Origin of the sequence: Arthrobacter hankyongi (genome assembly GCF_022012395.1) — a bacterium.
Classification (GTDB): Bacteria; Actinomycetota; Actinomycetes; order Actinomycetales; family Micrococcaceae; genus Crystallibacter; species Crystallibacter hankyongi.
This window is the reverse complement of sequence record NZ_JAKLTQ010000012.1, coordinates 1-55789: the sequence shown is the minus strand read 5'-3', so window position 1 is coordinate 55789 and position 55789 is coordinate 1. Positions and strand designations below refer to the sequence as shown.

General features: G+C 69.3%; 55 protein-coding genes, 1 tRNA gene and 1 riboswitch (1 of these 57 cut by a window edge). Of the genes, 33 read left to right on the top strand and 23 right to left on the bottom strand.

All coding sequences use genetic code 11. The features are described 5' to 3' along the window. From LVY72_RS15260 to LVY72_RS15240, 5 genes are all read left to right on the top strand, one after another. Window positions 1-1034 carry the 3' portion of a FecCD family ABC transporter permease gene (locus LVY72_RS15260; protein ID WP_237822374.1) on the top strand. Its footprint begins 1 nt before the window's first position, so the window shows 1034 of its 1035 coding nt (coding positions 2-1035); its start codon straddles the left edge of the window (only 2 of its three bases are visible, at window positions 1-2); it ends in the stop codon at window positions 1032-1034. An 8-nt stretch (window positions 1035-1042) separates the two neighbouring features. Next, entirely contained in the window at window positions 1043-2104 is a 1062-nt protein-coding gene (locus tag LVY72_RS15255; protein WP_372463717.1) for a FecCD family ABC transporter permease, read from the top strand. Then, window positions 2105-2953 carry an ABC transporter ATP-binding protein gene (locus tag LVY72_RS15250; RefSeq protein WP_237822372.1) on the top strand — a complete coding sequence of 283 codons (849 nt, stop codon included), beginning with the start codon at window positions 2105-2107 and terminating at the stop codon, window positions 2951-2953. It abuts the gene before it with no gap. After that, the gene (locus LVY72_RS15245) at window positions 2950-3948 is read left to right on the top strand and encodes a siderophore-interacting protein (protein WP_237822370.1); all 999 of its coding nucleotides are present in this window, start codon (window positions 2950-2952) and stop codon (window positions 3946-3948) included. The genes LVY72_RS15250 and LVY72_RS15245 overlap by 4 nt, the downstream gene beginning before the upstream one ends. Window positions 3949-4041: 93 nt before the next feature. Next, the gene (locus tag LVY72_RS15240) at window positions 4042-5454 is read left to right on the top strand and encodes an NAD(P)/FAD-dependent oxidoreductase (protein ID WP_237822368.1); all 1413 of its coding nucleotides are present in this window, start codon (window positions 4042-4044) and stop codon (window positions 5452-5454) included. A 26-nt stretch (window positions 5455-5480) separates the two neighbouring features. On the opposite strand, the gene LVY72_RS15235 is transcribed toward LVY72_RS15240, so the two are convergent. The 3 genes from LVY72_RS15235 to LVY72_RS15225 are packed head-to-tail and all read right to left on the bottom strand — an operon-like array spanning window position 5481 to window position 7615. Further along, window positions 5481-5681, bottom strand: coding sequence for a helix-hairpin-helix domain-containing protein (locus LVY72_RS15235; RefSeq protein WP_237822366.1), 201 nt, complete (start codon window positions 5679-5681; stop codon window positions 5481-5483). Between the two features lie 54 nt (window positions 5682-5735). Continuing rightward, window positions 5736-7139, bottom strand: a complete 1404-nt coding sequence (locus LVY72_RS15230) for an aspartate aminotransferase family protein (RefSeq protein ID WP_237822364.1) — start codon at window positions 7137-7139, stop codon at window positions 5736-5738. Next, window positions 7136-7615, bottom strand: coding sequence for an Lrp/AsnC family transcriptional regulator (locus tag LVY72_RS15225; protein ID WP_269092553.1), 480 nt, complete (start codon window positions 7613-7615; stop codon window positions 7136-7138). Before LVY72_RS15225 ends, LVY72_RS15230 begins: the two co-directional genes overlap by 4 nt. A 216-nt stretch (window positions 7616-7831) precedes the next feature. On the opposite strand from LVY72_RS15225, the gene LVY72_RS15220 reads away from it, so the two are divergent. The 8 genes from LVY72_RS15220 to LVY72_RS15185 all read left to right on the top strand — a co-directional run bounded on the left by LVY72_RS15220 (window position 7832) and on the right by LVY72_RS15185 (window position 16030). Next, complete coding sequence (locus tag LVY72_RS15220) at window positions 7832-9049, top strand: ABC transporter substrate-binding protein (RefSeq protein WP_237822363.1); 1218 nt, start codon at window positions 7832-7834, stop codon at window positions 9047-9049. Next, window positions 9049-10215, top strand: coding sequence for an ABC transporter ATP-binding protein (locus LVY72_RS15215; protein WP_237822361.1), 1167 nt, complete (start codon window positions 9049-9051; stop codon window positions 10213-10215). Before LVY72_RS15220 ends, LVY72_RS15215 begins: the two co-directional genes overlap by 1 nt. After that, entirely contained in the window at window positions 10212-11135 is a 924-nt protein-coding gene (locus LVY72_RS15210; protein ID WP_237822359.1) for an ABC transporter permease, read from the top strand. Before LVY72_RS15215 ends, LVY72_RS15210 begins: the two co-directional genes overlap by 4 nt. A 9-nt stretch (window positions 11136-11144) precedes the next feature. Then, on the top strand, window positions 11145-11942 hold the full coding sequence (locus tag LVY72_RS15205; protein WP_237822357.1) for an ABC transporter permease: 798 nt from the start codon (window positions 11145-11147) through the stop codon (window positions 11940-11942). Window positions 11943-11970: 28 nt separating this feature from the next. Then, complete coding sequence (locus LVY72_RS15200; RefSeq protein WP_237822355.1) at window positions 11971-12309, top strand: YnfA family protein; 339 nt, start codon at window positions 11971-11973, stop codon at window positions 12307-12309. Window positions 12310-12389: 80 nt separating this feature from the next. Continuing rightward, window positions 12390-13163 carry an SGNH/GDSL hydrolase family protein gene (locus LVY72_RS15195; RefSeq protein WP_237822353.1) on the top strand — a complete coding sequence of 258 codons (774 nt, stop codon included), beginning with the start codon at window positions 12390-12392 and terminating at the stop codon, window positions 13161-13163. A 170-nt stretch (window positions 13164-13333) separates the two neighbouring features. Next, entirely contained in the window at window positions 13334-14080 is a 747-nt protein-coding gene (locus tag LVY72_RS15190) for a VIT1/CCC1 transporter family protein (RefSeq protein WP_237822351.1), read from the top strand. Window positions 14081-14440: 360 nt separating this feature from the next. Beyond that, on the top strand, window positions 14441-16030 hold the full coding sequence (locus tag LVY72_RS15185) for an MFS transporter (RefSeq protein ID WP_237822349.1): 1590 nt from the start codon (window positions 14441-14443) through the stop codon (window positions 16028-16030). Window positions 16031-16096: 66 nt separating this feature from the next. On the opposite strand, the gene LVY72_RS15180 is transcribed toward LVY72_RS15185, so the two are convergent. After that, a complete protein-coding gene (locus LVY72_RS15180) occupies window positions 16097-16729 on the bottom strand; it encodes an NADPH-dependent F420 reductase (RefSeq protein ID WP_237822347.1) in 633 nt (210 codons plus the stop codon). Window positions 16730-16852: 123 nt separating this feature from the next. On the opposite strand from LVY72_RS15180, the gene LVY72_RS15175 reads away from it, so the two are divergent. The 7 genes from LVY72_RS15175 (at window position 16853) to LVY72_RS15145 (ending at window position 23274) form a co-directional block, all read left to right on the top strand. Then, window positions 16853-17344: a MarR family winged helix-turn-helix transcriptional regulator gene (locus LVY72_RS15175; protein WP_237822345.1), complete on the top strand. Its 492-nt coding sequence runs from the start codon at window positions 16853-16855 to the stop codon at window positions 17342-17344. A 321-nt stretch (window positions 17345-17665) separates the two neighbouring features. Next, entirely contained in the window at window positions 17666-17902 is a 237-nt protein-coding gene (rpmB, locus tag LVY72_RS15170; protein ID WP_005266312.1) for a 50S ribosomal protein L28, read from the top strand. Beyond that, entirely contained in the window at window positions 17902-18069 is a 168-nt protein-coding gene (gene rpmG / locus LVY72_RS15165; protein ID WP_149955989.1) for a 50S ribosomal protein L33, read from the top strand. Before rpmB ends, rpmG begins: the two co-directional genes overlap by 1 nt. Window positions 18070-18073: 4 nt before the next feature. Then, entirely contained in the window at window positions 18074-18379 is a 306-nt protein-coding gene (rpsN, locus tag LVY72_RS15160; protein WP_237822343.1) for a 30S ribosomal protein S14, read from the top strand. Between the two features lie 245 nt (window positions 18380-18624). Further along, window positions 18625-18909, top strand: a complete 285-nt coding sequence (locus LVY72_RS15155; RefSeq protein ID WP_237822341.1) for an HU family DNA-binding protein — start codon at window positions 18625-18627, stop codon at window positions 18907-18909. A gap of 112 nt (window positions 18910-19021) precedes the next feature. Next, window positions 19022-21241, top strand: coding sequence for a bifunctional copper resistance protein CopD/cytochrome c oxidase assembly protein (locus LVY72_RS15150; RefSeq protein WP_372463716.1), 2220 nt, complete (start codon window positions 19022-19024; stop codon window positions 21239-21241). Further along, window positions 21238-23274: an NHL domain-containing thioredoxin family protein gene (locus LVY72_RS15145; RefSeq protein ID WP_237822339.1), complete on the top strand. Its 2037-nt coding sequence runs from the start codon at window positions 21238-21240 to the stop codon at window positions 23272-23274. The genes LVY72_RS15150 and LVY72_RS15145 overlap by 4 nt, the downstream gene beginning before the upstream one ends. 268 nt (window positions 23275-23542) lie before the next feature. On the opposite strand, the gene LVY72_RS15140 is transcribed toward LVY72_RS15145, so the two are convergent. From LVY72_RS15140 to LVY72_RS15100, 9 genes are all read right to left on the bottom strand, one after another. Beyond that, window positions 23543-24523 carry a hypothetical protein gene (locus LVY72_RS15140; protein ID WP_237822337.1) on the bottom strand — a complete coding sequence of 327 codons (981 nt, stop codon included), beginning with the start codon at window positions 24521-24523 and terminating at the stop codon, window positions 23543-23545. A 76-nt stretch (window positions 24524-24599) separates the two neighbouring features. Then, window positions 24600-26285 carry a helicase HerA-like domain-containing protein gene (locus LVY72_RS15135; protein WP_237822335.1) on the bottom strand — a complete coding sequence of 562 codons (1686 nt, stop codon included), beginning with the start codon at window positions 26283-26285 and terminating at the stop codon, window positions 24600-24602. Window positions 26286-26329: 44 nt separating this feature from the next. Beyond that, window positions 26330-27256, bottom strand: coding sequence for an AEC family transporter (locus tag LVY72_RS15130; protein ID WP_237822333.1), 927 nt, complete (start codon window positions 27254-27256; stop codon window positions 26330-26332). A gap of 18 nt (window positions 27257-27274) precedes the next feature. Then, a complete protein-coding gene (gene panD / locus LVY72_RS15125; RefSeq protein ID WP_237822331.1) occupies window positions 27275-27688 on the bottom strand; it encodes an aspartate 1-decarboxylase in 414 nt (137 codons plus the stop codon). A 58-nt stretch (window positions 27689-27746) separates the two neighbouring features. Further along, window positions 27747-27820 (bottom strand) — tRNA-Gly (locus LVY72_RS15120). A gap of 47 nt (window positions 27821-27867) precedes the next feature. After that, window positions 27868-29130: an ABC transporter ATP-binding protein gene (locus LVY72_RS15115; RefSeq protein WP_237822329.1), complete on the bottom strand. Its 1263-nt coding sequence runs from the start codon at window positions 29128-29130 to the stop codon at window positions 27868-27870. A 48-nt stretch (window positions 29131-29178) separates the two neighbouring features. Continuing rightward, entirely contained in the window at window positions 29179-30030 is an 852-nt protein-coding gene (locus LVY72_RS15110; RefSeq protein ID WP_237822327.1) for a carbohydrate ABC transporter permease, read from the bottom strand. Beyond that, window positions 30027-30983 carry a carbohydrate ABC transporter permease gene (locus LVY72_RS15105; RefSeq protein WP_237822513.1) on the bottom strand — a complete coding sequence of 319 codons (957 nt, stop codon included), beginning with the start codon at window positions 30981-30983 and terminating at the stop codon, window positions 30027-30029. Before LVY72_RS15105 ends, LVY72_RS15110 begins: the two co-directional genes overlap by 4 nt. A gap of 2 nt (window positions 30984-30985) precedes the next feature. After that, window positions 30986-32299 (bottom strand): extracellular solute-binding protein, encoded by a 1314-nt coding sequence (locus LVY72_RS15100; protein ID WP_237822325.1) that lies wholly within the window; start codon window positions 32297-32299, stop codon window positions 30986-30988. A gap of 199 nt (window positions 32300-32498) precedes the next feature. On the opposite strand from LVY72_RS15100, the gene LVY72_RS15095 reads away from it, so the two are divergent. Further along, window positions 32499-33110, top strand: coding sequence for a DinB family protein (locus LVY72_RS15095; protein ID WP_237822324.1), 612 nt, complete (start codon window positions 32499-32501; stop codon window positions 33108-33110). On the opposite strand, the gene LVY72_RS15090 is transcribed toward LVY72_RS15095, so the two are convergent. After that, window positions 33111-34229, bottom strand: a complete 1119-nt coding sequence (locus LVY72_RS15090; protein WP_237822511.1) for a cation:proton antiporter — start codon at window positions 34227-34229, stop codon at window positions 33111-33113. Window positions 34230-34292: 63 nt separating this feature from the next. Then, window positions 34293-34775, bottom strand: coding sequence for a cation:proton antiporter regulatory subunit (locus tag LVY72_RS15085; protein WP_237822322.1), 483 nt, complete (start codon window positions 34773-34775; stop codon window positions 34293-34295). 80 nt (window positions 34776-34855) lie between these two features. Between LVY72_RS15085 and LVY72_RS15080 the strand changes: the two genes are divergently transcribed. Further along, a complete protein-coding gene (locus LVY72_RS15080; RefSeq protein WP_237822320.1) occupies window positions 34856-35719 on the top strand; it encodes a tryptophan 2,3-dioxygenase in 864 nt (287 codons plus the stop codon). Between the two features lie 19 nt (window positions 35720-35738). Here LVY72_RS15080 and LVY72_RS15075 read toward each other — a convergent pair whose 3' ends face one another. Further along, window positions 35739-37166, bottom strand: a complete 1428-nt coding sequence (locus LVY72_RS15075; RefSeq protein ID WP_237822318.1) for a D-alanyl-D-alanine carboxypeptidase family protein — start codon at window positions 37164-37166, stop codon at window positions 35739-35741. An 81-nt stretch (window positions 37167-37247) separates the two neighbouring features. Here LVY72_RS15075 and dcd point away from each other — a divergent pair, with 81 nt between their 5' ends. Then, complete coding sequence (gene dcd, locus LVY72_RS15070) at window positions 37248-37829, top strand: dCTP deaminase (protein WP_237822316.1); 582 nt, start codon at window positions 37248-37250, stop codon at window positions 37827-37829. Window positions 37830-37907: 78 nt separating this feature from the next. Here dcd and LVY72_RS15065 read toward each other — a convergent pair whose 3' ends face one another. After that, window positions 37908-39302, bottom strand: coding sequence for an MFS transporter (locus tag LVY72_RS15065; RefSeq protein ID WP_237822314.1), 1395 nt, complete (start codon window positions 39300-39302; stop codon window positions 37908-37910). A gap of 188 nt (window positions 39303-39490) precedes the next feature. On the opposite strand from LVY72_RS15065, the gene LVY72_RS15060 reads away from it, so the two are divergent. Genes LVY72_RS15060 through mnhG form a run of 6 tightly spaced genes read left to right on the top strand, consistent with a single transcriptional unit; the run spans window position 39491 to window position 45832 of the window. After that, window positions 39491-42481 (top strand): Na+/H+ antiporter subunit A, encoded by a 2991-nt coding sequence (locus LVY72_RS15060; protein ID WP_237822312.1) that lies wholly within the window; start codon window positions 39491-39493, stop codon window positions 42479-42481. Beyond that, a complete protein-coding gene (locus LVY72_RS15055) occupies window positions 42478-42948 on the top strand; it encodes a Na(+)/H(+) antiporter subunit C (protein WP_237822310.1) in 471 nt (156 codons plus the stop codon). The genes LVY72_RS15060 and LVY72_RS15055 overlap by 4 nt, the downstream gene beginning before the upstream one ends. Continuing rightward, a complete protein-coding gene (locus tag LVY72_RS15050) occupies window positions 42945-44573 on the top strand; it encodes a Na+/H+ antiporter subunit D (RefSeq protein WP_237822308.1) in 1629 nt (542 codons plus the stop codon). The genes LVY72_RS15055 and LVY72_RS15050 overlap by 4 nt, the downstream gene beginning before the upstream one ends. Beyond that, complete coding sequence (locus tag LVY72_RS15045; protein ID WP_237822306.1) at window positions 44570-45169, top strand: Na+/H+ antiporter subunit E; 600 nt, start codon at window positions 44570-44572, stop codon at window positions 45167-45169. The genes LVY72_RS15050 and LVY72_RS15045 overlap by 4 nt, the downstream gene beginning before the upstream one ends. Further along, window positions 45166-45450, top strand: coding sequence for an MrpF/PhaF family protein (locus LVY72_RS15040; RefSeq protein WP_237822304.1), 285 nt, complete (start codon window positions 45166-45168; stop codon window positions 45448-45450). Before LVY72_RS15045 ends, LVY72_RS15040 begins: the two co-directional genes overlap by 4 nt. Then, window positions 45440-45832 (top strand): monovalent cation/H(+) antiporter subunit G, encoded by a 393-nt coding sequence (gene mnhG, locus LVY72_RS15035; RefSeq protein ID WP_237822302.1) that lies wholly within the window; start codon window positions 45440-45442, stop codon window positions 45830-45832. The genes LVY72_RS15040 and mnhG overlap by 11 nt, the downstream gene beginning before the upstream one ends. Window positions 45833-45971: 139 nt before the next feature. Here mnhG and LVY72_RS15030 read toward each other — a convergent pair whose 3' ends face one another. Further along, window positions 45972-46232, bottom strand: a complete 261-nt coding sequence (locus LVY72_RS15030; protein WP_237822300.1) for a DUF4235 domain-containing protein — start codon at window positions 46230-46232, stop codon at window positions 45972-45974. A 122-nt stretch (window positions 46233-46354) separates the two neighbouring features. After that, window positions 46355-46486: riboswitch (TPP riboswitch) on the top strand. Between the two features lie 78 nt (window positions 46487-46564). Here LVY72_RS15030 and LVY72_RS15025 point away from each other — a divergent pair. The 3 genes from LVY72_RS15025 to LVY72_RS15015 are packed head-to-tail and all read left to right on the top strand — an operon-like array spanning window position 46565 to window position 49502. After that, a complete protein-coding gene (locus tag LVY72_RS15025) occupies window positions 46565-47191 on the top strand; it encodes an ECF transporter S component (protein ID WP_237822298.1) in 627 nt (208 codons plus the stop codon). Next, window positions 47191-48711 (top strand): ABC transporter ATP-binding protein, encoded by a 1521-nt coding sequence (locus LVY72_RS15020; protein ID WP_237822296.1) that lies wholly within the window; start codon window positions 47191-47193, stop codon window positions 48709-48711. Before LVY72_RS15025 ends, LVY72_RS15020 begins: the two co-directional genes overlap by 1 nt. Next, complete coding sequence (locus tag LVY72_RS15015; protein ID WP_237822294.1) at window positions 48708-49502, top strand: energy-coupling factor transporter transmembrane component T family protein; 795 nt, start codon at window positions 48708-48710, stop codon at window positions 49500-49502. The genes LVY72_RS15020 and LVY72_RS15015 overlap by 4 nt, the downstream gene beginning before the upstream one ends. A gap of 2 nt (window positions 49503-49504) precedes the next feature. Here the strand turns inward: LVY72_RS15015 and LVY72_RS15010 are convergent, their stop codons facing one another. Further along, a complete protein-coding gene (locus tag LVY72_RS15010; RefSeq protein ID WP_237822292.1) occupies window positions 49505-50374 on the bottom strand; it encodes an aminodeoxychorismate lyase in 870 nt (289 codons plus the stop codon). Window positions 50375-50647: 273 nt separating this feature from the next. Here LVY72_RS15010 and cls point away from each other — a divergent pair, with 273 nt between their 5' ends. Further along, window positions 50648-52126, top strand: a complete 1479-nt coding sequence (cls, locus tag LVY72_RS15005) for a cardiolipin synthase (RefSeq protein WP_237822290.1) — start codon at window positions 50648-50650, stop codon at window positions 52124-52126. Between the two features lie 31 nt (window positions 52127-52157). On the opposite strand, the gene pabB is transcribed toward cls, so the two are convergent. The 4 genes from pabB to LVY72_RS14985 all read right to left on the bottom strand — a co-directional run. Further along, window positions 52158-54272 carry an aminodeoxychorismate synthase component I gene (pabB, locus tag LVY72_RS15000; protein ID WP_237822288.1) on the bottom strand — a complete coding sequence of 705 codons (2115 nt, stop codon included), beginning with the start codon at window positions 54270-54272 and terminating at the stop codon, window positions 52158-52160. Further along, window positions 54259-54759, bottom strand: a complete 501-nt coding sequence (locus LVY72_RS14995; protein WP_237822285.1) for a low molecular weight protein-tyrosine-phosphatase — start codon at window positions 54757-54759, stop codon at window positions 54259-54261. The genes pabB and LVY72_RS14995 overlap by 14 nt, the downstream gene beginning before the upstream one ends. Before the next feature lie 14 nt (window positions 54760-54773). Beyond that, the gene (locus tag LVY72_RS14990) at window positions 54774-55394 is read right to left on the bottom strand and encodes a LysE family transporter (RefSeq protein WP_237822283.1); all 621 of its coding nucleotides are present in this window, start codon (window positions 55392-55394) and stop codon (window positions 54774-54776) included. A 21-nt stretch (window positions 55395-55415) separates the two neighbouring features. After that, window positions 55416-55789 (bottom strand): type II toxin-antitoxin system VapC family toxin (locus LVY72_RS14985; protein ID WP_237822281.1); only part of this gene is annotated, 374 nt, incomplete at its 5' end.

Sequence of the window (55789 nt, the reverse complement as noted above, 5' to 3'; positions counted from 1 at the left end):
TGATTGCAGCGGTAGGCGGGCGGCCGGTGGCCGCGGTGCCGGACCGGCGGCTGGCCGCCGGGGTCGCGCTGGCGGTCGCCGGACTGGCCGCGGTGGTTCTCGGCTCGCTGGCCTTCGGCGCCCGTGCGGTCGGCTGGGACACGCTGGTCGAGGCGTTCACGGCCTTCGACCCGGCCAATGGGGACCATGCGGTGCTCCACGCGCGGATCCCGCGCACGGTCACCGGCCTGCTGGCCGGTGCCGCCCTCGGCCTGGCCGGCGCCGCCATGCAGGGCGTGGCCCGGAACCCGCTGGCGGACCCGGGGATCCTCGGCGTCAACGCCGGGGCGTCGCTGGCCGTCGTCGCCGGCATCTATGCCTTCGGCATTACGCAGCTCTCCGGCTACATCTGGCTGGCCTTCCTCGGGGCGGCCGCGGCCGCCGTCGTGGTCTATGGCATCGCCAGCCTCGGCCGGGAAGGCGCCACCCCGGTCAAGCTCGCCCTGGCCGGGGCGGCGCTCACCGCCGGTTTGGGCTCCGTAATGAACGCCGTGCTGGTGGGCAGCCGGGACACGCTGGAAGCCTTCAGGATCTGGCAGGTGGGCTCGATCAGCGGGCGGGGCTGGGAGGCGGTCGGGCAGGTGCTGCCATTCCTGCTGGCCGGCGTGCTGGTGACCGCCTGCACCGGCAAGGTCCTGAACAACCTGTCCCTGGGCGATGACACGGCCCGCGGGCTGGGCCAGCGGGTGGCGCTGTCCCGGGCGGTCTCGGCACTGGGGATCGTCATCCTCTGCGGCTCCGCGACCGCGCTGGCCGGCCCTATTGCGTTCGTGGGGCTGGTGATCCCGCATATGGTGCGGGCCTTCACCGGGCCGGACTACCGCCGGATCCTGCCGCTGTCGGCGCTGCTGGCGCCGATGCTGCTGCTGGGCGCGGACATCGTCGGCCGGCTGATCGCGCTGCCCGGCGAGGTCCAGGCCGGGATCATGACAGCGGCGGTCGGCGCCCCGGTCTTCATCTGGCTGGTCCGGAGCCGGAAGGCGGCAGGCCTGTGAGCGCGCGCATCCTGCCGGACGCCCGGGCCGCCGGAACGGTCTGGCCGGCTGGCCGCCGGCGGCGCATCAGGACCATCAGCGCCGGACTCGGGGCCGCCGCCGTCGTGCTGTTTTTCGCCAATGTGCTCCTCGGCAGCTACCTGGTCAGCCTGCCGGACTTCTTCCGGCTGCTGGCCGGGGAGAACATCCCGGGTGCGGGCTTCATCGTGCTGGAGAACCGGTTGCCGCGCGCGGTAGCCGGGACCCTGGTCGGGGTGGCGTTCGGGCTGGCGGGCAGCATTTTCCAGACCATGCTGCGTAATCCGCTGGCCAGCCCGGACATCATCGGGATCAGCTATGGAGCCAGCGCCAGCGCGGTGGCCGCGATGGTGCTCTTCGGGGCGGCGGGCTTCGCGGTGTCGGCCGCGGCCATGGGCGGCGCACTGGCGGTGGCCCTGTTGATCTACCTGCTCTCGCACCGGCAGGCCGGCCCCTCGAACGCCGCCTCCGGCCGCCTGGTCCTGGTCGGTATCGGCTTCGCCGCCGTGCTGCAGGCGCTGGTCCACTACCTGCTGACCCGGGCCGACATCCAGACCGCCCAGGCGGCGCTGGTGTGGCTGACCGGGTCGCTCAACTCCAGCAACTGGGACCGCGCCGGCGCCCTCGCCGGATGCCTGCTGGTCCTGCTGCCTGCCGTGGCGGCCTTGTCGCGCAGCCTGCGCGGGCTGGAAATGGGCGACGACGCCGCGGCCGGCCTGGGCGTGAAGGTGGCGCCGGCCCGGCTGTACCTGATGGCCGCGGCCGTGCTGCTGGCCGCGGCTGCCACTGCCGCCGCCGGCCCGGTGGCCTTCATCTCCTTCCTCGCTGCCCCGATTGCGCGGCGGCTGCTCGGCGGGCGCGGCTCGCTGACGGTCTCCGCGCTGGTGGGGACGGTGATCGTGCTGGCTGCGGACTTCACCGCCGCCACCCTGGTTCCACAGTTCCTGCCCGGCGCCACCGCCCTGCCGGTCGGGGTGGTGACCGGCGCGCTCGGCGCGCCGTTCCTGCTCTGGCTGCTCGTTTCCACCAACCGTGTCGGCCGAGGAGGCTGAATGCATACGCTCGAAACCCGCAATCTCACCCTGTCCTACGGCGGCCGCGCCGTGCTGCAGGACCTGACGGTGGCCCTGTCCCCGGGGCAGGTGAGCATCATCGTCGGCGCCAATGCCTGCGGCAAGTCCACCTTGCTGCGCGGCCTGGCCCGGCTGCTGCGTCCCGGCTCGGGGACCGTGCTGCTGGACGGCAAGGACATCCATGCCCGGCCCACCCGCGAGGTGGCCAGGGTGCTGGGACTGCTGCCGCAGTCCCCGGTGGCCCCGGACGGGCTGACGGTGGCCGAGTTGGTGGGCCGCGGCCGCTACCCGCACCAGGGCTGGTTCCGCCAATGGACCAGCCGCGACGTGGAGGCGGTGCGTGCCGCGATGGCCGCGACGAACACGCTTCAGCTCGCCGGGCGCGGCGTGGACGAACTCTCCGGTGGCCAGCGGCAGCGGGTCTGGATCGCCATGGCGCTGGCCCAGGAAACGGACATCCTGCTGCTGGACGAGCCCACCACCTTCCTGGACGTGGCCCACCAGGTCGAGGTACTGGACCTGGTGACCGACCTGAACCGGAACCGGGGCACCACCGTGGCAATCGTCCTGCATGACCTGAACCTGGCCGCCCGCTATGCGGACCACCTGATCGCGCTGAAGGCCGGCCAGGTGCTGGCCCAGGGCGCCCCCTCCGCAGTGGTGACGGAGGAACTGGTGGCCGAGGTCTTCGGACTGCAGTCGCGCATCATCAATGACCCGGTCTCCGGCACGCCGATGGTGGTGCCCATCGGACGGCACCATGGCGGCCCCGCCGCACAAACCGCCCCGCAGAACAATGCCCGCTTAACAGAAGGAGCCGCAGTATGAGTGCCATGGCCACCGACGTGGAAAACATTGTCCCGGTCCTGGCCTTCGAGCTGGCGGTGCAGCGGGTGCAGGACCTGTCCCCGCACTTTAGGCGGATCACCTTCACCGGTGAGGGGCTGCACCGCTTCGGGGTGGGCGGGCCGACGCTGGACCTGCGGATCAAGCTGATGATCCCGGCGCTCGACGGCACCGGGCGCGCCCTGCCGCTGCCGTCCTTCGGGACCGGCAGCGGTGCCCGGTCCGGCGCCGCGGAGCTGGGCGGCGGCTGGTACCAGCAGTGGCTGGCCATGGAGCCGGCCCGGCGCGGTGTCATGCGCACCTACACGGTGCGCGAATTCCGCGGCGGTCCGCGGCCCGAGCTGGACGTGGACTTCGTGCTGCATGTCGACGAAGCCGGCGCCGGCGGCCCGGCTTCCAGCTGGGCCTGCCGGGCCGAACCGGGCGATGCCGTCACGGTCATCGGGCCGAACGCCGCGGCGGCGAAGCCGTCACCGCGGGAGCGCACCAATCCCTACGGAGGCATTGAATGGCGCCCCGGCCTGGCCTCGCAGGTGCTGCTGGCCGGCGACGAAACGGCGCTGCCGGCGATCGCGGCGATCCTCGGGCAGCTGCCGCCGCAGATCACGGGCAGCGCCATCCTCGAGGTGCCGGACGCGGCGGACTTCCAGGACCTGCAGACCGCAGCCGAGGTGGAGATCCGCTGGCTGGCCCGCGGCCGGCGCCCGCACGGCGAGCTGCTGGATCAAGCGGTCCGCACCGCCGTCGCCGTCCGGGCGGCCGGCGCCGGGCCGGGGACCGAACCGGAGGAGGTCAACGTGGATGAGACGATCCTGTGGGAAACCACCGGCGGCACCAGCAAACCGTTCTACGCCTGGATCGCCGGCGAAGCGGCAGTGGTCCGCGGGCTGCGCCGCTACCTGGTCCGCGACGCCGGCATCGACCGCCGGCAGGTGGCGTTTATGGGCTACTGGCGGCTCGGCAAGGCCGAACTCTGACCCGCGCTGCGGATTCCGCAGCGCGCCGGGTGCACGCTCCGTACTAACGTGTGGGCAACGTAGGGGCACAACACGCCGGCCGGAGGGAAACGCATGACCGTCAATGGCAGGATCTCGTTCTGGTTTGCCGACGGCCCGGTGCCCGCCCCGGGACTTGGCCTCGACGGGGATACGACGGCGGACGTGGCGATCGTGGGTGCCGGCTACACCGGCCTGTGGACGGCCTACTACCTGAAGCAGGCGCGGCCGGAGCTCGACGTCGTCGTGCTGGAAAGCCGCTTTGCCGGCTTCGGTGCTTCGGGCCGCAACGGCGGCTGGCTGACCAACAGCATCACCGGCGGCCGGGACCGCTGCGTGCGCAGCCACGGGCGCCAGGTGGCCGGACGCTTCCAGGAACTGCTCAACGGCACCGTGGACGAGGTCGCCGCCGTCGCCCGCGCCGAGGGGATCGAGGCGGACATCTGCAAGGGCGGGGAACTGAACGTGACCCGGAACCGGGCGCAGCTGCGGCGGCTGCAAGCCTGGGCCGCGGCGGAGGCGCTGTGGCCGGAAGCCGGCGCGGTGCTGCTGGACCGGGAACAGACGCAGGAACGGATCCGGATCGACGGCGCCCTCGGCGGCCTGTGGCAGCCGCACTGCGCCCGCATCCATCCGGGCAAGCTGGTGCGCGGCCTGGCCCGCGCCGTGCTGCGGCGCGGGGTCCGGCTCTACGAAGGCACCACCGTGACACGGATTGCGCCCGGCCTGGCCCGCACGGACCGCGGCGACGTCCGTGCCGCCTACGTCCTGCGCGCGACCGAAGGATTCACCGCCAATCTCAAGGGCGCCCACCGCGACTGGCTGCCGATGAATTCGTCGATGATCGCCACCGAACCGCTGCCGGAGGCGGTATGGGAGCAGATCGGCTGGGCGCAGCGCGAGACGGTGGGGGACCTGGCGCACGCGTACATGTATGCCCAGCGCACCGCCGACAACCGGATCGCCCTCGGCGGCCGTGGCGTGCCGTACCGCTTCGGTTCCCGCACGGATACCGACGGCAGCACCCAGCCGCGGACCATCCGGGCGCTGACCGGGATCCTGCAGGAGATGTTCCCGGCTGCCCGCGGCGCGGCGATCGACCACGCCTGGTCCGGCGTGCTGGGCGTGCCGCGGGACTGGACGGCGACGGTGGGCCTGGATCCGCGCACCGGGCTCGGCTGGGCCGGCGGGTACGTGGGCACCGGCGTGGCCGCCACGAACCTGGCCGCGCGCACGCTGCGGGACTTGGTCCTGGACCCGGACAGCGAGCTGGCCGCCATGCCCTGGACCAACCGGCGGGTGCGCCGCTGGGAACCGGAGCCGCTGCGCTGGATCGCGGTCCAGGCCATGTACGCGGCATACCGCGCCGCGGACCGGGCCGAGGCGCACGGGCTGGCCCGCACGTCCCGGCTGGCCCGGGCGGCGGACAGGGTGTCCGGCAAGGGTGGGGCAGGCGGGTCCCTGCGTGGCGCGTCAGCGACACGATAGGGCCTGCCCCAACCGGTAGGCGCGCCTCAGCCCAGCTGCAGGCCGAGCTCGGCCAGCGCCGACTGCAGCCTGGCCAGCGCCTTGGGCCCCATCCCGTGCAGCTTGGCCAGCTCGGCCGCAGGCACGCCCGCCAATTGGCGCAGCGAGGTGTAGCCCGCCGCGTTCAGGGCCCGGACTGCCGGCGCCCCGACGCCTTGGGGAAAACCGGGTTCATGTGTTGCCGCCATGGGGCAATCGTAGCGGTGGCTGCCGACAGCCGGGACGCGCTGCCCGGCCGGCCCTCAGAGGTGGTTCAGCCCTTCGGTCAGGACCGAGCGCAGGATCTGCTCGATCGCATCGAACTCGCTCTGGCCGATGGTCAGCGGCGGGGCCAGCTGGATCACCGGATCCCCGCGGTCGTCGGCCCGGCAGTACAGCCCGGCGTCGAACAGCGCAGTGGAGAGGTAGCCGCGCAGCAGGCGCTCGGATTCCTCGTCCGTGAAGGTTTCCTTGGTGGCCTTGTCCTTGACCAGCTCGATCCCGTAGAAATACCCCTCGCCGCGGACGTCTCCGACGATGGGCAGGTCCAGCAGCCGTTCCAAGCTGGCGCGGAAGGCCGGGGCGTTGTCCTTCACGCGCTGGTTGAGGCTCTCGCGCTCGAAGATGTCCAGGTTCGCCATGGCGACGGCGGCGGAGACCGGGTGCCCGCCGAAGGTGTAGCCGTGGTAGAAGGTGGTGTCGCCGTGCTGGAACGGCTCGAACAGCCTGTCCGAGGCGATCATGGCACCGATCGGGGAGTAGCCGCTGGTCAGGCCCTTGGCGCAGGTGATGATATCCGGCACGTAGCCGAAGTCCTCGCAGGCGAACATCGAGCCGATGCGGCCGAAGGCGCAGATGACCTCGTCCGAGACGAGCAGCACGTCGTACTCGTCGCAGATCTCGCGCACCCGCTGGAAGTAGCCCGGCGGCGGCGGGAAGCAGCCGCCGGAGTTCTGCACCGGTTCCAGGAACACCGCGGCCACGGATTCGGGGCCCTCGAACTCGATTGCCTCGCGGATGCGCTCGGCGGCCCAGAGTCCGAAGGCAGCAGGATCCTCCAGTCCTTCCGGGGCACGGTACTGGTTGGTGTTGGGCACCCGGAAGGTGCCTGGCACCAGCGGTTCGAACGGGGTCTTCATCCCCGGGATGGAGGTGATGGCCAGCGCGCCCTGCGGGGTGCCGTGGTAGGCGACGGCGCGGGAGACCACCTTGGTCTTGCCGGGTTTTCCCTTGAGCTTGAAATACTGCTTGGCCAGCTTCCAAGCCGATTCCACCGCCTCGCCGCCGCCGGTGGTGAAGAAGACGCGGTTCAGGTCGCCGGGGGCATAGTGGGCCAGCCGTTCGGCCAAATCGATGGCCGGTTCGTGGGCATAGGACCACAGCGGCATGAAGGCCAGGTCCTTCGCCTGCCGTGCTGCGGCCTCGGCCAGTTCCTGGCGGCCGTGGCCGGCCTGGACCACAAAAAGCCCGGCCAGGCCGTCGATGTATTCGCGGCCCTGGTCGTCGTAGATCAGGTGGCCCTCGCCGCGGGTGATCACCGGCACGGTGCCGCCGGCCGCCAGCGGCGCGTGGCGGGCCATGTGCATCCACAGGTGGTCGCGGGCGGCTTGCTGGCGGTCGGTGCCGCGCGGCGTAAGGGAGGACTTGCTGGTCGTGGTTTGAGTCATCGTGTTCCCCAGTTGTATTCCTGCTTGCGCAGGGACAGGTACATGAACGTTTCGGTGCTGCGCACGCCGGGGATGCTGCGGATCTGGTTGACCAGCAGCATCAGGTCGTGGTCGTTCTCGCAGACCACTTCGGCAAGGATGTCGAAGGATCCCGCGGTGACCAGGCAGTAGTCCACCTGCGGGATCGCCGCTATTTCATCCGACACCGCCAGCAGGTCCGCCTCGGCCTTGACGCCGAGCATGGCCTGCCGGGAGAAGCCCAGCTGCATCGGATCAGTCACGGCGACGATCTGCATGATGCCGCCGTCCATCAGCTTCTGGACCCGCTGCCGCACGGCCGCCTCGGACAGTCCTACCGCTTTGCCGATGGCGGCATAGGACCGCCTGCCGTCCTCCTGCAGCTGTTCGATAATCGCTTTGGAAACCGCGTCAATGCCGCTGTTGGCCGCCGGACTGCCCGCAGGCTGCGATGTCAAAGGTATCCACCTCCCGCACTTCCTCGATGATCTGGCTGCTATTCAATCTCCGGAATCGATTGAACACAAGGCCTTTAGCAACGAAATAAGCAGATTATGAAGTGTAGTAGTTCTGGATCAGTTGCGTAACGAAATATTTACAACTAAAACCCTTGCCGCCGCTGTTGCCCTCTGGAAGTATCTTCGGCACATGCGCCTAGCGAACTGGAGGACCAGATGCCCAAGCGACTTCCCGAGGACCCGGTGCTGCGCCGGCTGGTTTCCGCACAGCTATCCCGCCGCAACGTCCTTCTCGGCGCGGGCGGCCTGACGCTGGCGTCCCTGCTGGCTGCGTGCGGCACCTCGGGAAGCGGCAAGGCCGCCGACCCCGGCGCCAAGCCGGCCGCGGCGCAGGATCTGTCCGCTTCCCAGAAGGAAGTGAACTGGGCCAACTGGACGCTGTACCTGGACTACGACGACAAGACCGGGAAGTACCCGTCGCTGGAGGCGTTCTCCAAGGCCAGCGGGATCAAGGCCGGCTATGCCGAGGACATCGACGGCAACGACACCTACTTCGGCAAGGTCCAGGCCCAGCTGGCCGCCGGGCAGGACATCGGCCAGGACATCATCACGCTCACGGACTGGATGGCGGCGCGGCTGATCCGGCTCGGCTATACCCAGGAGCTGGACCGGGCGAACATCCCGAATGCCGCCAATCTGCTGGCGACCCTGCAGAAGGTGGACTTCGATCCGGGCCGGACCCATTCGCTGACGTGGCAGTCCGGCTTCGCCGGGATCGCCTGGAACAAGGAGGCAGTCCCCGGCGGCCTGAGGAAGGTGTCCGACCTGTGGCAGCCGGAGCTGAAGGGCCGGGTGGAAGTCCTGGACGAGATGCGCGACACGATGGGACTGCTCATGCTCGAAGACGGTGTCGACATCGCCGGCAGCTGGGGCAGCACGGAGTTCGACAAGGCGCTGGAGGTGCTCAACAAGCAGATCGCGGACGGCCAGATCCGCCAGGTCAAGGGCAACTCGTACAAGGAGGACCTGATCTCCGGGGATGCGCTGGCGGTGATCTGCTGGTCGGGGGACATCACCCAACTGAACTTCGAGGAAGGCAACAAATGGGAGTTTGCCATCCCGGAAGCCGGCTGCACGCTCTGGTCGGACAACCTGATGGTGCCCATCGGCTCCCCGCACAAGGCCAACGCCGAGGCCGTGATGGACTACTACTATGACCCGGTGAACGCGGCCACGGTGGCCGCCTACGTGAACTACATCAGCCCGGTACAGGGCGCCCGCGCGGCGATGGAGAAGATCGATCCATCGCTGGTGGACAACCCGCTGATCTTCCCCTCCGACGAGGACCTCGCCCGGGCCCACGTCTTCCGGACGCTCAGCGCGGACGAGGAAACGGACTTCAGCGACCGCTTCCAGCAGGCGATCGGCAACTGATGACCCAGCACGAGCTCAAAACGGCCCCGGAACCCGCCGGCGCGGCGGCCGGCGGCGCGGACCTTTCGCTGGCCTCGGTAACCAAACGGTTCGCGGACTTCGTGGCCGTGGACAACCTGGACCTGACCATCCCGGCCGGATCGTTCTTCGCCCTGCTGGGCCCGTCCGGCTGCGGCAAGACCACGACGCTGCGCATGGTGGCAGGCCTGGAGCAGCCCACGTCCGGGCAGATCATGATCGGCGGCCGGGACCTGACCGGAACCGGCGCCCACGAACGGCCGGTCAACACCGTCTTCCAGAACTATGCCCTGTTCCCGCACATGAGCGTGCTGGACAACGTGGCCTTCGGCCTCAAGCGCCGCAGGGTCCGTGACGCGCAGGCCCAGGCCAAGGCGGCGCTCGAGTTGGTGGAGCTGGGCCATCTGGGCGCACGCCGGCCCGGGCAGCTCTCCGGCGGCCAGCAGCAGCGGGTGGCGCTGGCCCGGGCGGTGGTCAACCGTCCCGCGGTGCTGCTGCTGGACGAACCGCTGGGGGCGCTGGACCTGAAACTGCGGCGCCAGATGCAGGTGGAGCTGAAGAAGATCCAGACCGAGGTGGGGCTGACCTTTGTGCACGTCACGCACGACCAGGACGAGGCCATGACCATGGCGGACACCGTGGCCGTGATGAACGGCGGCAGGGTGGAGCAGTTGGGCGCACCGCGGGACCTCTACGAACTGCCGCGCACCGCGTTCGTGGCCAATTTCCTGGGCAAGTCGAACCTGATCGCCGGCGACGTCGTCGAAGACCGGGGCGACGCCGTCGTCGTCGCCGCCGGCGGACACCGGCTGGCGGTCCGTAAGGACCGCGCCGCAGCCCACCACGGCCGGGCGGTGGTAGGCATCCGGCCGGAGAAGCTGAAGATCCTGTGGCCGGTGGACGCGCCCGGAACGGACACGAACCTGCTGCGCGGGCGCGTGCTGGACACCTCCTTCACCGGCGTGAGCACCGAGTACCTGGTGGCCGTGCCCGGCATCGGCACGCTGGGCGTCTTCAGCCAGAACCACGGGCAGCAGCTGGCCCGGCCGGGGGACGAAGTCGTGCTGGCCTGGGACACCGGGCACGCCTTCGGGCTCCGCGGCGACGAGGACACCAGCGCCGGCGCCGCCGAGGCGGCGGACGGATGAGCCTGCTTGCCGCCCGGCGTCCGGCCGGAACGGGCAGCGTTCAGGAGCGCGCCGCGGACAGGCGCCGGGGCCGGACCGGCTACTGGCTCATCCTGCCCGGCTTCGTCTTTATGCTCCTGTTCTTCGTGCTGCCGGTGTTTTCGCTGCTGGCCACCTCGCTGTACACCAAGCCGCCGGGGGCGGACATCGGCCAGTTCGCCCCGGCGCTGGAATTCGGCAACTACGTGGTGGTGCTGCAGAATTACTGGCCGGAACTGCTGCGCTCCTTCGCCTTCGCGCTGGTGGCCACCGCAGCGGCCCTGCTGATCGGGTACCCGATGGCCTATCTGGTGGCCGTGCGGCTGCGCGGGCGCAAGCTGCTGCAGGGGATCCTGCTGGTGCTGATCATCGCCCCGTTCTTCACCAGCTTCATCCTGCGCACCCAGGCCTGGAAGCAGATCCTCGCCGACGAGGGTCCGGTGGTGCAGGTGCTGCGGGCACTGTCCCTGCTGCCGCAGGACGGGCGGCTGACCGCGACGGCGTTCGCGGTGGTGTGCGGGCTGACCTACAACTTCCTGCCGTTCATGACGCTGCCGATCTACGCGAACCTCGAGCGGCTGGACACGCGGCTGATCGAAGCCGGCTCGGACCTGTATGCCGGCGGCTTCACCACCTTCCGCACCGTGACCCTGCCGCTGTCCATGCCCGGGGTCCTCGCCGGCACGCTGCTGACCTTCATCCCGGCTTCCGGCGACTACGTCAATGCCGCGCTGCTGGGCAACAACCAGGACACCACCATGATCGGCCAGGTGATCGATTCCCGGTTCTTCCGCGTGGTCGACTACCCCGGCGCCGCGGCGCTGTCCTTCATCCTGATGCTGGCCATCCTGGTTTTGGTCACACTGTATGTCCGCCGCTTCGGCACCAAGGACCTGGTCTAGGAGGCCCGGATGAAAACGACCATCGGCCGCTGGCTGGTCCCGGTCTTCGGCGGGCTCGCCTTTATCTTCCTGCTGGTGCCGGTCGCCTACGTCTTTGCTTTTTCCTTCAACGACGCCGGCCGCACCAACCTCAGCTGGCGCGGCTTCACGCTGGAGAACTGGCTCAATCCCTGCGGGGCGCCCGCGGTCTGCGAGGCCCTGGGCAACAGCCTGCAGATCGGCGCCATCGCCACCGTGCTGGCCACCGCCCTGGGCACCGCGATCGCGATCGGCCTGGTCCGCTACCGGTTCCGGCTCAACGCCACGGCGAACATGCTCATCTTCCTGCCGCTGGCCACACCGGAGGTGGTGCTGGGGGCTTCGCTGCTGGCCCAGTTCCTGAACATCGGTGCCGAGCTGGGCCTGGGCACCATCATCATTGCCCACACCATGTTCTGCATTTCCTTCGTGGTGGTCACGGTCAAGGCGCGGGTGGCGAGCCTGGACCCGAAACTGGAGGAAGCGGCGTCGGACCTGTACGCCTCGCCCCTGCAGGCCTTCTGGCGGGTGACTTTCCCGCTGCTGCTGCCCGGCATCGTTGCCGCTGCACTGCTGGCGTTCGCGATGAGCTTCGACGACTTCATCATCACCAACTTCAACTCCGGCAATGTGACCACGTTCCCGAAGTTCATCTACGTTTCGGCCACCCGCGGCATCCCCGCCCAGGCCAACGTCATCGGCTCGGCCATGTTCATCATCGCCCTGGCCATCGTCATCGGCGGGCAGATCCTGTCCCACCGCCGGGCCAGGACGCTGGCCGCCCGCTGACCGCCCCAGGATGCGGGAGACTGGTCCGGTGACCATTGCCAAATCCGTTCTCCTGTTCGTCCTCGCCGCCGTCGCCGAAATCGGCGGCGCCTGGCTGATCTGGCAGGCCGTCCGCGAAGGGCGCCCCTGGTGGCTCGCCGGGCTGGGCATCATGGCCCTGGGCGCGTACGGTTTCATCGCGGCACTGCAGCCGGATGCGCACTTCGGCCGGGTGCTGGCCTCCTACGGCGGGATCTTCATCGCCGGCTCGCTGGCCTGGGGCATCCTGGTGGACGGCTTTCGGCCGGACCGCTGGGACCTGGCCGGCGCGGCCATCGCGCTCGCCGGCGTCGCGGTGATCATGTACGCACCCCGCAGCAGCGCCTGACCCCCCCAGCTCCCATCGACTGGGGTCGGGGTGGGGAGGTGGGGCGAGTTGTTGACGCGGCGATTTGTTAATCTGTTCGGGTGACATTCACCGAACGTTTCGTTGCCCTGGGGGATTCCTTTACCGAAGGCGTCGGGGACGAGGACCTGCTGCTGCCCAACGGGGTGCGCGGCTGGGCGGACCGGGTGGCGGAGCAGCTGATGCTCGCCGACACCAACTGGGGCTATGCCAACCTGGCGGTCCGCGGCAAGAAGATCGGCCAGGTTCTGGCCGAGCAGCTCGACGCAGCGCTGGCCCTGCAGCCGACCCTGGTTTCGTTGTACGCCGGGGGCAACGACATCCTGCGGCCGAAGGTGGACATCGACGAACTGATGGCGGCGTATGACGACGGCGTGGCGCGGCTGGCCGCCTCCGGCGCCCGGGTGCTGCTGTTCACCGGATTCGACTCGGCCAAGTCGGCGGTCTTCGGCCGGACCCGGGGCCGCACGGCCATCTACAACGAATGGGTGCGGGAGATCGCGGACCGGCACGGCACGCTGCTGCTGGACTACTGGCGGCTGCGCGAATTCCAGGACCGGCGCTACTGGGCCGAGGACCGGCTGCACATGTCCACGGCCGGCCATACGCTGATGGCCAAGCGCGTCCTCGAGGTGCTCCAGGCCGAAGACGTCATCGCCATGCCGCAGCTGCCGGCCTTGGCCACCTTGTCCCGGCGGGCCGCCTTCGCCGCGGACGCGCAGTGGGTGCGCCGGCATCTGGCTCCGTGGGTCGGCCGACGGCTGCGTGGGCAGTCCTCCGGGGACTCGCTGACCGCGAAGTACCCGCAGCTGACCGGGCTGCATCCGGTCAGCTAGCTAGCGTTCTCCGCCTGCCCCGCCGCGGGCGAAGCGATAAGAGAGTGGCCAGGGGTCCCCGCGCGCGAAGCGTGTGGGGCAGGCCGCGAACGGGGAAAGTGCGGCGCGGTAGGACTGAGGACTGCCTGTCCTCGCTGGCGGGCCTGCGGGTTAAGTGCTTCGCTGATGCTATGAGCAGCCAGCCCAACCTCCAGGCGGACGGACCACAGCAGCACGGAAACGAGCCGCACGCGATCGAAGGCCTGGCCGCCCGGCTGAACTGGCTGCGGGCCGGGGTGCTCGGCGCGAACGACGGCATCGTCTCCGTCGCTGCCATGGTGGTCGGCGTGGCCGGTGCGACCACGGATTTCGGCACCCTGCTGGCGGCCGGCCTCGCCGCGGTGATCGGCGGTGCCATTTCGATGGCGCTGGGCGAGTACGTCTCGGTCTCCAGTTCCAAGGACAGCCAGACAGCCCTGATCGCCAAGGAAACCCGCGAGCTGCGCGAACAGCCCGAGGAGGAGCTGTCCGAGCTGGCCGCGCTGTACCAGGCCAAGGGCGTGAGCGAGGCAACGGCCATCCAGGTCGCCAAGGAACTGACCGCGCACGACGCGCTCGCCGCGCACCTGGATGCCGAACTGAATATCCGCGAGGAGGACGTGGCCAGTCCGTGGCATGCGGCCATTGCTTCGTTCATCGCCTTCGTGGCCGGGGCCGTCCTGCCGCTGCTGGCCATCCTGCTGCCGCCGGAGCCGCTGCGTGTGCCGATCACTTTCATCGCGACGCTGCTGGCCCTGGCCATCACCGGCGCGCTGGGCGCCTACCTGGGCGGGGCCCGGATCGGCCGGGCCACGATCCGGGTGGTGCTCGGCGGGGCGCTGGCCCTGCTGGCCACGTTCCTGATCGGCTCCTGGCTGGGGGTTTCCGGGGTGGTTTGACCGCCCCTGCCGCCGACATTTGCCCGGCCGACACACCGCCGTCCGGCCGAATGTGGCGGACTTCATAAAAATTGATTCGTGTCCTTCTTGCCTTCCGGCCGGCTGTCGTGCTTCGCCGGGTGCCGGATTCCGCGCGCTGCCGGGGAACCAGCGGGTGCCGGCAGCCTCTGCCTGCGGGCACCCCGGCGGCCGGCGCGCGGTGGCCGGCAGCCGCCGATCGGGCCGGCCAGAGCCCAAAAAACGGGTCCGCGCCGAGGGTGAAACGCTGTATCTCGCTAAACTGGATGGCCTGTCCGGAAGCCGAACATGCTCCGGCGAGTGCTAGTCACGTGCAAATGACCTCGATGAGAGAAGGCCCAAATGCCGAAAGACACCCATCCAACCCCGCCGGCAGCGGCACCCGATCAAGGTGTCCCGGCGGATCCCGGTGCGGCCCGGTCCGGCCGCCGTCCGGCGCTGAAGATGCGCAAGCGGAAGCTGCGCGTCGATGACGTGAACGTCGTCGAAAGGCCGATGCTGCGCAAGGCCGTCGGCGGCACCGTGGTCGGCAACGGCATGGAGTGGTTCGATTTCGGCATTTACGGGTACCTGGCCGTCACCATGGGCCAGCTGTTCTTTGCCGGCGGCGAAGAAGGCTCCGGACTGCTGGGCAGCCTGGCGGTCTTCGCCGCCAGCTTCGTGGTCCGCCCGGTCGGCGGGCTGGTCTTCGGCCGGCTGGGGGACCGGATCGGGCGGCAGCGGACGCTTGCGCTGACCATGATCATGATGGCGGCCTCCACCTTTGCCATCGGGCTGCTGCCCACCTACGCGGCCATCGGCGGCTGGGCTACCGTGCTGCTGGTGCTCTGCCGCCTGGTCCAGGGCTTTTCCACCGGCGGCGAGTACGCCGGCGCCACCACGTTCGTCAGCGAGTACGCGCCGGATAAGCGCCGCGGCTTCCTGGCCAGCATCCTGGATACGGGCAGCTACCTGGGCTTCGCCCTGGGCGCCGTTGTGGTGGCCGTCCTGCAGCTCGGCCTGGGCAACGAGGCCATGCTGGCCTGGGGCTGGCGCATTCCGTTCCTGCTGGCCGGCCCGCTGGGCCTGATCGGCCTGTACTTCCGGATGCGGATCGAGGAGTCCCCGGCCTTCCAGGCCGCCCAGGACGCCCAGGAGGACAAGACCAAGGCCGCGGTCGCGGAGGGTCCGAAGACCTACCGGCAGATCATCGCCGGCTACTGGCGGCCGATCGTGCTGGCCATGCTGCTGGTGGCCGCGGGCAATACCGTGGGCTACGCGCTGACCTCGTACATGCCCACCTACCTGCAGCAGACCATGGGCTATGACGCGTTCCAAGGCACGCTGCTGACCATCCCGGTGCTGGTGCTGCTCTCCGCCGCCATTCCGCTGACCGGCCGGCTCTCCGACCGGATCGGCCGCCGGCCGGTGCTGCTGGTCGGCTCGGTCATCACCATTGTGCTGGGCATTCCGGCGTTCCTGCTGATCGGCGTGGGCCAGATGTGGGCCACGCTGCTGGGCCTGGCCATCCTGGGCGCGGCCACGGCGTTCTACGTCGGTAACCTGGCCTCGGCGCTGCCGGCGCTGTTCCCCACGTCCAGCCGCTACGGTTCAATGGGCATCGCCTACAACTTCGCCGTGGCGATCTTCGGCGGCACGACGCCGCTGATCACCCAGTCCCTGATCCAGGCCACGGGCAACGAGCTGATGCCGGCCTTCTACCTGGTCATCATGTCCGTCTTCGGCCTGTTCGCTATCTGGCGGATCCCGGAGAGCGCCAAGCGGCCTCTGCCCGGCTGCATGCCGTCCGTCGATACGACGGCGGAGGCCCGGGAACTGGTGGCCGGCCAGGACAGCAACCCGCTGCTGGATGTGGACAGTATGCCGCTGCCGCTGATCCCGGTGCCGGCCGCTGCCCACGCCGGGCGTCGGCTGGAGCCGGCCGTCTCCTAGCGGAACGGGACCCGAACCAGCAGGTCCGCACCCGGCCGGGTGCGGACCTGCTGCCGTCCGCGCGGACTACCGGATCAGTTTCAGGGCGGTGTCCCAGTTGAACTCGTTGTCCGGATTCGCGGACAGACCCATGGCCAGCAGTTGGATGCCCTCGAGTTCGCGCGCATGGCGCAGTCCGCCGACGTCGAGCGGCCGCAGTCCCGCGGCGGTGGCGAATTCGGCGACCTTGGCCTTGGCGTCCGCCGAGTCGCCGGCGATGAACACGTCCAGGGGTTGGCCGGCCACCGCGCCGGCCATCAGGGTGCCGGCGAACGTGGTGTTGAAGGCCTTGACCACGTCCCCGCCGGTCAACTTGGCGATCTCCTGGGCCGCGGAGGTGTCGGCTGGCACCACGAGCGAGTCGAAGGTCTGGGTATCGACCGGGTTGCAGATGTCCACGATGATCTTGCCGGCCAGGGCGTCGTTGTAGGCGGAGACGACCTCCTTGGCGGCGTCGAACCACAGCGCCAGGACCACGATGTCCCCGGCCGGCGGCTCGGCGGTGGTGCCGGACAGCGTGTCCCCACCCAGCTCCTGGGCCAGGGCCTCGGCACCTTCCGCGTCGCGGCCGAGGATCTGCAGCGACTTGCCCGCCGCCACGGCGCGGGTACCGATCCCGCGGGCCATGTTCCCGTTGCCGATGATGGTGATGTCAGTCATGAGCGCTCCCTACCGAAGGGCCGGCCGGGCTGGCCGGACTGCCACCTAGGAATCTAGACCCAGACAGCCCGGGAGGCCAGAGGCGGAAGGTTGAAGGATCAAGTTTTGTGGCAGAATGGAATCATGACTGATGCACGCTGGCTCGACCCGGAGGAACGGCAGGCCTGGCTGGCCCTGCTGGCCGTCACCACCCTGCTGCCCGGCAGCCTGGACGGGACGCTGCAGCGCCAGGGCCGGCTGACGCTCTTCGACTATACCGTGCTGGCGATGCTGTCCGAGGCCGAGGGCCGGTGCCTGCCGATGAGCGAACTGGCCTCGCGCACCTACTCTTCCCTGTCCCGGCTCTCGCACGTGGTCAAGAAGCTGGAGCAGCGCGGCTGGGTGGCCCGAAGCCAATCCCGGGAGGATGCCCGGGTGACCACCGCGGCGCTCACCGAGGACGGGTATGCGGCGATCGAGCGGCTGGCGCCATGCCATGTCGAATCCGTGCGGCAGACCATCTTCGACGGGCTGGACCGCCGCGATGTGGCGGATATGGAGCGCATCGGCAAGAAGATCGTGCAGCGGCTGGAGCCCACCAGCTGGGTGCTGCGCGAGCCGCGCCTGAACAGCTGAAGCGCCGGCCCCGGCCGGAGCCTGCCCGGTTTGGACGAATCCCCGCCGGGTACTAGGATAGAGGGGCGTTGAGTCACGCGACCGAGGCTTCCGCATGTCCTGCATGCGGAAGAAGAGGTTGTATGGCGACCCGGACCTTCACCGTCTTCCACGCGTCGAGGCACTTCGGCTGGATCTCACCCCGCCAGGTTAACCTCCGGAAAGTCGCAGTAATAACGGTGTCACAACTGGTGACGGGCGCTTCATACGCAGATTCAGGGGCAGCAATGCCGCTGTAACTGTAGTGGCCCGTCAATATTTACTACTACTGGAGGAGAGATCATGGCAGCATACTGCCAGGTGACCGGAGCCAAGCCTGGCTTCGGGCACAGCATTTCGCACTCGCACCGCCGCACCAAGCGCCGGTTCGACCCGAACATTCAGAAGAAGCGCTACTGGGTTCCGTCCCTGCGCCGCAATGTCACGCTGCAGGTTTCCGCCCGCGGCATCAAGACCATCGACGTGCGCGGTATTGATGCCGTCGTCGCCGAGCTGCTCGCGAAGGGTGTGAAGCTCTAGTGGCCAAGGATAAGGACGTACGTCCGATCATCAAGCTCAAGTCCACCGCGGGTACCGGTTTCACCTACGTCACCCGCAAGAACCGCCGTAACGATCCGGACCGCATGGTCCTGAAGAAGTACGACCCGGTGATCCGCAAGCACGTCGAATTCCGAGAGGAGCGCTAAGCACATGGCCAAAAAGTCCAAGATTGCCCGCAACGAGCAGCGCAAGCTTGTTGTGGAGCGCTACGCGGAAAAGCGTCTGGAACTGAAGAAGACCCTGGTCGACGCGAACGCCAGCGACGAGGCCCGCGAAGCCGCCCGCCTGGGCCTGCAGAAGCTGCCCCGCAACGCTTCCCCGGTCCGTCTGCGCAACCGCGACCAGATCGACGGCCGCCCGCGCGGTACCTTCCAGAAGTTCGGCATCTCCCGCGTGCGCTTCCGCAACATGGCGCACGCCGGCGAACTGCCCGGCATCAAGAAGTCCAGCTGGTAGGAACCGGCCGGGCTTCGCACCCACGCCTGACAAGGGGCGGCGGTCTTCGGACCGCCGCCCCTTGCGCGTCCGCGGCCCCGGCAGGTGCCGAAAAATGACGCCGAATCGTCGAAAATCCCCGAAAAGTCGCAGAAATCCGCGGGTTTTGCCGGTCCGCAGTGGATCAAGCTGGTAAGTTTTCGCTCAGTAGCTTTTCACGTCCGTGGAAGGCTCGGACCGAACCAAGCAGTCCAGGAGGACAAAAATTGGCTATCAACCGCAGTGAACTCGTTGCAGCAGTGGCAGAGAAGACCGGCAGCAGCCAGAAGACCGTAAACGAAGTTCTGGACTCCGTCTTCGACCTGTTCGCGACCTCCGTGGCCAAGGGCGAGAAGATCACCATCCCGGGCTGGCTCGCCGTCGAGCGCACCGACCGCGCTGCCCGCACCGGCCGCAACCCGCAGACCGGCGAAACCATCCAGATCGCTGCCGGCCACAGCGTCAAGCTGACCGCCGGTTCGAAGCTGAAGGCTGCCGTTTCCACCAAGTAAGCGCACAGCTTCCGCCAGGGGCTGCCCGATCCATCGGGCGGCCCCTGGGCGTTTAACCGTCTAACCAACGGCCGATTCGCGCCCCGCCCGGCATGCCGGGAGAATAGAGTGCGTGGCAGTATCCAAAAACACCCAGACGTCTCCGCGGCCGGGCTCCGCTCCGGCGGCTCCGGAAGCCGCACCAGGCTGGACGTCCCTCGGCTCCGGCGGCATCGGCAGGCTGTGGCTGCTGGCCGCCGCCGCCGTCGTTGCCGTGGCCCTCGTGGCCGCGCTGACGTATTCGGGCGCAGCCGCCACCCGGGCGCTCTCGGACCCCGGCGCGCTGACGCGCTGGGCCCTGCCCCTGGCCAAAAGCATCCACAATCTCTCCGCCGCCGCGGTGATCGGCGCCTTGGTGTTCGCCGTCGGCATCCTGCCGCCGCGGCTGCGCCGGCCCGGGCGCGGCCGGACCGGTGCGCAGGACGACGGCGGAGGCGAGCATCCGGCATTCACCCGCACCTTGACGCTGGCCGCCGGCGCGGCGATTGCCTGGACGGTCTCCGCCGTGGCGGTGCTGGTCCTGTCCTTCTCCGATATCGCCGGCCAGCCGCTGAGCGCCGATCCGTCCTTCACCTCGGCGCTGGTGGGCTACATGACGGATATTTCCACCGGCCGGGCCTGGCTTGCCGTGACAATCAGCGCGGCGATCGTCGCCACGCTGGTGTTCGGGGTCCGGTCGGTCGGCGAGCTCGCCGGTACGCTGGCGCTGGCCGTGGTCGGCGGACTGGTGCCGCTGGCGCTGATCGGCCACTCGGCGGGCGGCGACGACCACTACGGCGCCGTGAACTCGATCGGACTGCACCTGATCGGGGTCTGCCTGTGGGTGGGCGGCATCATCGTGCTGGCGGTCATCTCCGGAACGCTGGGGTCCAAGGACATCACCGCCGTGGTGCTCCGGCGGTTCTCCGCGCTGGCCGTGTTCAGCTTCTTCCTGGTCTTCCTCTCCGGACTGGTCAATGCTTCCATCCGGATCACCTCGCTGTCCCAGCTGGCCACGCCGTATGGTTCGCTGGTGGTCTTCAAGGCCCTGGCCACGCTGCTGCTGGGGCTGATCGGCTTCATGCACCGGCAGTGGATCATCCCGCAGCTGGGCAGCAAGCCGGCCGCCCGGGTGCTCTGGCAGCTGGTCACTGTCGAACTGCTGATCATGGGGGCAGTTTCCGGGGTCGCCGTCGCCCTGGCCCGGACGGCACCGCCGAAACCCGAAACGGCCCCGGTGGACGCCTCCCCGGCCCGCATCCTCACCGGCTACGAGCTGCCGCCGGAGCTGACCGACGGCCGCTGGTTCACCGAGTGGCGCTTCGACTGGCTCTGGGTCGCCATCGTGCTCACCGCCGCCACCACCTACCTGCTGGGCATGATCAAGCTGTACCGGCGCGGGGACTCCTGGCCGGTGCTGCGGGGCGTGAGCTGGCTGGTCGGGCTGGCGGCACTGAGCTACGTCACCTCGGGCGCGCCGGCCGTCTACGGCATGGTGCTGTTCAGCGCCCACATGGTGGGCCACATGGCCCTGACCATGGTGGTGCCTCTGTTCCTGGTCCTGGGTGCCCCGGTCACGCTGGCGCTGAAGGCGCTGAGCCCGCGCCCGGACGGCAGCCGCGGCGCGCGCGAGTGGATCCTGTGGCTGGTGCATTCGAAATACGCGGCCTTCATCACGCATCCGCTGGTGGCCGCGGCGAACTTCGCCGGCTCGATCATCATCTTCTACTACACGCCGATCTTCGGCTTTGCGCTGCGCGAGCATGTGGGCCACGAGCTGATGAACGTGCACTTCCTGATTACCGGCTACCTGTTCGTGCTCTCGATGATCGGCCAGGACCCGGTGCCGCGGCGGGCCCCCTACCCGCTGCGGCTGATCCTGCTCTTCGCCACGATGGCGTTCCACGCCTTCTTCGGCGTGGCGCTGACCAGCTCCACCTCGCTGATCCAGGCATCGTGGTTCGGGAACATGGGCCGGGCCTGGGGCCCGGACGCCATGGCGGACCAGCAGATCGGCGGCGCCGTGATGTGGGGCATCGGCGAAATCCCCACGCTCTGCGTGGCCATCGGCGTCGCGTACATGTGGTCGCGCTCGGATGCGCGCGAAACAAAGCGTAATGACCGGGCGGCCGATCGGAATAACGACGCCGACCTGGCTGCTTACAACGATATGTTTGCCCGGCTGGCCCGGCAGGACGCACGCCTGGTGCCGCCCGGCGGGCCGCGGCCGGCAGCACCGGCGGACAGCGGCCCGGAGCCGGCCCCCGCACCGACGACCGACGAAACCAGCAGGATCCAAGGAGAAACCAGATGACCGAGGCCGATACCTCCCTCCGCAGCAACTACCGGGTGCGTGCATCCGAACTGGTGGGCCGGAACTGGCTCAACACCGGCGGCAAACAGTTGGGTCTCGAGGACCTGCGCGGCAAAATCGTGCTGTTGGATTTTTGGACTTTCTGCTGCATCAACTGCCTGCATGTGCTGGACGAGCTGCGCCCGCTGGAGGAAAAGTACCGGGACGTGCTGGTCACCGTGGGCGTGCATTCGCCCAAGTTCGAGCATGAGGCGGACCCGGTGGCGCTGGCCGCCGCCGTCGAACGCTACGAGATCCACCACCCGGTCCTGGACGATCCGGAGCTGGACACCTGGCAGGCTTACTCGGCCCGGGCCTGGCCGACGCTGGTGGTGGTGGACCCGGAGGGCTACATTGTGGCGCACCTCTCCGGCGAAGGCCACGCCGGCGGCCTTGCCTCGCTGCTGGAGGAACTGGTGGCCGAGCACGAGGCCAAGGGCACGCTGCACCGCGGCGACGGCCCGTACGTGCCCGCCGAGTCCACCGCCGGGGACCTGCGCTTCCCGGGCAAGGTCATCGCCCTGCCGGACGGCGTCGGGTCCGCGGGGGAGAGCTTCCTGGTCGGGGACACCGGGCACCACAGGCTGGTGGAACTGGCCCCGGACCTGGCCACCGTGCTCACGGTCTACGGCTCCGGCGAGAAGGGCTGGGCCGACGGCGCCGCCGGCCAGGCCCGCTTCAACGAGCCGCAGGGCCTGGCCCTGCTGCCTGCGGAGGTACGCGCGCAGGCCGGGTACGACGTCGTCGTGGCCGATTCGGTCAACCACCGCCTGCGCGGGCTGAACCTGGCCACCGGCGAAGTCACCACCGTGGCCGGCAACGGCGTGCAGCGCCTGCTCGACGCCGACAACCAGCGGGCCGCGGCCGCCGGCGCGCAGGCCGGGCCCGGCTCCGAGGCGGACGAGGCCGGCGCCGGCGAGGACCTGGGCGAGGAACTGGCGGAAGCGATTTCCACGGCACCGCGGCTGGGCGCCGACCCGCTGAGCGTCTCGCTCAGCTCGCCCTGGGACGTGCTCTGGTCTGCCAAGCTGGGCAAACTGGTGGTGGCCATGGCCGGGGTGCACCAGATCTTCGCCTTCGACCCGGCCACCGGCGCCGTCGAAATCCTCGCCGGCACCGGGCTGGAAGGCCTGCTGGACGGGGAGGCGAACGCCGCCTGGTTCGCCCAGTCCTCCGGGCTGGCCGAGGACGCCGAGGGCAACATCTGGGTGGCGGACTCGGAAACTTCGGCCCTGCGGGTGATCTCCTTCGTGGAGGTCCGCGGCGAGGAACGGGGACAGGTGCACACCGCCATCGGCACCGGCCTGTTCGACTTCGGCTTCCGGGACGGCGAGGCCGGCCAGGCGCGCCTGCAGCACCCGCTCGGCGTGGCCGTGCTGCCGGACGGCTCCGTGGCGGTCGCGGACACCTACAACGGCGCGGTCCGCCGCTACGACCCGGCCACCAGGACCGTCTCCACGCTGGCCCGCGGCCTGGCCGAACCCTCCGACGTGCTGCTGGACGACTCGGCCGTTGCCAGCGGCGGGGAGCCGCTGCTGCTGGTGGTGGAGGCCAACCGGCACCAGCTGGTGCGCGTCCCGATCCCCAAGGAAGCCCTGACCGTTGACGAGGGAGCCTCCCAGACCCAGCGGCCGAAGACCGAGGTGTCGCCCGGCCCGCTGGCCCTGACCGTGCGCTTCGCCGCGCCGAAGGGGCAGAAGCTCGATGACCGCTGGGGGGATCCGACCCAGCTGAAGATCTCCGCGTCGCCGGAGAACCTGCTGGTCTCCGGGGCGGGCACCTCCACCGGCCTGGTCCGCGAGCTGGTGCTGGCCGCGGATGTGCCCGAAGGCGTCCTGCACATCACCGCCCGGGCGGCCGCGTGCGACGGCGAGCCCGGCGGCGAGATTCCGGACCATGCGGCCTGCCACCTGTACCAGCAGGACTGGGGCATCCCCGTGGTGCTGGGCCAGGGCACGGCCGAGCTCACGCTGGACCTGCGCGGCCTGGACTAAGCCCGCCCAGCCCGTCGGAGGGCCTCCCCGCAGCCCGGCTGCGGGGAGGCCCTCCGGTTTTCGACGCCGGCGGCCGGCCGTGCCGTCAGCGGTTCCGTCGTGTCCGGTTTCGGCGGGGACGACGGTTTATCCAGATCCGATCGTTTGGCCGGCTGCTTGGCTCGGCGGCTGTGCACAATCGAGCCTAGGGACATCATTGGCAGCCTGCGGATAGGCGGGGGAGCGGCGGTCAGAAGGGCCCGACGCGCCGGCGCGGTGCGGCTGCGGATCAGTAACTGACCACCGGGGTCAGGGTGACGTCGTCGCCGTCGACGCTCAGCTGGCCGGTGAAGTCGAACTTCTGCTCCAGCTCGCGCGGGACCGCCGCACCCGTGAAGAGGTCGATCTCCACCACCTTCAGCTTCGCGGTGCCGCTGAGCGGCTTGACCACCCAGCTGCCGCGGAAGGGCTCGATCGACACCGTGGGGTACTTGACGATGTCCCAGTCGATGGTGCCGTCCTGCACCCGGTCCAGCGGCAGGCTGAACGGGCACCCGGCCGGCTGCAGCACCTTCTGCTCCGCGCACTGGTCCAGGAATCCCTTGATCTGGCTGTTGGCTTTTTCCACCAGCTTCGGGGTGGGCGCCGTGGCCAGCGACAGCTGCTCCGTGCCGTTGGGATGGTCGATCACGGTTTCCACCGCCGGGGCGGCAAAGTTGTCGCTGGTGAAGTGGGCCTCGTACGAGCCCGGGTAGAACGCGGCGAAGGTCCCCTTTCCGCCCGGCAGCGCCACCCGCGTGCCGTTGAGCGAAGCCTCGGTTTCGTTGACCACCTGCACCTGCAGGGTCGGCAGGGTGGAGGGCACGAAGGACCAGCGGCTGAAGAAGAGCCAGTTGGTGCCGACCTTTTCCAGCTTGAAGGTGGTGCGGTGCTCCCGGCCCTTGATTGTGTAGCTAGCCGGCACGTCCACGTGGGTGGCGTCGGTTTCGACGGCTTCGCCCAGCTGGAGGTTCTCCAGCCCCGCCACCGACTGCTTCAGCGCCTCACCGTCCAGCATGGCCGGGTTGGCATCCGGCAGGCTGGCCCGCAGCAGGCCCAGCGCCTTGCCCCCTTCGCCGTTCTGCAGCGCCTCGATGTAGTCCCTGACCTGCTGCTGCGGCCCGTAGACCTTCGCATTGACCAGTACGATGGCCAAGGCACCGGCCGCAATTGTCAGCATCAGGCACAGCAGCCAGATGGCCACGGTCCTGAGCACGGTCGAGTTTCCCACCCTAATAAGTTACCTGCTCCGTACGGGGTTGCCGGACCACGGCCGGTGGACTGCCGCGGCCGGGCCGCCCCGGTTCCTACCGGCGGCGCCGGCGGGTGCCGAAGAGGCCGCGGGCCAGTTCGCGGCCGAAGGCCGTGGCGGCCTGCACCGCCACATCCATGAACGCACCGGAGGCTCCGCCGTCGCCGGCGGGCGCCGTGGCCGTGGGCTTGCCGGGCCGGTCCCCGGCTCGCGGTTCCGGGGGCGCGGGCCGGGTAGCCGGGCGGCTGGCGGGCCGGCCCAGGATCTGCTCCTCGATCCGGCGGGCCTCGGCGTCGACCGAGGCCTGATCGGTGCCGGACGTGCCTGCCCGCCCGGCACCGGCGGCCGGCCCGGACCCGGCAGCCGGCGTGGCAGGGACGGGCCGGGCGGCCGCCGCCGCAAGCTTTTCCTCGGCGGAAACGCTGTCCACCACCGGCCCGTATTTCGGCAGCAGCGCGGAAGACTCCACCAGTGCGTCCACACTGGCAGCGGGGGAGGGGCCCATGGTGGACTCCGGAGAATACATCCTGGTCCACGCCACCGGGGTGGGCGCCCCGCGTTCGTTCATCACCGTGACCGCGGCCTCGCCGATCCCGGCGGTGGTCAGCACCTCCTCAAGGTCGTAGGCGCTGACCGGGAAGGTGGATACGGTGGCCTTCAGGGCCTTGGCATCGTCCGGGGTGAAGGCGCGCAGGGCGTGCTGGACGCGGTTGGCCAGCTGGCCCAGCACCTCGTCGGGCACGTCCTTGGGCGTCTGGGTCACAAAGAACACGCCGACCCCTTTGGACCGGATCAGCCGCACCGTGGTCATGATGGATTCCAGGAACGCCTTGGACGCGTTGCGGAAGAGCAGGTGCGCCTCGTCCAGGAAGAACACCAGCTTGGGCTGGTCCACGTCCCCCACCTCGGGCAGCTCGGCGAACAGGTCGGCCAGCAGCCACATCATGAAGGTGGAGAACAGCGCCGGCTTGGCCTGCAGCGTGGGCAGCTCCAGGCAGGAGATGATGCCGCGGCCGTCCGGCGCGGTGCGCAGCAGGTCCACCGTGTCGAAGGCGGTTTCACCGAAGAACCGGTCCATCCCCTCGGCTTCCAAAGCCACCAGCTCGCGCAGGATCACCCCGGCAGTGGCCTTGGAAAGCCCGCCCAGGTCCGCCAGCGCCGCCTTGCCCTCGGCCGAGACCAGGAACTGGATCACCGCGCGCAGGTCGGCCAGGTTGTACAGTTCCAGGTCATTGCGGTCCGCGTAGTGGAAGACCAGCTGCAGGCTCGATTCCTGCGTCTCGTTCAGGTCCAGCACGCGGGCGAGCAGCAGCGGTCCGAAATCGGAGATCCGCGCGCGCAGCGGCACGCCCCGGCCGTCCCCGCCGAGCGAGAAGTATTCGACCGGGAAGGACCTGCCCGCCCAGGCCTGGCCGACGCTGCGGGTGCGGGCCAGCAGCTTCCCGCTGCCGGCCGAGGCCGTGGACAACCCGGTCAGGTCGCCCTTGATGTCGGCCAGGAAGACCGGCACACCGTGGGCCGAGAGCTGCTCGGCGATGACCTGCAGCGTGATGGTCTTGCCGGTGCCGGTGGCCCCGGCGATGAGCCCGTGCCGGTTCATCATGGCCAGCGGCAGCCGGATGGCCGCTTCGGGGTGGACTTCGCCGTCCACCAGGGCCGCCCCCAGATTGACCGCGGTGCCCTCGAACGTGTAGCCGCGCTGGAGCTGTGCCACATGCTCCGCGGTGGATATGCTCGCCATGGGAGCCAGCGTACACAGCAGCCGGGCCGGGCGGCAGCCCCTGCTCAGGTCAGCAGCCAGGCCAGCAGCATCATCGCCGGCACGGCCACGATGGTAGTCAGCAGCACGGTGTCCTTGGCGATGACGATTCCGCGCTCATACCGGGCCGCGGTCACGAAGACGTTCTGCGCCGTGGGCAGGGCGGCGAGGACGACGGCGGAGAAGAGCAGGTGCCCCTCCATGCCCAGCACGAAGCGTGCCAGCAGCCAGGCCAGCACCGGCTGCAGGAAGAGCTTGAAGGCGGACGCGGCGACGACGTCGGCGCGCCGGCCGCCGTCGGCCTGCAGCGGGCGCGAACCGTTGAGCGAGATGCCGAAGGCGATCAGCATCGCCGGCACGGCCGCCCCGCCGATCAGGCGGATCGGCTCCATCACCAGTTCCGGCAGCTGCCAGCCGGTGGCCGCGAGCAACAGCCCGACGGCGGTGCCGATGAGGACCGGATTGCGCGCGATCTGCACCGCGAAGCCGGCCACGGTGGTGCGGTGCCGGCTGGTGGAGGAATCCAGCACCATCAGGAACAGCGGGGTGAAGAAGGCCAGCTGGAAAATCAGCACCGGCGCCACCAGGGAAGCGTCCCCGAGCACGTAGGCCGCCACCGGAAGGCCGAGGTTGGCCGAGTTCACCAGGGAAGCGGACATGGCGCCCACCATGGATTCGGCCAGGCCCCGGCGGAACCAGAAGCGGGCCAGCGCCAGGAAGACGACGGCGGTGGCGATAGCGCTGGCAGCGGCCACCACCAGGGCGTCGGAGAAGATTACGGCCAGGCTGGAGCGGCTCAGCGTCTCCAGCAGCAGGCACGGGCTGGCCACGAAGAAGGCCAGCCGGCTGAGCGCCCTGCTGCCTTCCGGGCCGAGGACGCCGGCGCGGCCGACGAAATAGCCGACCAGAATGACCACCCAGACAACGGAAAACCCCGCCAGTACCCCCAGCACCCCGGTAGTCCGGGACTGCTACTTGACGGCGAACGGCGGGCGCGCGAATTCTTCGCTGAGCGCCTCGGCAGGATCGCTGCCCAGCTGGACGATCCTGTTGGACGCGTCCACGTGCACCACGGTGGGCACGAACGCCCTGGCCTCCTCGGTGGTCATGGCCGCGTAGGTGATCAGGATGACCGTGTCGCCTTCGTGGATCAGGTGCGCGGCGGCACCATTGATGCCGAGCACTCCCGAGCCGCGCTCGCCGGCAATGGTGTACGTCTCGAGCCGGGCGCCGTTGGTGACATCCACGATGGAAACCAGTTCGCCGGGCAGGATATCCGCGGCATCAAGGAGGTCCAGGTCCACGGTGACGGAGCCGACGTAGTGCAGGTCGGCATGCGTGACGGTAGCCCGGTGGATTTTGGACTTAAACATTGTGCGGTTCATCGCTCACCAGTGTAGACCGAGGGCGCACCGAAAAGGCCATCTGTGAAGGAGGGGGAATTGGAGCGGGCGACGGGAATCGAACCCGCGTGTCCAGCTTGGGAAGCTGGCGCTCTACCATTGAGCTACGCCCGCGTGGGGGCGCGGCCCCACAACGTCACTTAGCTTACCCCAGTTCGCGCCTAACCCTGAACCGGGACACCCTGGCGTTCCCTGGCCAGTCCGATTTCCTCCTTCCGTGCCGCGTCGGCTTCGGCCGTGAGCTCCCGGCCGGCCTCGGCATCCCGGGTGAGGTTGATGCCGGTTTCCGGATCGAACAGCTGCAGCTTGCTCGTGTCTACCCATAGTTCGGCGGGCCGGCCGCCGCGGATCCTGCTGGCGGCATCCAGGGTCACCACAATCTGTGGCCGGAGTTCGTCCGCGTCCATTTCGCGGGCGAGGTTGGCCAGCAGGCGGTGGATCTCAGGCTCGGCCTCGAAGCTGATGTAGCCGTATTGTTCGTTGCCCAGCCATTCCGAGTGGGTCAATTCGGTGCTGAAGGTGTGGCCCTGCGGGCGTTTGGCCTCGTCCACCAGCGTGGCGTCCTCGAAGTGCTCGGGCCGGATGCCGGCCAGGACAACCTGCCTGCCCTGCACCGTCTGGAGCTTGTCTGCGGCTACCGGGATGTCGCCGATGGGCGTCCGCAACCGGTCCCCGGCCGGGGTGGCCGGCAGGAAGTTCATCGACGGCGAGCCGATGAACCCGGCCACGAACAGGTTGACCGGCTGTTCGTACAGCTCCCGCGGGGAGGCGATCTGCTGCAGTTCGCCCTTCTTCAGCACGGCGACCCGGTCGCCCAGCGTCATGGCCTCGGTCTGGTCGTGCGTGACGTACACGCTGGTCACGCCCAGACGGCGCTGCATTTGGGAGATCTCCGAACGCATCTGGCCGCGCAGCTTGGCGTCCAAGTTGGACAGCGGCTCGTCGAAGAGGAACGCGTCCGCTTCGCGGACAATGGCCCGCCCCATGGCCACGCGCTGCCGCTGGCCGCCGGAGAGGTTGGCCGGCTTGCGTTCGAGGTGGTCGGTCAGCTCCAGGGTCCGCGCCGCCTCCGTGACCTTTTGCCGGATTTCTTCCTCGCTGTGCTTTTTCTTGGCCAGCCGCAGCGGGAACGCGATGTTTTCGAACACGGTCAGATGCGGGTAGAGGGCGTAGTTCTGGAAGACCATGGCCAGGTTGCGTTCCCGCGGGGCCTTGTCGTTGACGCGCACGTCGTTGATCAGCAGGTCCCCGGCGGTGATGTCCTCCAGCCCCACGATCATGCGCAGCAGGGTGGACTTGCCGCAGCCGGAGGGACCCACGAGGATGATGAATTCGCCGTCCGCGATGTCGATGCTGACGTCGTTGACCGCGGGGAAGCCGTCACCGTACTGCTTGACGATGTTCCTGAGGGTGATCGATGCCATCGGATACCTTTCTATTCAGCCCTTGACCGTGCCCTGGGTCAGGCCTATTCAGCCCTTGACCGCGCCCTGGGTCAGGCCGGAGACGATTTGCCGCTGGAACAGCACCACGAGCAGGACCACCGGAATGGTTACGATGATGGCCGCCGCCGAAATCGCCCCGGTCGGTGCCTCGAACTGGGACGCGCCGGTGAAGAAGGCCAGTGCGGCCGGAACCGGCCGGGCGGCCTGGGTCGAGGTCAGCGAGATGCCGTAGACGAAGTCGTTCCAGGCGATGAAGAAGGCGATGATCGCCGTCGTGAATACGCCCGGGGCCGCCAGCGGCACCACGGCTTTCCGGAAAGCCTGCCAGGTGGTGGCGCCGTCCACCTGGGCCGCCTGCTCCAGCTCCCACGGGATCTGCCGGAAGAACGCCGCCAGCGTCCAGATGGAGATCGGCAGGGTCAGCGACAGGTAGGGAATGATCAGGCCCGGCCAGGTGTCGTAGAGCCCGATCCGCCGCCAGAGGTTGAACAGCGGGGTCACGATGGAAATCACCGGGAAGATGGAGACCGCCAGGGCGGTGGTCAGCACCAGCTTCTTGCCCGGGAAATCCAGCCGGGCGATCGCGTAGGCGCACAGCGTGGCGAGCACGACGGCGATAAACGTGGCGATCAGCGCGATGCCCACCGAGTTCCGCAGGGCGCTCAGGAACAGTTCCTGCGCGTTGCCGACCAGGATCTGCTCGTAGTTCGCCGGGCTCCAGGTGGTTGGCAGGAACTTGCCGGTGCTCAGGTCGCTGGGCAGCTTAAAGGAGGTGGCGAAGATGGAGGCCACCGGGAACAGCGCGTAGACCAGCACCAGCACCGTCAGTATGGTCCAGATGGTCCGCTCGCGCCTGTTCGTGTTCTTCACGGACGTCATGATTTCTCCCCCCGGGCGCCGGCCAGGTCCACTTTGAACAGTTTGATGGCGATGAAGCAGATCAGCAGCACGCAGATGAACAGCACCACCGAGATGGCCGACCCCAGGCCTATTTCGAGCCGGCCGATGGAGGTCCGGTAGGCCAGCAGGGACAGCGTCTCGGTCCCGTAGGCGCCCTTGGTCATGATGAAGATATTGTCGAAGATCCGGAAGGCATCCAGCGCCCGGAACAGCACGGCCACCATGATGGCGGCCTTCATGTTGGGCAGGACCACCCGCCGCATCCGCTCCCACCAGGTGGCTCCGTCCACTTCCGCCGCCTCGGTCAGTTCGTCGGGGACCTGGGCCAGCCCGGCCAGCAGCAGCAGGGAGATGAACGGCGTCGTCTTCCAGATCTCCGAGGCCATGATCACGAACAGGGCGGTCCAGGTGTCGGCGAACCAGTTCAGGTCCGGACTTATGCCGGGAACCCAGTTGAACCAATGGTTGACATAGCCCGAATTGATGTCGAAGGCATAGAACCACGCGAAGGCGGAGACCACGGTGATGATCCCGTAGGGGACCAGGATGGCGGTGCGCAGCAGTCCGCGCACCGAGGTCAGCGCCTTGTGCATGACCAGGGCCAGCGCGAAGCCCAGCACCAGTTCCACTGCCACCGTCACCACCGTGATCAGCAAGGTGACGCCCAGATCCCGCCAGAACACCTCGTCGGTGAGCACCACGGCGTAGTTGCGCAGCCCGATGAACTCACGGTCCTGCGGTGCCGTGAGGCGGTACTGGAACAGTGAGTCGTAGACCGCCTGCAGGATCGGGTAGGCGGTGACCGCGAGCATGACCACGAAGGCCGGGCCGGCCAGCAGCCAGCCCAGCCGCCGTTCGGCCCGTGTCCGGTCGCTGTACTGCCGGCCGCCGGGCCGGACGGCCTCGGGTGCCTGTTTCTGCCTGGTTGTCACGGTCACAGCAGCCGCTCCCCTCTGAGCACTTCGAGGATGAACTTGGTGGTGGACTCCGGGGTGCTCCGCGGGTCCACGGCGGACGGAGGCGCCCAGTTCTGCTGGATCCCCGTGGACACTTCGTTGTAGTAGGGCGTCTGGGGACGCGGCTTGGCCAGTTCCAGGGACCGCCGGATGGTGGCGGCCATCGGGAAGGCCTGCTTGACCCGGGGATCGTTGTAGGCTTCGGTGTTCGACGGCGGATTGCCGTTGGTGACGAAGTATTCGGCCTGGTTCCCGGGGCTGACGATGCATTCGATGGCCTGGTAGGCCAGGTCCGGATGCTTGCTGGCGGCGCCGACGCCGAGGTTGATGCCGCCCAGCGGGGGAGCGGAGTCCCGCCCGGGGGTGACCTGCGGGTACAGGCCCCAGCCGATGTCCGCCAGCAGCGCGGGCTTCAGGTTGCCGCCCTTGACGCCGTCCTTGGTGGCCGGCCAGATGAACGGCCAGTTCACCATGAAGGAGCCGTCGCTGCCTTGGAAAAGGAGCATCGATGTGTTCTCGTTCTGGGTAGGCAGGCCCGGGCTGCCGAGTCCTTCCTTGCCGATGGTCGAGACGATCCCGGCCGCCTTGGTGCCGGCGGGGGAGTCCAGGCCGAGCTTGATCTGGTCCGCCGGCGCGTCCGGGTTCTCGATAATCTGCCCGCCGCCGGAAGCGACCAGGGCGTTGACCCAGACCGTCATGGATTCGGCCAGCGCTCCCTGCACGCCGAGGTACTTCTTTTCGCGCTTGGCCGCATCGATGAGCTGATCCCAGGTCACCGGCCTGGACATGTCCAGGCCGGCCGCGCGCGCCACCGATTTGCGGTACCAGAGCAGCTGGGTATTGGCCCAGAACGGCACGGTGACCAGTTTGTCCTTCCACTTGGCGCCGGTGAGCGCGCCCTCCACCACGTTCTGCGTGGTGCGCCGCGCAGTGCCGGCCGGAACCGGGGCCAGGAAGCCGGGCTCGGCCAGTTCGGGAACAAACGGCGGGTCCAGGCTCATGATGTCCAGCGAGGAATCCCCGGCCGCAAGACGGCGGGCCAGCTGTTCGCGCTGGGAGGCGGCGTCATTGGGCAGCAGCGATGTTTCGATCCGGTACTTGCCGCCGGCTGCCTCGGTGCATTTGGCGGCGATGGCGGCCTGTCCGCCGGCATCCGGATTGATGTACCAGGTCAGGACCGGCGGCCCCTCCGGCGCGGAGCAGCCGCCGAGCAGCAGGGCGGCCGACGCGAGGACGGCCAGGGTGCGCGGCCTGCCGCGGGCCCTGCGCCGGCTGCTGGATTCCGCTGTCATAGATACCCCGCCTCCACATCCTTGTAGCCGACCAGAGCATGCGTCCCACCCGCAGGCGGCGATGCTAAGCAACCTTGGTACCGACCATAAGCCCCCGCCGGAGATTTCCGCTAGCGCCGGCGGGCGGGGCACAGGGAAAAAGCTGCATTCTGTGCCCGGGCCGGCCCGTCCGATTGCTGCGATCTGGCAGGATCGGTGCATGACTGTCACCAGTGAGGACCTGCGCCGCGTGGCCGACGGCGTGCTGGAGCGCTTTGCCCTGCTACCGGACGAGGCCTGGGACCGGCCGGCCTTCGAGCTGGCCTGGACCTGCCGCGAGACCGCGGGACATATCCTGGATGATCTGGGCGGCTACGCCCTGCAGCTGTCCGGCAGCCGGCCGCCCCAGGACGACTACGTGGAACTGCTGGAGCCGCCGCCGCTGCGCGCCGGCGGCCCGCGGATCATCTTCTACCCGGACCCTGCGGCCGGCACCCGCGGCATCCTGCGCTGCCTGGATGCCGCGGCGGGGTTACTGTGTTCGGTGGTGGCGACGGCGGACGGCAAGCGCGGCTACCACCCGATGGGGATTTCCGACGCCGAGGGGTTTGCGGCGATGGGGATCGTGGAGGCTGCGGTGCATGCCTTCGATATCCTGACGGTCCACCAGATCCCGTATGCAGCCGACGCGTCGGTCTGCGCCCGCGTCCTGGACCGGCTGTTTCCGGCTGCGGTTCGCACCGGCGACCCCTGGCAGGATCTGCTCGGCGCCTGCGGGCGGACGCCGGCGACGCGCGGATTGCCTTGGCGGTGGGATGCTTCGGTGCGCTGATCAGCCGGCGTATTCCGGCTGGCGGGTCAGCCGGCGCAGGATCGGTTCGGCAAACCGCGTGGCGATGGGGCCGGCGACGGCCATCAGCAGCACATACGCGGCCACGAGGGCGTTCAACTCCGTCGGCAGCAGGCCTGAGGCGACCGCCAGCCCGGCGATCACGATGGAAAACTCGCCGCGGGCAATCAGCACCGTACCGGCGCGCACCCGGCCCCAGCGGCCGATGCCCGCCCGCCAGGCCGTCCAGGCACCGGTGGCGACCTTGGTCACCGCAGTGACGATCCCCAGCAGCAGCGCCCAGCCCAGCACCGGGGGCATGGTGGAAGGATCGGTGTTCAGGCCGAACGCCACGAAGAACATGGCGGCGAACAGGTCCCGCAGCGGTTCCAGCAGCCGGCTCGCGCTGTCCGCCGTCGCCCCGGAGATCGCGATGCCCAGCAGGAAGGCGCCCACGGCCGCCGAAACCTGCAGGGCCGAGGCCACGCCGGCCACCAGCAGGGCGGCGCCGATGAGCTTGAGCAGGAAGGTCTCCTGCTCGGGGCTGTGGATCCAGCCCGATATCCGGTGCCCGAAGCGCAGCGCCGCGAGCAGCACCACGGTAATCACCAGCAGCGAGATCCCCAGCGCCGTGGCCCCGCCGAGCAGCCCGATGCCGGCCAGCACGGCGGTCAGCACCGGCAGGTAGGCGGCCATCGCCAGGTCCTCCAGCACCAGCACGGCCAGGACCGCCGGGGTCTCCCGGTTGCCCAGCCGGCCCAGGTCGGTGAGGACCTTCGCGGCGATGCCCGAGGAGGAAATATAGGTCACCCCGCCCAGGACCATGGCCCCCACCGGCCCCCAGCCCAGCACGATCGCCAGCGCCGCACCGGGGGTGAAATTCAGGACCAGGTCCACCACGCCGGCTTGCCAGGACTGCTTCAGCCCGGTCACCAGCTCCATGGCCGTATATTCCAGTCCGAGCATTAACAGCAGCAGCACTACACCGATTTCCCCGGCGATATGGCCGAATTCGGCGATGCCGCGGAATTCGACGAGCCCGCCCTGGCCGAAGGCCAGCCCGCCCAGCAGGTAGAGCGGCACGGGGGACATGCCGAAACGGGCAGCCAGCCGGCCCAGCATTCCGAGCCCGAGGAAGACGATCCCGAGCTCGATGAGCGTCGCCGTCGTGGCGCCCACGGCGGCCTAGCTTCCGTGCAGGATGGCGGACGCGGCGTCGAGCCCGTCCGGCGTGCCCACGACGATGAGCAGGTCGCCCGGCTCGATGATGTCGTTCGGGGTGGGGGAGGGCACTACCAGGCCGTTGCGCAGGATGGCCACGATCGAAGCAGCGGTGCGCGTCCGCAGCCTGGTGTCGCCCAGCAGGCGGCCGGCGAACGGGGTGCCTTCGGTGATCAGGAACTGGCGCGTGCTCACGCCCGGCAGGTCGCTGTGCTCCTCGGCCAGCTGGGCCACCAGCTGCGGACCGCCGAGCAGGCTGCCCAGGGTGGCGGCCTCCTCGGTGCTCAGCGGGATGGAGGCCAGGACGGCGTCCGGGTCGTCCACCCGGGAGATGATCAGTTCGGTCTGGCCGTCACGCTGGATGACGATGCCCACCCGGCGCCCGCTGCCGAGGATGATCTCGCGGCGGACACCGATGCCGGGCAGCGGTGTTTCTTGCACGTCCATGGCACCACTCTAACGGCCCAGACCAGCCGTTCGCCGCGGGCACCGGGCCGGCCGCCGCCGGTGGCCGTAAGGTGGTCCCCATGGTGGTCGAAAAGAACACCCGCCGCATCGAAAGCGGGATCGAAACAGACTTCTCCGGCAGGATGGACTACGGCTCCTACCTGCAGCTGGACCGGCTGCTGTCCGCCCAGGTCCCGGTGAGCCGGCCGGAGCATCACGACGAGCTGCTGTTCATCATCCAGCACCAGACCACCGAGCTCTGGTTCAAGCTCATCCTGCACGAGCTGCGCGCCGTGCGCCGGCAGTTGCGCGGGGACGACCTGCGCTCGGCCATGAAGGGCATCGCCCGCATCAAGCACATCCAGCATGTGCTGATCGAGCAGTGGCCGGTGCTGGCCACGCTGACCCCGGCGGAATACGCCGAATTCCGCGGCGACCTCGGAGCCGCCTCGGGATTCCAGTCCTTCCAGTACCGCGCCGTCGAATTCCTGCTGGGCAATAAGAACGCCGGCATGCTCGCGGTCTTCGAGGCCCTGCCGGAAGCGCACCGGCTGCTCACCGAACTGCTGGAGCAGAGCAGCATCTACGACGAGTTCCTGGCGCTGCTGCACCGGCGCGGCTACCCGGTCCCCGAAGGGCTGCTGGACCGCGACGTGCGCCAGGCCCACGTCTTCGAGCCCGCGCTGCTGCCGGTCTTCAAGGAGATCTACGAGCATGCGCACGGAAACTGGGACGTCTACGAGGCCTGCGAGGAACTGGTGGACCTGGAGGACAATTTCCAGCTCTGGCGGTTCCGGCACCTGAAGACGGTGGAGCGGATCATCGGCATGAAGCGCGGCACCGGCGGTTCCTCCGGGGCTGGCTTCCTGCGCAAGGCCCTGGACCTGACGTTTTTCCCCGAACTGTTCGCGGTGCGCACCGAAATCGGCACGGACAACGGCTAGCCCCGGGGCCCGCGGCGGCTCAGCCGAACACGGTCCGGTTCCGGAACCCCGTGGCCTCGGTGCTGCCGCTGCCCAGCCGGGCCTGGCTGTACGGATAGTAGCGGAGCCTGCCGTCCTTGAACATGGCCATCAGCCCGGTGCTGCCGCGGCCGGCGTAGCCGCGCAGCGGCGTCAGCCCGGCGACGTCGTTCCAGCCGCGGGAGCCGACCTTCCGGGCCGCGCCGGCGAAGCGGCCGGCACCGTCGCCGCGCTGCACGTACAAGGCTCCGCCGCGGATGGCCAGCAGGTCCTGCCGGCCATCCCGGTCCCAGTCCGCCATGGTGAGCCGCGCCCCGGCGAAGCCGGTGGCAATCCGGGTCCCGGCGGAGACCGCCTTGCCCGAGGCATTGCGGAAGTAGCGTAGGGTGCCGCCCGCGGTGCGGGCGACGACGCCGGGGTACTTGTGCGTGCCCACCCAGCGCCCGGCGGCCAGGGACATCCCCCGGAAGCCGGCGCCCACCTGGACCGGGCTGCGGAAGCCGCCGCCGGCCTTGCCGTAATTGGCCAGCAGGCGTCCGTCCTTCAGTTGCAGCAGCAGGTCCAGGGTCCCATCCCGGTTCCAGTCGAGGGCGAAGCCGGCCTGCACCGTGTTGTACCCGGTGGTGTCGATCCGGACCCGGGGCCGCAGCTTGCCGGTACCGCCCGGATAGCGCCAGAGGTCGCCGGCCGGATCCGTGGCCAGCAGGTCGGCGGTGCCGCGCAGGCTCGGTTTGCCCACGGTGTAGTAGTGCTCCAGGGTGGGAATGCCCCTGGTGCGCAGCACGGAGGCGAGCGTCACGCCCACATAGCGCAGGTGCCACGGTTCGTAGGTGTAGCCGGTGACCTGCTGCTGGCCCTTCGGGTAGCGGACGATGAAGCCGTACTTGTAGGCGTTCTTCGCCACCCACCGGCCCTCCGGCGTGCTGCCGAAACAGGCCTCCAGCCAGCAGGTCGCCGTGGCCTGCCCCACGTCCACGGCCAGACCGGTTTGGTGCTCGCTGTAGCCGGGCCGCGCCGAGATCGAGTCGGCATAGGCCCGGCCGTACGTGCGCACGTAGGAGCTGTAGAGCGAGGACTGCTGGCCGTACGAACGGTAGGCGCTGACCACCTTCAGGCGGTGCCCGGCTTTGCGGGCGCCGGAGAACAGGCCGGCCAGCTTGCCCGCTGCTTCCTTGCGCAGGCTGTAGCCGGTGCCCTTGACCGTGGCCAGGTCCGCGGGCTTGTACTTCAGCGGGCTCAGCGGGTGGCTCTTGTTGACGAAGACCTTGATGCTGCCGGCATCGCGGACCGGTTCCGCGGCCTGCGCGGCCGGTGCCGGTACGGCGGACAGGACCCCGGCGGACAGGCACAGCACGGCGGCCGTGGCCAGCAGGTTCCGCCACCGGCTGCGCGGCGGTCTGCACGGGAGGGCGTTCGTCTTGGCGTTCACGGGCTCCATGCTGCCAGCACCGGGCCGGATCGGCAGGACAGCGCGCCGGGGGAACGGGGCCGGATGCGATATTTTTAGTAGGTGCTGCTCTCCGACCGCGATATCCGTGCCGAACTCAAGGCCGAACGGATCCTGCTCGACCCCTTCCTGCCGGACATGGTCCAGCCCTCCAGCGTGGACGTGCGGATCGACAGGTTCTTCCGGCTCTTCGACAACCACAAGTATGCCCACATCGATCCGTCCGAGGAGCAGCCGGAGCTGACCCGGCTGGTGGAAGTGGCGGCGGACGAGCCGTTCATCCTGCATCCGGGAGAGTTCGTCCTGGGCTCCACCTACGAGGCGGTCACGCTGCCGGACGATATTGCGGCCCGGCTCGAAGGCAAGTCCTCGCTCGGCCGGCTGGGCCTGCTGACCCACTCCACCGCAGGGTTTATCGACCCGGGCTTCTCCGGCCACGTCACGCTGGAACTGTCCAACGTCGCCACCCTGCCCATCAAGCTCTGGCCGGGCATGAAGATCGGCCAGCTGTGCTTCTTCCGCCTGACGTCCCCGGCCGAGCACCCGTACGGTTCCGGTGAATACGGCAACCGCTACCAGGGCCAGCGCGGCCCCACCGCTTCCCGTTCCCACCTGAACTTCCACCGCACCCCGATCGACCGCTGACCCACCCCGGCCGCCGGCTGCCGCCCCCACCTCTCATCGACTTTCCACTTAACGACCTGCCCAGCGCTGGGAAGGTCGTTAAGTGGAAAGCCGATCGGGGGTGGAGGGGGTGCGGGGGCGGGCGCAGGCATGGTCGGGGGCCCGGACGGGGAGCAGGACCAGCAGGCCGGCCAGCAGCACCAGCAGGATCCCGAGGATGCCATAGCGCTGCGACCCGAATATGCCGATGCACAGCGCGAACAGCGACGGGGCCAGGAAACTGACCGCCCGGCCGGTGGTGGCGTAGAGGCCGAACAGCCCGCCTTCCTCGCCTTCCGGCGCCAGCCGCGCCAGGTAGGCCCGTGAGGAAGCCTGCGCCGGGCCCACGAACAGGCACAGCAGCAGCCCGAAGACCCAGAAGGTCAGCGTGCCGTCGAAGGCGGCGCCGAACAGCACATGCTCCTCCGGACCCAGGACCAGCAGGGCGCCGCCGGTGGCCAGCAGGCCGGCCAGCGCGCCGACGATCACGGCCTTCGGCCCGGCCCGGTCGTCCAGGAAGCCGCCGATGACCGCGCCGGCCGCGGCGACGATGTTGCCGGCAATGGCAAAGAAGATTACCTGCGTCAGGGTGAAACCGAAGGTGCCGGCCGCGATCACCCCGCCGAAGGTGAAGACGGCCGCCAGCCCGTCGCGGAAGACCGCGCTGGCGAGCAGGAAGTACACGGTGTGCCGGTCCGCGCGGTAGATCGTCCGGATCCGGCGGGCCAGCACGGCGTAGGAGGCGAGCAGGCCGGTGCGCGGCCCGGTGGCCCGGCGCGGAACCTCCGGTACGGCGAACAGCACCGGCAGGGCAAAGACCATGAACCACAGGGCGGAGAAGACCGCCACCAGGCGGATGTTCAGTCCGTCCGCGGCCGTGACGCCGAACCACCCCGTCTCCGGCAGCACGAAGCCGGCCAGCACCAGGGCCAGGGCGGCGATGCCCCCGGCATAGCCCATCGCCCAGCCGAACCCGCTGACCCGGCCGATACTGGCCGGGGTGGAAATCTGGGTGAGCATCGCGTTGTAGTTGACGTTGGCGAATTCGTAGAAGATGTTGGCGAGCGCGATCAGGCCCACGCCCAGGAGCAGGAATTCTGGGGCCGGCCGGACGAAAAAGCACAGCGCGGTCAGCAGCGCCACCGCCAGGCTGTTGATCCCCAGGAAGAACCTGCGCCGGCCGCCGGCGTCCGAGCGCTGGCCGGTGATGGGGGCCAGCAGGGCGATGACCACGCCGGAGACGGCCAGGCCGTAGCCCAGCACGGCCGAGGCACGGTCGCCGCCGCCGAAGGCATCCCCGGTGAGGTAGACGGTGAAGACGAAGGTGGTCATCACCGCGTTGAAGGCGGCCGAGCCCCAGTCCCAGCAGGCCCAGGCCAGCACGCGCACCCCGGCCCGTGAGCGCGTGGGCCGGGCGCCGGTGGGCGGGGCGGGGACGTCTGCGGCTTGGCTCATACCGTGATGTTAACCGGCTGCGTGCCGGGCCGCGCCAGCCGACGGTGGACAACTGGAAAACGGCTGGCAAAATCCGGGCCGCGGCGTGCCGGTGGCCGGACCGTACGTATGCCTTTGTTAGCATAGACGTGGGCTTCCACATTCGTCCCTGCCCCCCGACAGGCCCAGAAAGTAGCTCCGGAGAGATCGTGCTCATTGTGCTCACCCTGCTCTTCGTGGTGGCCTTTGCAGCGCCTTTGATCTTCCGGAAACTGGGTCGTTCCACGTTCTACCTGCTGGCCGCGGTGCCGGCCGGCGGCCTGGTCTGGCTGCTGGCCACCTTCGGCCGCTACACCGTCGCGGACCAGCACGGCGTCGCCGGGCCGAATGCTCCGCCGTCGCAGGTGGTGGCCTGGATTCCCCAGCTGCAGCTGGAGCTGGCCTTCCGGATGGATGCGCTCTCGGCGGTGGTCTCGCTGCTGATCCTGGGCGTCGGCGCCCTGGTGCTGTTCTACTGCGCGCGCTATTTCAAGGCCGACGACGCCCATCTCGGTCCGTTCGGGGCGCAGTTGCTCGCCTTCGCCGCGGCCATGTTCGGGCTGGTCATCACCGATGACCTGCTCATGCTGTATGTCTTCTGGGAACTGACCACCATCCTGTCCTACCTGCTGATCGGCTTCGCCCGGCAGCGCCTGGCCGCGCGCCGTTCGGCCCTGATGGCCCTGATGGTCACGACGCTCGGCGGCCTGGCGATGCTGGTGGGCATGATCATGCTCGGCCAGACCGCCGGCACCTACCGGATCTCGGAACTGATCAACCGGGCTCCGGAGCTGCTGGCACACGGGACCGTGGTCAACATCGCCGTCGTGCTGATCCTGGTCGGGGCTATCAGCAAGTCCGCCCTGATCCCGTTCCACTTCTGGCTGCCGGCGGCCATGGCGGCCCCCACTCCGGTCAGCGCCTACCTGCACGCGGCGGCCATGGTCAAGGCCGGCATCTACCTGGTCGCTCGGTTCGCGCCGGGTTTTGCCGGCACCGGCTACTGGGACGCCGTCGTGACCGTGCTCGGCCTGCTGACCATGCTGGTGGGCGGGTGGCAGGCGCTGCGGCAGTTCGACCTGAAGCTGATCCTGGCCTACGGCACCGTCAGCCAGCTCGGCCTGCTGGTCCTGGTCACCGGCCTGGGCGACCGCGACGGTGCGGTGGCCGCGCTGGGCCTGCTGCTGGCGCACGGCCTGTTCAAGGCCACGCTGTTCCTGGTCGTGGGCATCATCGACCACCAGTCCGGCACCCGCGACATCCGCCAGCTCTCCGGCATCCACCGCGCTGCGCCGGCCCTGTTCGGCGTAGCGTTGGTGGGAGCCGCCTCCATGGCCGGCGTGCCGCCGCTGCTGGGCTTCGTGGCCAAGGAATCGGTGTATGAAGCGTTCTTCCAGCAGGCGCAGCATGGCGGCTGGGCGGACTGGCTGGTGCTGGCCGGCGTGGTGGCCGGGTCCATGCTCACGTTCGCGTACAGCGCCCGTTTTGTCTGGGGCGGCTTCGCAACCAAGCCCGACGCCGAGGCCACGGCATTCAAACCCGTATCGTATGCGTTCCTGGCGTCCCCTGCGGTACTGGCCGCGGCCACGGTCTGCTTCGGTCTCTGGCCGGCGCCGGTGGACGCCGCGGTGCAGCCGTACAGCTGGCTGTTCCCCGCCGACGGCGGCATCCACCTGGCGCTTTGGCACGGAGTGACGCCCGTGCTGGGCCTGGCCGCGCTCACGCTCGCCGTCGGCGCATTGCTCTTCCGGTACCGGCGGGAGGTGGCACGCTTCCAGGACAGCACCATCCGGGTCGTCGAAGCCGAACGGATCTACCGCGCCGTCGTGGGCGCGCTGGACGAGGCCGCCATCTGGGTCACCGGACGCACCCAGCGCGGTTCGCTGATCTTCTACCTGTTCGTGATCCTGACCGTCGCCATCGTCACCCCGGTCAGTGCGCTGCTGTTCATCGGTGCGCCCTGGCCGGATGACTGGGTGTGGTTCGACAGCCCGGTCCAGGCCATTGCCGGCGCGATCGTCATCGCCGGGGCACTGGCCGCCGTCCGGGCCAACAAGCGTTTCCTGGCCGTGCTGATGGTCTCCGTCACCGGCTACGGCCTTGCGCTGATCTTCGCCCTGCAGGGCGCCCCCGACCTGGCCCTGACCCAGATGCTGGTGGAGACCATCGTGCTGGTGGCCATTGTGCTGGCGCTGCGCTCGCTGCCGGCCCGGCTGTGGCTGAGGACCCCGGGACGCTACCGGCTGCTGCGCGCCGGGCTGGGGCTGGCCTTCGGCCTGGCCATGATGGGGCTCGCCGCAGTGGCCATGGCCTCCCGCACCGCTCCGCCGGTCTCGCTGGCATTCCCGGAACTCGCCTACGAGGGCGGCGGCGGAGCGAACATCGTCAACGTCACCCTGGTGGACCTGCGGGCCTGGGACACCTTCGGCGAGATCTCGGTGCTGGCGCTGGCCGCCACCGGCGTCGCCAGCCTGATCTTCGTCCGCGGCCGGGGGGACAAGCGGCCGCGGGCCGTCACCGTGGCCACCGGCTCGGTGGACCGGATGAGCGAACTGGACGAGCTGGGGCACCGCAGCGCCGCTGTGCTGACCGCACGGCGCTTTGCCACCGCCACCCGCGATGCCTGGCTGGTCGCCGGGCGCACGCTGGCGCCCGAGCGCCGCTCGATCATCCTCGAGGTGGTCACCCGGCTGCTGTTCCACTCAGTGATGGTCTTCTCCATCTACCTGCTGCTGGCCGGACACAACCTGCCCGGCGGTGGTTTCTCCGGCGGCCTGCTCGCCGGGCTCGCCCTGACCATCAGGTATTTGGCCGGCGGCCGTGTGGAACTGGCCGAGGCGACCCCGGTCAGCGCCGGCGTACTGCTGGCCGCTGGACTGGGCACCGCGTCGCTGACCGCGCTGGCGCCCCTGTTTTTCGGCGGAGAGGTCTTCCAGAGCGCGATCATCCATTTCAGCCTGCCGGTGTTCGGCGAGCACAAGTTCGTCACCTCGACGATTTTCGACATCGGCGTGTACCTGGTGGTGGTCGGGCTGGTGCTGGACGTGCTGCGCAGCTTCGGCTCCGAAGTGGACGAACGCAGCGAGAGCCGCCCACGGCACCCCGAGCATGGGGTCCCGCACGAGGCGCCGGAAGCGCTAGAGGAGGGGGTGGCCCGGTGACGGTGAACCTCACACTGCTGGTGGTGATGGGCGTGCTCTTCGCCGTCGGCGTCTACCTGATCCTGGAACGTAGCCTGACCCGGGTGATGCTTGGGCTGATCCTGATCACCAACGGCGCCAACGTCCTGATCCTGAGTACCGGCGGAGCCGCGGGGCTGGCCCCGCTGTTCGGCAAGGATATTCCGCCCGATGCCTACAACGATCCGTTGCCCCAGGCCCTGATCCTGACCTCCATCGTCATCTCGTTCGCCGTCACGGCATTCCTGCTCGGGATCATCTACCGGTCCTGGATACTGGGCCGGCAGGACGAGGTCCAGGACGACATCGAGGACCGCCGCGTGGCCAACCAGCCCAGCTTCGACGCCGAGGACGACGCCGAAATGCCCGCCGAAACCACCGAATTCATCAAGGCCGAGGCCGAAGAGTCACCCGGCACGCCGACGGCCCGGGCGAAGGGGGAGGAATGAACGCAGCCTCAGTGGCCCCCCTCGCCGTCGTCCTGCCGATCCTCGGCGCGGCGCTGGCCTTCCTGTTCATCCGGCAGCCGAAGCTCCAGCGGACGGTGACCATTTCCACGCTCACGCTCACGCTGTGCCTGGAAGCCTTCCTGCTGTATTCGGCCTGGACCTCAGGAGTGCAGGCGGTCACCCTCGGCGGCTGGCCGCCGCCGTTCGGCATCAGCATGGTGGTGGACGAGTTCTCCTCGCTGATGCTGGTGGTTTCCACCACCGTCAGCCTGGCGGTGCTGATCTACGCGGCCGGGCAGGGCATGGCCGGCGGGGACGAGGACGGGCCGGTCTCGATCTTCCATCCCACGTACATGATCCTGGTCGCCGGGGTGTCCAACGCCTTCCTGACCGGGGACCTGTTCAACCTCTACGTGGGCTTCGAAATCCTGCTTACCGCCAGCTATGTGCTGATGACCCTGGGCGGGACCGGGCCGCGGGTGCGCGCCGGCATCACCTACGTGGTGGTCAGCGTGATTTCCTCGATGCTGTTCCTGGTCTCCATCGCGATGATCTATGCCGCCACCGGCACGATCAACATGGCGGACCTGGCCCTGCGGCTCGATGCGCTGGATCCGGGCACCAACATGATGCTTCACCTGATGCTGGTGGTGGCCTTCGGGATCAAGGCTGCCATGTTCCCGCTCTCCTTCTGGCTGCCGGACTCCTATCCGACCGCACCGGCCCCGGTCACCGCGGTGTTCGCCGGCCTGCTGACCAAGGTGGGGGTGTACGCGCTGGTGCGTACCGAGACGCTGCTGTTCCCGGGGGACAGGATCAACACCTTCCTGATGATCACGGCCCTGCTGACCATGATCGTGGGCATCCTGGGCGCGATCGCCCAGATCGACATCAAGCGCATGCTCTCGTTCACTCTGGTCAGCCACATCGGGTACATGGTCTTCGGCCTGGCCCTGTCCTCGCGGCTGGGCCTGGCCTCCACCGTCTACTACGTGGCGCACCACATCACCGTGCAGACCAGCCTGTTCCTGGTCGCGGGGCTGATAGACCGGCGCGGCGGAACCACCAACATGGACCGCCTCGGCGGCCTGGCCAGGCTGTCGCCCCTGCTGGCGGTGCTCTTCTTTGTGCCGGCGATGAACCTGGCCGGCATCCCGCCGTTCTCCGGCTTCCTGGGCAAGCTCGGGCTGCTCCAGGCCGGCGTGGACCTGGGCACGCCGGTGGCCTACGTGCTGGTGGCCGGCGGCGTCATTACCTCGCTGCTGACGCTGCTGGCGATGGCGCGGGTGTGGAACCGGGCCTTCTGGCGCACCCCGGAGGACGCCGAGCATCCCGATCCGGTTCTGGTGGCGACGACGCCGGACGGTTCCATGCTGCGTACCTCCCGGCTGGTCGCGGACCAGCCCATGGGGCGCTTCTCCGGCAAGAGTGTCATGGACCTGCTGCCGCGGACCATGGTCGGTTCGACCCTGGCACTGGTGCTCGTGGGAGTCGCGCTGACGGTCTTCGCCGGGCCGCTGTTCCAGCTCAGCGACCAGGCCGCCGCGAGCATGCTCGAGCGCACGCCCTATATCGACGCGGTGCTCGGCCCCGGTGCCGGGGCCGGCGGGGAGAATGCACCATGAGCCGGGTATCAAAGCGGCCCCGGATTCCGTTCCTCACCGAGCTGCCCCTGCTCATCTGGCTGGTGCTGCTCTGGGGCACCCTCTGGCAGGACTTCAGCGCCGGCAACCTGCTGTTCGGCGCCATCATCTCGGTGGTCGTGGTCAACCTCTTCTATCTGCCGCCGGTCGAACTGGGCGGGCGGCTGAACCTGGCTGCCGGCGCCCTGTTCGCAGCCAAGTTCGTCTATCACGTGGCAGTGGCCAGCTTCCAGGTACTGTGGCTGGCCGTGGCCACCGGGCCCCGGATCCGCAATGCCGTGCTGGCGGTGAAGCTGCGCACCCACTCGGACCTGATCCTCACGGCCACCGGACATGCGATTTCCCTGATCCCGGGCAGCCTGGTAGTGGATGTGGACCGCTCCTGCTCGACCCTCTACCTGCACTGCCTGAACATTAACGGGCCGCAGGACGCGCAGGCCTTCCGCGCCCAGGTGCTGCGGATCGAGGCGGACCTGATCCGGGTCTGCGGCAACCGGGAGGAACTGGCATTGGTGCGGGCGGAGAACCACGGACAGGAAGACCGCCTGACGGCGCGCGGGGGAGGAGGACAGCCATGAGCGCAGGAATCATGATGGTGGTCCTGGTGGCCGTCGCCGCCCTGCTGACCCTCTCGGCGGCGGCGGCCATTGCCCGCACCATCAAGGGACCCTCCCTGCTGGACCGGGTCCTGGCCGTGGACGTGCTGCTCTCCGTGGTCTCCGCAGCGCTGATCGTGGACATGGCGGTGCACCGGCACCAGAACAACCTGATCCTGGTGGTCGTCATCTGCCTGGTCGGGTTCATCGGTTCGGTGACCGTGGCCCGGTTCGTGATCGACAGGCGGCCCCATGAACACTGACCTGATCCTGGATATCGCCTCCGGCATCTGCCTGATCCTCGGTGCCGTGATGTCGCTGGCGGCGGCGATCGGCCTGATCCGGTTCCCGGACCTGCTCTCGCGCATGCACGCGGCCACCAAACCGCAGGTGTTCGGCCTGCTGCTGCTGCTCACCGGCCTGGGGCTGCAGCTGCGCAGCTGGGCCATGGTGCCGGTCCTGCTGCTGGCCTGGCTCTTCCAGCTGCTCACGGTGCCGGTGTCCGCGCACATGGTCGGCAGGTCCGGCTACCGCACCAAGCACCTGCGCAAGGAAACCCTCACCGAGGACGATCTTGACGCCGTCGTGCAGAAAGCCGCGGCCGACGAGGCGCTGCGCAGCGAAGAAGCCCCGGACCGGCAGTAGCCGGCGCCCGGGGCAGCGCCCCTACGGTGGGGCGCGGGGGCCCCGCTGTGGCGGCGAAGCCGACCGGTCCGGGCCTACCCACCGCTCGCTTCGCTCGCGGCGGGACCCGCGGCCCGAACCTTGCGGGAGCGCCCCAACGTCAGACTATGTCGCGGGTCTTGGAGAACCTGGCAATCGCGTGCTGCGTGCCGCGCTGGGACAGCACCCGGATAATGGCGCTCACCGCCCCGGACACGACCGCGAAGACCAGCACCGAGCGCAGGCTGTTCTCCATATCGTCGTCCTTCTTGGGCGAATCCTTGCCCGTGGCCCGCTTCCACACCACGTCGAGGAGCTTGCTGGCGAGCAGGCCGGCACCGATGCTCACCCCGGTCCCCAAGGCTTTCAAGACAAAATTCACTGCAACTCCCGTTCCTCGGCGTCGGTCACATCCGGAACCAGCCTAGCGCCTCACCCGTGCCGGTGGGGGCCGGCACGATTGCGCAGCGCAAACAGGGTAAACTGGGACTCGCTGACAACAGCACACAACGACAGGGGAGCGTCCGTTCCCGCGGCCACCGGCCGCAGCGAGCGGGACGCTGAGAGTGCGGCCCACCGCAGACCCTCGAACCTGCTCCGGCTAGTACCGGCGAAGGGAGTCGAGTTCTCAGAGTGCTCCGGTCTGCTTCAGGCGGTCGACCGCAGGCAGCAGACCGGCAAGCACTTTCCCCTCCTGTACCTCAGGAGGACACAATGACTGGAATTTCCACCAAGGCGGCCGGAACCAACCGCAGTTGGCGCGTCGTCGACATCGTGGTCGCGGCACTGATCGCCGTTGCCGGCGGCGTCATCTTCTGGGCCTGGTCCCAGGGCGCCAACCTCGTTTCCGCACCGCTCAATGCCCTGTACCCGCCGCTCACCGGCCTCTACGCCGGCGGCTGGATGATCCCGGCCGTGCTGGGCATGCTCATTATCCGCAAGCCGGGCGCCGCGCTCTTCTGCGAAACCGTGGCCGCCACCGGGGAACTGATCATGGGGTCCCAGTACGGCACCACGGTGCTGATCTCCGGCATGCTGCAGGGCCTGGGCGCGGAACTCGTGTTCGCGGCCCTGCTCTACCGCAAGTTCAACCTGCCCGCCTCGCTGCTGGCCGGTGCCGGCGCGGGGCTGTTCTGCGGCCTGAACGACTCCTTCGCGCCGTGGGGGTGGAACATCGCCTACGAGGCCGGGGACAAGCTCGCCTACATCAGCTTCACCACCGTCTCCGGCGCCGTCATCGCAGGCGCGCTGTCCTGGCTCGCCACCCGCGGCCTGGCCCGGACCGGCGCACTGGCCGCCTTCGCTTCGCGCAAAGCGGCCACCGAGCCCGTCTTCTCCTGATGTCAGCCGAGACTGCCGGCCGGCCGGCGGCCGTATCCGCACGCGGGTGGGGCTGGCGGCACGCGGGCCGGGCCGTCCCCGCCGTCCACGGCCTCGACCTGGAGATCCAGGCGGGCGAGCGGGTGCTGCTGCTGGGCGCCTCGGGCGCCGGCAAATCGACACTGCTGCACGCCCTCGCGGGGGTGCTGGGCGATGACGACGACGGCGCCGACGAGAGCGGTTCGCTGCTGCTCGACGGCGCGGCCCCCCGCGGACAACGCGGACGGGCCGGCCTGATGCAGCAGGATCCGGAAACGCAGGTGATCCTCTCCCGGCTAGGCGACGATGCCGCGTTCGGCGCCGAAAACCTCGCCGTGCCGCGGCCGGAGATCTGGCGCCGCGTGCACGAGGCGCTCGAGGACGTCGGGCTCGCCGGCTTCCCGCTGGACCACCCGACGTCGGCGCTCTCCGGCGGGCAGAAGCAGCGCCTGGCGCTGGCCGGGATCCTGGCCATGCGGCCCGGGCTGGTCCTGCTGGACGAACCGACGGCCAACCTGGATCCGGCCGGCGTGCTGGAGGTCCGCGACGCCGTCGGCCGCAGCCTGGACAAGACCGGTGCCACCCTGATCGTGGTGGAGCACCGGGTGGCCGTCTGGAAGGACCTGGTGGACCGCATCGTGGTGCTGCAGCCCGGGGCCGCGCCGTCCGGGGCGCAGCAACCGGCAGTGCTCCTGGACGGCCCGCCGGACCAGGTCCTGGCCCAGGCCGGCCGGATGCTGGCCGCCGCCGGGGTATGGGTGCCCGGCCAGGTGCCCGACACCCGGGCCCGCCGCAATGCCGGCACCGGCCAGCTGCTGCTGGCGGCCGAGGACCTGTCGGTATCCCGCGAACGGCCGCGCCGGCGCGGCCAGCGGATTCCGCCGGTCCAGGCGGGCATCTCCGCCGAGGTCCGGGCCGGGCAGGCACTGACCGTCACCGGCCCCAACGGCGCCGGGAAGTCGACCTTCGCGCTGACCCTGGCCGGGCTGCTGGCCCCGGCTGGAGGCAAGGTGGTTGCCGCCGAGGCGCTCGCTGCCGGTGCCGGACCCGATCCGTTCCGGTGGAAGGCGAAGCACCTGATTTCGCGCATCGGCACCGTCTTCCAGGAACCGGAGCACCAGTTTGTGACCGGCCGGGTCCTGGACGAGTTGATGGTCGGCCCGCGGCAGCTGGGCCGCGGCGGGCAGGTCGTGGACGAGTTGCTTCAGCGCCTGCGCCTGGACCATCTGGCCGAGGCCAATCCGTACACCTTGTCCGGCGGCGAAAAGCGGCGGCTGTCCGTGGCCACCGTCCTGGCTGCGCATCCCCGGGTGCTCGTGCTGGACGAGCCCACTTTCGGCCAGGACGCCTGTACCTGGGCCGAGCTGGCGTCCTTCCTCGCCGAACTGCTCGACGCCGGAACGGCCGTGGTCTCGGTCACCCACGACGAGGAATTCAGCGCGCTGCTGGGCGGCGCCGCGCTCCGGCTGGGATCCGCCCGGCTTCAGGCCGGTGCCGCATGAGGCAAGCCCTGACCCTGCACGGCAACACCGCGCTCCTGACCCGGGCCAACCCGCTGGCGAAGTTCGCCGCCGTCGTGTCCATCACGGCGGTGCTGGCGCTGTCCATTGACTGGGTGTCGGCGACGACGGCGCTGCTGGGCGAGTTCGCCCTCTTTGGACTCGCCGGCCTGACCCTGCGCCTGCTCTGGCAGCGCGGCTGGCCGCTGATCCTCGCCGCCGCCCTCGGCGGCTGGAGCACCACCATCCTCGCGGCGGACAGCGGCCGGACCCTGCTCGATACCGGCATCTGGTCGATCAGCGAAGGCTCCCTTGAGCTGGGGCTCGGTTTTATGCTGCGCGGCCTGGCGATCGCGCTGCCGGCCATCCTGCTGATGAGCTGTACCGATCCCACCGACCTGGCCGACGCGCTGGCCCAGAAGGCCCGGCTGCCGCACCGTTTCGTCCTGGGCACGCTGGCTGCGATGCGGCTGGTCGGGCTCATGGCGGAGGAATGGCAGACCATCGGGATGGCCCGGCGCGCCCGCGGCATCGGCTCGCACGGCAGCCCGCTGCAGCGGCTGCGCGCGACCCTCGGCCAGAGCTTCGGACTGCTGGTCCAGGCCGTCCGGCGGGCTTCCCGGCTCGCGGTCACGATGGAGGCGCGCGGCTTCGGCGGCGCACAGCGCAGCTGGGCCCGGGAATCCACCTTCAGCCGGATGGATCTTTGGGTGGTGCTGGGCGGGATGCTGATCGCGGCGGCGTCCCTGGCTGCGGCCGTCGCGGCCGGGACTTGGAACCTTGTTTTCGCCTGACGCTATTCCCTGCTGCCCTTGACCAGCAGGGTGGTCAGTTCCTCGGTCAGGTCGCGCGCGACCGGGATCTGACGGCCATCGATGCTGCGCACCGGGGCCAGCAGCCGGATGCTGGACACCAGCCAGACGGCGTCGGCGTCGAACAGATCCTGCGGTACCAGCGGCCCGTAGCCCAGCTGCCAGCCGGCCGCGGCGGCGGTCTTGAAAAGCGCGCCCTGGGAGGTGCCTGGCAGGATCCCGCTCTCCAGCAGAGGCGTGGTCAGGGTCCGCACGCCGTTCCGGACCGTCGCGATCAGCACCGTGGAGGTAGGACCCTCCAGCACGCGCCCGTCGGTGGAGGTGAAAATAACGTCGTCGGCGCCGTGCTTCCTGGCATAGCGCAGGGCCGCCATATTCACTGCGTAGGACAGCGTTTTGGCGCCCAGCAGCAGCCATGGCGCCCGCTCGGCCACCGAGCTGTCATAGCCACGGTCCAACAGCAGCACGTCGATGCCCGATTCGCGCTGTTCCTTCCCGGACGTCCCGGGCCTGCTGGCCTGGACCCAGGCGGTGGGCAGCTCCCCTTCGATACCGCGGGTCACCAGCAGCTTGACTACCAGCTCCTCGGCCGGCGGGTGCTCGGCGATGGCGGTGGCGATCGCCCGTTCCCAGGCGGCGGCCGGCGGGATGACCAGGTCCATGGTCTCGGCGGAGGAGGCCAACCGGTCCAGGTGCGCGGACAGTTTCCGCGGCGTTCCGTCGACGGCCAGCATGGATTCGAAGATACCGTCCCCACGCGTCACCCCTTGGTCCGTGGCCATCAGCGAGGGCTTGGACGCGTCGGCCACGCGGCCGTCGGCATAGGCGGGATCGAGGAACACCAGGACTGTCATGGTTCCCAGCCTAGCCGCCGAGGGCCCCGCCGCGAGCGAAGCGAGGGGTGGGAGGCGGGTAGGCGGTAGCGTTCGCCGCCTGCCCCGCGCGCTTCGCACACGGGGACCCCTGGCGGCTCTCTTGCCGAGGGCCCGAACCGGGCTTGCAGCGGCAGGGGAGCCGCGAAGCGTCAGCCCCCTTTCATTGGTGGCTAACGCTTAGTCCGCAGGAGACGACAGATTAGGCTAGGGGGACGACGCCGGCTGCCGGCGGGATGGGGGGACTTACCGGAAGTGTTGTGGCCGTTGACGGGGCTCGGGACTTTCCCCAACTGGGTGTTGGCCATCCTCACCGTGCTCGATACCGTGATCCGCATCGCTGCCCTCGGCATCGTGCCCGGCAACCGCCGTCCCACCACCGCCATGGCCTGGCTGCTGGCTATCTTCCTCATTCCGCTGGTGGGTCTGCCGCTGTTCCTGATGTTCGGCAGTTTCCGGCTCTCCGGGCGCCGGTTCCGCCAGCAGGCCGAGGTCAACCAGGAGGTCGTGGAGGCGACGCAGAGCCTGACGGAACCGCGCAGCGAAAGGGAGGCGCCCGTGTGGGTGCATTCGGCTGCCGAACTGAACCGCACCTTGGGCGCGTTTCCGATGCTGGACGGCAACACCGTGCAGTTGCTGCCGGGCTATACCGAGTCGATCAAGGCGATGACGGAGGCCGTCCGCGGGGCGAGGGAATACGTCAACGTCGAGTTCTACATCATGGCGAAGGACGAAGTCACCGGCGAGCTCTTCGAGGCGCTGCAGGAGGCCGCCGGCCGCGGGGTCGCGGTGCGCCTGCTGTTCGACCACATCGGGACCCTGCGGGTGGCCGGCTACCGCAAGTTCCTGCGCTGGCTGGGCGCCAGCGGCATCCAGTGGCACCGGATGCTGCCCATCATGCCGTTCCGCGGCCAATGGCGGCGGGTCGACCTGCGCAACCACCGCAAGATCCTCGTGGTGGATGGGCACGTGGCCTTTACCGGCTCGCAGAACCTGATCGAGCCCGGCTACCTGCGTCCTTCCAGCCGCCGTTCGGGCCGCGAATGGGTGGAGCTGATGGCCCGGCTGGAGGGTCCCATCGTCACCGCCTTGAACGTCGTCTTCGCCACCGACTGGTATACCGAGACGGACGAACTGCTCAAACAGGAGCTGTTCACCCCGGCGACGGTGACCGAGACCGGGCCGATGACCTGCCAGGTGGTTCCCAGCGGGCCCGGCTTCCAGGCGGAGAACAATCTGCGCCTGTTCAACACGCTCATCTACGCGGCGGTGGAGCGGCTGTCCATCTGCAGCCCGTACTTCGTGCCGGACGACTCGCTGCTGTACGCCATTACGACGGCGGCGCAGCGCGGCGTCGATGTGGAACTGTTCGTCTCCGAGCAGGGAGACCAGTTCCTGGTCCATCATGCGCAGCGCTCCTACTACCAGGCCCTGCTGCAGGCGGGGGTGCGGATCTACCTGTATCCAAAGCCGATGGTGCTGCACGCTAAGTTCTTTACCGTCGACAACACGGCAGCGGTGCTGGGTTCGAGCAATATGGACATGCGCTCGTTCTCGCTGAACCTGGAGGTGTCCCTGATGATGCTCGGCGACGACATCGTCCCGAAGCTGCTGGCGGTGGCGGACACGTACCGCAAGGTTTCACGTGAACTGACGCTGGACGAATGGGTGCAGCGGCCGCGCGCGGAACGTTACGTCGACAACGTCTGCCGACTCACCGCGACGCTGCAGTAGCGGAGCCGGACGTCTGCGTCCGGCTCCGGGATCAGTCCGGGAACCCGGCGCCCAGGGCCGAGAGCACCCCGAAGGCCTTGGCCCGGACCTCGTCCCATTCATCCTCCGGGACCGAGTCCGAGGTGATGGCACCGCCGACGCCGAGGCTGAGCCGGTCCCCGTCCATGACCAGGGTGCGGATGACTACCGACAGGTCCGCGGCCCCATTGGGCGAGAAGTAGCCGATCGCGCCGGAGTAGACCCCGCGCGGGCCGGTTTCCAGGTCGTCCAGGATGTCCATGGTGCTGATCTTCGGTGCCCCGGTCATGGAGCCGGCGGGAAAGGCCGCCAGCACGGCCTCGGCGCGCACCGCGTCCGGGGTCAGTTGTGCGTCGATGGTGGAGACCATCTGGTGCACCGTGGCATAGCTCTCCACGGCGCAGAGCCGGCTGACCCGCAGCGATCCCGGGACGGCGAAATGGCTCAGGTCGTTGCGCAGCAGGTCCACGATCATGATGTTCTCGGCGCGGTCCTTGCGGCTGGACAGCAGGTCCGCGCGCAGGGCTTCGTCCGCGGCTGCGTCCGGCCCCCGCCGCCGGGTGCCTTTGATCGGTTCGGCCCGCAGCGCGCCACCGGCCGTGATCCGCAGGAACCGCTCGGGCGAGGTGCTGGCCACCGATAGGCCGCCCAGCCGCAGGAAGCTGGCGAAAGGCGCGGGATTGCTGCGGCGAAGCGCGGCATAGACCTGCAGCGCATCCAGCGGCTCCGGGACGCGGGCCTCGAGCTGCGTGGTCAGGCAGATCTCGTACGAGTTGCCCTCGCGGATCTGGTCCTGGGCCGTGCGGATCTTGGCCAGGTACTCCGACCGGCTGTCACGGACGGTGAACCGCAGCCCGGCCGCGGCGCCGTCCTGCGCGGTAGAGCCGCTGCCCGCAGCGGCTCTGTCCTCCGCGGCGCCGTCTTTCGCGGTGACCGCGGAGGGGGACCCGGCGGTCTCGACGGCAGCCCGGGCCGTGGCCAGCCAGTCCCGGACCTCGTCTCCGCTGGCACCGTCCGCGTCCTGCAGCGCCAGCAGCCAGGTGCAGCGCCCGACGTGGTCAAGCAGCACCGCGCGGCCGGCGAAGATCATCGCGGCATCGGGCACCTGTGACGGAACGTCCCGCCCGCCGGCCTCGCGCTTCAGCTCGTAGCCGAGATAGCCGATCCAGCCGAGGGCGAATTCTCCGGGAACCTGGGCGGGCAGGCCGGGCCCGGCCGCCCAGGCCGATTCCAGCCAGCGGAAGAACGGGCCCCGGATCCTGCTGGTGAGGGTCCCGGCGGTGACGGTCGTGGTGCCGGAGCGGTGCTCGGCGTAGCGCCCGAAGCCGCCGGTGTCGTCGGCCAGGATGCTCAGGGCGCCGCGGACCTGTGCCTGCGGATTCTCCGGGACATCCGGAGCGTCGGGAACGGCCGCGTCGGAACTGTCCAGCCATACCGCGCGCCCGGACTGTCCGTAGAGCAGCCCGAACAGGCTCGCGGCGTCGGGATAGGCGTCCAGGCGCTGGGCGGTGATCCGGCTGTGCCGCAGTCTGTCGAGGCCCGCCAATTCGGGGGCCAGCAGCGGCTCCAGATGCGGCAGTCCGGCCAGTGCACGCAGCACCTGGGCCGGGGTGCCGTCCCCGCCCGGACCGTGGACGACGATGTCGGCCTGGCCGGCGACGTCGTCCACGGCCAGCCAGGCCTCCTCCTGGGCCGCCCACATGTCCCAATACGGCTCGTAGCCGGAGCCGTCGCGCGCAAGCGCCCGGCTGCGGCGCACGTCTGCGCCGGCCTCGATCCAGACCGTGGCATCGATGAGGTCCCGGGTGGCGGCATGGGCGGCACCGACACCCTCGACCACTACGACGTCCGCGGGCTGGGTGGTCCGGACCGGCCCGTCCGTGTGCCGCGGCCAGTCCCAGGCGGTCCATGCCGCGGGCCGGCCCGCGGCCAACGGCTCGAGCACCATCCGGCGGTAGCGCTGCTGCCCGGCGGCAAGCCCCTCCCAGCCGGGGTAGATGTCCTCCAGATGGAACAGTGCCACGCTCCGGTGGACCCGCAGCAGCGCGGCCAGTTCCACGGCCAGTGTGGTCTTTCCGGCGCCGGACCTGCCGTCCACGGCGATAATGAACGGTTTACCGCTGGCCATCGAGGGCATTCCTGACATAGTCCACAATCCCCGGGACCGCCTGCTGGATCATGTCCCAGCAGGCGTCGAAATCGGCGTCGCCGCCGAACCATGGGTCGTAGATGCCCTGTTCCTCCGGGTCGCGTCCGGCAAGGTCCGGATCGAAGGAACGGAACATCCTGACCTTTCGCCGGGCGGCCGCGTCGGGGGCGGTACGCTGGAGCTCGTCGTAGTGGTCCACATCGAGGGTGAGGATCAGGTCGCGCTCCTGGAACCACAGTTGCTCGAACTGCCGGGCCCGGTGGGCCTGGCTGGCCAGCCCGGCCAGGGCCAGCCGCCGGGCCGCGCGCGGATCGATCGGCCGGCCCGCTTCCCAGTCCGAAATGCCTGCCGAGTCCACCGCCACCTTGTCCATGAGACCAGCCTCCGTGATGGCCTGCGTAAGCATGAATTCGGCCATGGGGGAGCGGCAGATGTTCCCGGTGCAAACGGTGATGATGCGGTACATAACCTTGAGTCTAGTTAGGCCAGCGCGAGCAGCAGTCCCACGCCGATGAACAAGACACCGAAGGTCCGGTTCATGGCGGTCAGGCCGCGCACGGTGCCGGTGAAGCGTTGGAAGGACCGGGCCGCCGCCGCGAAGAAGAACCACATGACCAGGATGTCGACGGCCACCACGGTGGCGATCACAACCAGGTACTGCGGCAGCTGCGGGGCATCCAGCCGGATGAAGCCGGGGATGAACGCCAGGAAGAACACGATCGCCTTGGGATTGAGCAGGTTGACCCAGAGCCCGCGCCGGAACATCGACAATGCCGGTTCGTCGCGCCGCGCCTCGGCCACGGCCGCCGAGCCATGCGGCTTGGCGAAGAACTGCCGCAGGCCCAGGTAGATCAGGTAAGCCGCGCCGGCATACTTGATCGCGGCAAACAGCGTGGGCGAGTTCGACACGAGCAGGCCCAGGCCCAGGGCCACGATCGCCACGTGGATGACCAGGGCGGCCTGCTGGCCCAGGATGCCCCACAGGGACCGGCGGAACCCGGCATGGAGCGCATTGCTCATGGTGTTGATGGCGCCCGCGCCCGGGGTGAAGCTGATGATGGTGGACGCGCCAAGGAGCGCCAGCCAGAGGGAAAACTGCACCAGCTGATCCTACGGGCCCGCTCACCAGACCGTAGCCAGCGGCTCGAACGCGTGCAGTGCCTCGTTCGCGGTGATCACCGCCAGCCCCTCGACGATGGCCTGTGCCGCGATCATCCTGTCGAACGGATCGCGGTGCGGCCAGTCCAGCCGGGCCGCTTCGAGAGCATGCACGCCGGTGAGCGGGATCTCCTCGCTGACCAGCTCCAGCACGTGCCGTCGGTAGCCGACGAACAGCGCCTCAATGCCCGGCAGCTGGCCCAGCTGGTGCTTGTAGGACAGCTCGAAAGCGGTGACGGCCGAAACGCGCAGAACATTCTCCGGCTTCCTGATGATGCTCTTGGCCTTCGCCGAAAGCTTTTTTGGTTCGAAAAGGGACCACAGCAGTACGTGGCTGT

Excerpts from the sequence above, each read along its gene's own strand:
- LVY72_RS15250 (WP_237822372.1), top strand. The coding sequence starts at position 2,105 with ATGCATACGCTCGAAACCCGCAATCTCACCCTGTCCTACGGCGGCCGC.
- LVY72_RS15245 (WP_237822370.1), top strand. The coding sequence starts at position 2,950 with ATGAGTGCCATGGCCACCGACGTGGAAAACATTGTCCCGGTCCTGGCC.
- LVY72_RS15240 (WP_237822368.1), top strand. The coding sequence starts at position 4,042 with ATGACCGTCAATGGCAGGATCTCGTTCTGGTTTGCCGACGGCCCGGTG.
- LVY72_RS15235 (WP_237822366.1), bottom strand. The coding sequence starts at position 5,681 with ATGGCGGCAACACATGAACCCGGTTTTCCCCAAGGCGTCGGGGCGCCG.
- LVY72_RS15230 (WP_237822364.1), bottom strand. The coding sequence starts at position 7,139 with ATGACTCAAACCACGACCAGCAAGTCCTCCCTTACGCCGCGCGGCACC.
- LVY72_RS15220 (WP_237822363.1), top strand. The coding sequence starts at position 7,832 with ATGCCCAAGCGACTTCCCGAGGACCCGGTGCTGCGCCGGCTGGTTTCC.
- LVY72_RS15215 (WP_237822361.1), top strand. The coding sequence starts at position 9,049 with ATGACCCAGCACGAGCTCAAAACGGCCCCGGAACCCGCCGGCGCGGCG.
- LVY72_RS15210 (WP_237822359.1), top strand. The coding sequence starts at position 10,212 with ATGAGCCTGCTTGCCGCCCGGCGTCCGGCCGGAACGGGCAGCGTTCAG.
- LVY72_RS15205 (WP_237822357.1), top strand. The coding sequence starts at position 11,145 with ATGAAAACGACCATCGGCCGCTGGCTGGTCCCGGTCTTCGGCGGGCTC.
- LVY72_RS15190 (WP_237822351.1), top strand. The coding sequence starts at position 13,334 with ATGAGCAGCCAGCCCAACCTCCAGGCGGACGGACCACAGCAGCACGGA.
- LVY72_RS15185 (WP_237822349.1), top strand. The coding sequence starts at position 14,441 with ATGCCGAAAGACACCCATCCAACCCCGCCGGCAGCGGCACCCGATCAA.
- LVY72_RS15180 (WP_237822347.1), bottom strand. The coding sequence starts at position 16,729 with ATGACTGACATCACCATCATCGGCAACGGGAACATGGCCCGCGGGATC.
- LVY72_RS15175 (WP_237822345.1), top strand. The coding sequence starts at position 16,853 with ATGACTGATGCACGCTGGCTCGACCCGGAGGAACGGCAGGCCTGGCTG.
- rpmB (WP_005266312.1), top strand. The coding sequence starts at position 17,666 with ATGGCAGCATACTGCCAGGTGACCGGAGCCAAGCCTGGCTTCGGGCAC.
- rpsN (WP_237822343.1), top strand. The coding sequence starts at position 18,074 with ATGGCCAAAAAGTCCAAGATTGCCCGCAACGAGCAGCGCAAGCTTGTT.
- LVY72_RS15145 (WP_237822339.1), top strand. The coding sequence starts at position 21,238 with ATGACCGAGGCCGATACCTCCCTCCGCAGCAACTACCGGGTGCGTGCA.
- LVY72_RS15135 (WP_237822335.1), bottom strand. The coding sequence starts at position 26,285 with ATGGCGAGCATATCCACCGCGGAGCATGTGGCACAGCTCCAGCGCGGC.
- panD (WP_237822331.1), bottom strand. The coding sequence starts at position 27,688 with ATGAACCGCACAATGTTTAAGTCCAAAATCCACCGGGCTACCGTCACG.
- LVY72_RS15115 (WP_237822329.1), bottom strand. The coding sequence starts at position 29,130 with ATGGCATCGATCACCCTCAGGAACATCGTCAAGCAGTACGGTGACGGC.
- LVY72_RS15110 (WP_237822327.1), bottom strand. The coding sequence starts at position 30,030 with ATGACGTCCGTGAAGAACACGAACAGGCGCGAGCGGACCATCTGGACC.
- LVY72_RS15100 (WP_237822325.1), bottom strand. The coding sequence starts at position 32,299 with ATGACAGCGGAATCCAGCAGCCGGCGCAGGGCCCGCGGCAGGCCGCGC.
- LVY72_RS15095 (WP_237822324.1), top strand. The coding sequence starts at position 32,499 with ATGACTGTCACCAGTGAGGACCTGCGCCGCGTGGCCGACGGCGTGCTG.
- LVY72_RS15090 (WP_237822511.1), bottom strand. The coding sequence starts at position 34,229 with ATGCTGGGCCGGCTGGCTGCCCGTTTCGGCATGTCCCCCGTGCCGCTC.
- LVY72_RS15085 (WP_237822322.1), bottom strand. The coding sequence starts at position 34,775 with ATGGACGTGCAAGAAACACCGCTGCCCGGCATCGGTGTCCGCCGCGAG.
- LVY72_RS15080 (WP_237822320.1), top strand. The coding sequence starts at position 34,856 with ATGGTGGTCGAAAAGAACACCCGCCGCATCGAAAGCGGGATCGAAACA.
- LVY72_RS15065 (WP_237822314.1), bottom strand. The coding sequence starts at position 39,302 with ATGAGCCAAGCCGCAGACGTCCCCGCCCCGCCCACCGGCGCCCGGCCC.
- LVY72_RS15050 (WP_237822308.1), top strand. The coding sequence starts at position 42,945 with ATGAACGCAGCCTCAGTGGCCCCCCTCGCCGTCGTCCTGCCGATCCTC.
- LVY72_RS15045 (WP_237822306.1), top strand. The coding sequence starts at position 44,570 with ATGAGCCGGGTATCAAAGCGGCCCCGGATTCCGTTCCTCACCGAGCTG.
- LVY72_RS15040 (WP_237822304.1), top strand. The coding sequence starts at position 45,166 with ATGAGCGCAGGAATCATGATGGTGGTCCTGGTGGCCGTCGCCGCCCTG.
- mnhG (WP_237822302.1), top strand. The coding sequence starts at position 45,440 with ATGAACACTGACCTGATCCTGGATATCGCCTCCGGCATCTGCCTGATC.
- LVY72_RS15025 (WP_237822298.1), top strand. The coding sequence starts at position 46,565 with ATGACTGGAATTTCCACCAAGGCGGCCGGAACCAACCGCAGTTGGCGC.
- LVY72_RS15020 (WP_237822296.1), top strand. The coding sequence starts at position 47,191 with ATGTCAGCCGAGACTGCCGGCCGGCCGGCGGCCGTATCCGCACGCGGG.
- LVY72_RS15015 (WP_237822294.1), top strand. The coding sequence starts at position 48,708 with ATGAGGCAAGCCCTGACCCTGCACGGCAACACCGCGCTCCTGACCCGG.
- LVY72_RS15010 (WP_237822292.1), bottom strand. The coding sequence starts at position 50,374 with ATGACAGTCCTGGTGTTCCTCGATCCCGCCTATGCCGACGGCCGCGTG.
- pabB (WP_237822288.1), bottom strand. The coding sequence starts at position 54,272 with ATGGCCAGCGGTAAACCGTTCATTATCGCCGTGGACGGCAGGTCCGGC.
- LVY72_RS14995 (WP_237822285.1), bottom strand. The coding sequence starts at position 54,759 with ATGTACCGCATCATCACCGTTTGCACCGGGAACATCTGCCGCTCCCCC.